Annotated in this window: 55 protein-coding genes (2 of these 55 running past the window's edge); 35 read left to right on the top strand and 20 right to left on the bottom strand. The window is 69.6% G+C overall.

Going from position 1 to position 56,785, the window contains the following annotated elements:
* The 3 genes from ACFQW8_RS17475 to ACFQW8_RS17465 all read right to left on the bottom strand — a co-directional run.
* Nucleotides 1-623, bottom strand: the beginning of a protein-coding gene (locus ACFQW8_RS17475) for a branched-chain amino acid ABC transporter permease (RefSeq protein ID WP_380089583.1). 1,126 nt of this gene lie to the left of the window's left edge; 623 of the gene's 1,749 nt are visible here — the first part of the coding sequence; it begins with the start codon at nt 621-623; the stop codon falls past the left edge of the window.
* Nucleotides 620-1,543, bottom strand: a complete 924-nt coding sequence (locus tag ACFQW8_RS17470; protein WP_380089581.1) for a branched-chain amino acid ABC transporter permease — start codon at nt 1,541-1,543, stop codon at nt 620-622. The genes ACFQW8_RS17475 and ACFQW8_RS17470 overlap by 4 nt, the downstream gene beginning before the upstream one ends.
* Nucleotides 1,544-1,650: 107 nt before the next feature.
* On the bottom strand, nt 1,651-2,847 hold the full coding sequence (locus ACFQW8_RS17465; protein ID WP_380089579.1) for a branched-chain amino acid ABC transporter substrate-binding protein: 1,197 nt from the start codon (nt 2,845-2,847) through the stop codon (nt 1,651-1,653).
* Between the two features lie 277 nt (nt 2,848-3,124).
* Between ACFQW8_RS17465 and ACFQW8_RS17460 the strand changes: the two genes are divergently transcribed.
* The 11 genes from ACFQW8_RS17460 to ACFQW8_RS17410 all read left to right on the top strand — a co-directional run bounded on the left by ACFQW8_RS17460 (nt 3,125) and on the right by ACFQW8_RS17410 (nt 13,684).
* The gene (locus ACFQW8_RS17460) at nt 3,125-3,640 is read left to right on the top strand and encodes a Rieske (2Fe-2S) protein (protein WP_380089578.1); all 516 of its coding nucleotides are present in this window, start codon (nt 3,125-3,127) and stop codon (nt 3,638-3,640) included.
* Between the two features lie 79 nt (nt 3,641-3,719).
* Entirely contained in the window at nt 3,720-5,696 is a 1,977-nt protein-coding gene (gene uvrC / locus ACFQW8_RS17455; protein ID WP_380089576.1) for an excinuclease ABC subunit UvrC, read from the top strand.
* Nucleotides 5,689-6,600, top strand: a complete 912-nt coding sequence (rapZ, locus tag ACFQW8_RS17450; RefSeq protein ID WP_380089574.1) for an RNase adapter RapZ — start codon at nt 5,689-5,691, stop codon at nt 6,598-6,600. The genes uvrC and rapZ overlap by 8 nt, the downstream gene beginning before the upstream one ends.
* Complete coding sequence (locus tag ACFQW8_RS17445; RefSeq protein WP_380089572.1) at nt 6,597-7,550, top strand: gluconeogenesis factor YvcK family protein; 954 nt, start codon at nt 6,597-6,599, stop codon at nt 7,548-7,550. Before rapZ ends, ACFQW8_RS17445 begins: the two co-directional genes overlap by 4 nt.
* A gap of 23 nt (nt 7,551-7,573) precedes the next feature.
* Nucleotides 7,574-8,554: a DNA-binding protein WhiA gene (gene whiA, locus ACFQW8_RS17440; protein ID WP_380089570.1), complete on the top strand. Its 981-nt coding sequence runs from the start codon at nt 7,574-7,576 to the stop codon at nt 8,552-8,554.
* Nucleotides 8,555-8,783: 229 nt separating this feature from the next.
* A complete protein-coding gene (locus ACFQW8_RS17435) occupies nt 8,784-9,680 on the top strand; it encodes a type IV toxin-antitoxin system AbiEi family antitoxin domain-containing protein (protein WP_380089568.1) in 897 nt (298 codons plus the stop codon).
* 240 nt (nt 9,681-9,920) lie between these two features.
* On the top strand, nt 9,921-10,925 hold the full coding sequence (gene gap / locus ACFQW8_RS17430) for a type I glyceraldehyde-3-phosphate dehydrogenase (protein WP_380089565.1): 1,005 nt from the start codon (nt 9,921-9,923) through the stop codon (nt 10,923-10,925).
* 36 nt (nt 10,926-10,961) lie between these two features.
* Nucleotides 10,962-12,164 carry a phosphoglycerate kinase gene (locus ACFQW8_RS17425; protein WP_380089563.1) on the top strand — a complete coding sequence of 401 codons (1,203 nt, stop codon included), beginning with the start codon at nt 10,962-10,964 and terminating at the stop codon, nt 12,162-12,164.
* Nucleotides 12,165-12,176: 12 nt separating this feature from the next.
* On the top strand, nt 12,177-12,986 hold the full coding sequence (gene tpiA / locus ACFQW8_RS17420) for a triose-phosphate isomerase (RefSeq protein WP_380089561.1): 810 nt from the start codon (nt 12,177-12,179) through the stop codon (nt 12,984-12,986).
* Nucleotides 12,987-13,052: 66 nt separating this feature from the next.
* The gene (gene secG / locus ACFQW8_RS17415; RefSeq protein ID WP_380089559.1) at nt 13,053-13,298 is read left to right on the top strand and encodes a preprotein translocase subunit SecG; all 246 of its coding nucleotides are present in this window, start codon (nt 13,053-13,055) and stop codon (nt 13,296-13,298) included.
* Nucleotides 13,299-13,333: 35 nt separating this feature from the next.
* Entirely contained in the window at nt 13,334-13,684 is a 351-nt protein-coding gene (locus ACFQW8_RS17410; protein ID WP_380089557.1) for an RNA polymerase-binding protein RbpA, read from the top strand.
* An 88-nt stretch (nt 13,685-13,772) separates the two neighbouring features.
* Here ACFQW8_RS17410 and pgl read toward each other — a convergent pair whose 3' ends face one another.
* Genes pgl through tkt form a run of 6 tightly spaced genes read right to left on the bottom strand, consistent with a single transcriptional unit; the run spans nt 13,773 to nt 22,410 of the window.
* Nucleotides 13,773-14,525, bottom strand: a complete 753-nt coding sequence (gene pgl / locus ACFQW8_RS17405) for a 6-phosphogluconolactonase (RefSeq protein ID WP_380089556.1) — start codon at nt 14,523-14,525, stop codon at nt 13,773-13,775.
* 13 nt (nt 14,526-14,538) lie between these two features.
* A complete protein-coding gene (locus tag ACFQW8_RS17400) occupies nt 14,539-15,681 on the bottom strand; it encodes a glucose-6-phosphate dehydrogenase assembly protein OpcA (protein ID WP_380089555.1) in 1,143 nt (380 codons plus the stop codon).
* Entirely contained in the window at nt 15,678-17,222 is a 1,545-nt protein-coding gene (gene zwf, locus ACFQW8_RS17395; RefSeq protein ID WP_380089553.1) for a glucose-6-phosphate dehydrogenase, read from the bottom strand. Before zwf ends, ACFQW8_RS17400 begins: the two co-directional genes overlap by 4 nt.
* Nucleotides 17,222-18,973 carry a glucose-6-phosphate isomerase gene (locus ACFQW8_RS17390; RefSeq protein WP_380089552.1) on the bottom strand — a complete coding sequence of 584 codons (1,752 nt, stop codon included), beginning with the start codon at nt 18,971-18,973 and terminating at the stop codon, nt 17,222-17,224. Before ACFQW8_RS17390 ends, zwf begins: the two co-directional genes overlap by 1 nt.
* Nucleotides 18,970-20,094 carry a transaldolase gene (tal, locus tag ACFQW8_RS17385; protein WP_380089549.1) on the bottom strand — a complete coding sequence of 375 codons (1,125 nt, stop codon included), beginning with the start codon at nt 20,092-20,094 and terminating at the stop codon, nt 18,970-18,972. Before tal ends, ACFQW8_RS17390 begins: the two co-directional genes overlap by 4 nt.
* Before the next feature lie 6 nt (nt 20,095-20,100).
* Entirely contained in the window at nt 20,101-22,410 is a 2,310-nt protein-coding gene (gene tkt, locus ACFQW8_RS17380; RefSeq protein WP_380089547.1) for a transketolase, read from the bottom strand.
* A 193-nt stretch (nt 22,411-22,603) separates the two neighbouring features.
* Between tkt and ACFQW8_RS17375 the strand changes: the two genes are divergently transcribed.
* The gene (locus ACFQW8_RS17375) at nt 22,604-23,512 is read left to right on the top strand and encodes a heme o synthase (protein WP_380089815.1); all 909 of its coding nucleotides are present in this window, start codon (nt 22,604-22,606) and stop codon (nt 23,510-23,512) included.
* Here the strand turns inward: ACFQW8_RS17375 and ACFQW8_RS17370 are convergent.
* The 3 genes from ACFQW8_RS17370 to ACFQW8_RS17360 are packed head-to-tail and all read right to left on the bottom strand — an operon-like array spanning nt 23,449 to nt 26,285.
* Nucleotides 23,449-24,765 (bottom strand): MFS transporter, encoded by a 1,317-nt coding sequence (locus tag ACFQW8_RS17370; RefSeq protein ID WP_380089545.1) that lies wholly within the window; start codon nt 24,763-24,765, stop codon nt 23,449-23,451. The genes ACFQW8_RS17375 and ACFQW8_RS17370 overlap by 64 nt on opposite strands.
* Nucleotides 24,762-25,361, bottom strand: a complete 600-nt coding sequence (locus ACFQW8_RS17365; RefSeq protein ID WP_380089543.1) for an ArsR/SmtB family transcription factor — start codon at nt 25,359-25,361, stop codon at nt 24,762-24,764. The genes ACFQW8_RS17370 and ACFQW8_RS17365 overlap by 4 nt, the downstream gene beginning before the upstream one ends.
* 36 nt (nt 25,362-25,397) lie before the next feature.
* Nucleotides 25,398-26,285, bottom strand: coding sequence for a COX15/CtaA family protein (locus ACFQW8_RS17360; RefSeq protein ID WP_380089542.1), 888 nt, complete (start codon nt 26,283-26,285; stop codon nt 25,398-25,400).
* A gap of 345 nt (nt 26,286-26,630) precedes the next feature.
* Here ACFQW8_RS17360 and ACFQW8_RS17355 point away from each other — a divergent pair, with 345 nt between their 5' ends.
* Together ACFQW8_RS17355 and ACFQW8_RS17350 are read left to right on the top strand one after the other, a co-directional pair.
* Nucleotides 26,631-28,688, top strand: a complete 2,058-nt coding sequence (locus ACFQW8_RS17355; protein WP_380089541.1) for a M4 family metallopeptidase — start codon at nt 26,631-26,633, stop codon at nt 28,686-28,688.
* Between the two features lie 75 nt (nt 28,689-28,763).
* Nucleotides 28,764-30,212, top strand: coding sequence for a M28 family peptidase (locus ACFQW8_RS17350; RefSeq protein WP_380089539.1), 1,449 nt, complete (start codon nt 28,764-28,766; stop codon nt 30,210-30,212).
* A gap of 74 nt (nt 30,213-30,286) precedes the next feature.
* On the opposite strand, the gene ACFQW8_RS17345 is transcribed toward ACFQW8_RS17350, so the two are convergent.
* Together ACFQW8_RS17345 and ACFQW8_RS17340 are read right to left on the bottom strand one after the other, a co-directional pair.
* Nucleotides 30,287-31,072 (bottom strand): ABC transporter permease, encoded by a 786-nt coding sequence (locus ACFQW8_RS17345; RefSeq protein ID WP_380089538.1) that lies wholly within the window; start codon nt 31,070-31,072, stop codon nt 30,287-30,289.
* Nucleotides 31,069-31,782: an ABC transporter ATP-binding protein gene (locus ACFQW8_RS17340; protein ID WP_380089536.1), complete on the bottom strand. Its 714-nt coding sequence runs from the start codon at nt 31,780-31,782 to the stop codon at nt 31,069-31,071. The genes ACFQW8_RS17345 and ACFQW8_RS17340 overlap by 4 nt, the downstream gene beginning before the upstream one ends.
* 34 nt (nt 31,783-31,816) lie before the next feature.
* On the opposite strand from ACFQW8_RS17340, the gene ACFQW8_RS17335 reads away from it, so the two are divergent.
* Together ACFQW8_RS17335 and pssA are read left to right on the top strand one after the other, a co-directional pair.
* A complete protein-coding gene (locus ACFQW8_RS17335) occupies nt 31,817-32,485 on the top strand; it encodes a phosphatidylserine decarboxylase (RefSeq protein WP_380089534.1) in 669 nt (222 codons plus the stop codon).
* Nucleotides 32,482-33,429, top strand: coding sequence for a CDP-diacylglycerol--serine O-phosphatidyltransferase (gene pssA / locus ACFQW8_RS17330; protein ID WP_380089532.1), 948 nt, complete (start codon nt 32,482-32,484; stop codon nt 33,427-33,429). Before ACFQW8_RS17335 ends, pssA begins: the two co-directional genes overlap by 4 nt.
* Here pssA and ACFQW8_RS17325 read toward each other — a convergent pair.
* A complete protein-coding gene (locus tag ACFQW8_RS17325; protein WP_380089530.1) occupies nt 33,416-33,883 on the bottom strand; it encodes a hypothetical protein in 468 nt (155 codons plus the stop codon). The two genes, pssA and ACFQW8_RS17325, sit on opposite strands and share 14 nt — an antisense overlap.
* A 51-nt stretch (nt 33,884-33,934) precedes the next feature.
* On the opposite strand from ACFQW8_RS17325, the gene ACFQW8_RS17320 reads away from it, so the two are divergent.
* The 11 genes from ACFQW8_RS17320 to ACFQW8_RS17270 all read left to right on the top strand — a co-directional run bounded on the left by ACFQW8_RS17320 (nt 33,935) and on the right by ACFQW8_RS17270 (nt 42,407).
* Complete coding sequence (locus ACFQW8_RS17320) at nt 33,935-34,798, top strand: LLM class flavin-dependent oxidoreductase (RefSeq protein WP_380089528.1); 864 nt, start codon at nt 33,935-33,937, stop codon at nt 34,796-34,798.
* A 90-nt stretch (nt 34,799-34,888) separates the two neighbouring features.
* Complete coding sequence (locus ACFQW8_RS17315; protein WP_380089526.1) at nt 34,889-35,632, top strand: helix-turn-helix transcriptional regulator; 744 nt, start codon at nt 34,889-34,891, stop codon at nt 35,630-35,632.
* A complete protein-coding gene (gene sufB / locus ACFQW8_RS17310; protein WP_380089524.1) occupies nt 35,629-37,047 on the top strand; it encodes a Fe-S cluster assembly protein SufB in 1,419 nt (472 codons plus the stop codon). The genes ACFQW8_RS17315 and sufB overlap by 4 nt, the downstream gene beginning before the upstream one ends.
* Nucleotides 37,048-38,220, top strand: coding sequence for a Fe-S cluster assembly protein SufD (gene sufD / locus ACFQW8_RS17305; RefSeq protein WP_380089523.1), 1,173 nt, complete (start codon nt 37,048-37,050; stop codon nt 38,218-38,220). It begins immediately after the preceding gene.
* Nucleotides 38,217-38,564: a non-heme iron oxygenase ferredoxin subunit gene (locus ACFQW8_RS17300; RefSeq protein ID WP_380089522.1), complete on the top strand. Its 348-nt coding sequence runs from the start codon at nt 38,217-38,219 to the stop codon at nt 38,562-38,564. The genes sufD and ACFQW8_RS17300 overlap by 4 nt, the downstream gene beginning before the upstream one ends.
* Nucleotides 38,565-38,579: 15 nt before the next feature.
* Complete coding sequence (sufC, locus tag ACFQW8_RS17295) at nt 38,580-39,353, top strand: Fe-S cluster assembly ATPase SufC (protein ID WP_380089520.1); 774 nt, start codon at nt 38,580-38,582, stop codon at nt 39,351-39,353.
* 12 nt (nt 39,354-39,365) lie between these two features.
* Nucleotides 39,366-40,664: a cysteine desulfurase gene (locus ACFQW8_RS17290; protein ID WP_380089518.1), complete on the top strand. Its 1,299-nt coding sequence runs from the start codon at nt 39,366-39,368 to the stop codon at nt 40,662-40,664.
* The gene (gene sufU, locus ACFQW8_RS17285; RefSeq protein ID WP_380089516.1) at nt 40,664-41,161 is read left to right on the top strand and encodes a Fe-S cluster assembly sulfur transfer protein SufU; all 498 of its coding nucleotides are present in this window, start codon (nt 40,664-40,666) and stop codon (nt 41,159-41,161) included. Before ACFQW8_RS17290 ends, sufU begins: the two co-directional genes overlap by 1 nt.
* On the top strand, nt 41,158-41,487 hold the full coding sequence (locus ACFQW8_RS17280) for a metal-sulfur cluster assembly factor (RefSeq protein WP_380089514.1): 330 nt from the start codon (nt 41,158-41,160) through the stop codon (nt 41,485-41,487). The genes sufU and ACFQW8_RS17280 overlap by 4 nt, the downstream gene beginning before the upstream one ends.
* Nucleotides 41,487-42,011: an acVLRF1 family peptidyl-tRNA hydrolase gene (locus tag ACFQW8_RS17275; RefSeq protein WP_380089512.1), complete on the top strand. Its 525-nt coding sequence runs from the start codon at nt 41,487-41,489 to the stop codon at nt 42,009-42,011. The genes ACFQW8_RS17280 and ACFQW8_RS17275 overlap by 1 nt, the downstream gene beginning before the upstream one ends.
* Nucleotides 42,012-42,047: 36 nt before the next feature.
* Nucleotides 42,048-42,407 carry a hypothetical protein gene (locus ACFQW8_RS17270; RefSeq protein WP_380089511.1) on the top strand — a complete coding sequence of 120 codons (360 nt, stop codon included), beginning with the start codon at nt 42,048-42,050 and terminating at the stop codon, nt 42,405-42,407.
* 42 nt (nt 42,408-42,449) lie between these two features.
* Here ACFQW8_RS17270 and ypfJ read toward each other — a convergent pair whose 3' ends face one another.
* Nucleotides 42,450-43,361, bottom strand: coding sequence for a KPN_02809 family neutral zinc metallopeptidase (ypfJ, locus tag ACFQW8_RS17265; protein WP_380089509.1), 912 nt, complete (start codon nt 43,359-43,361; stop codon nt 42,450-42,452).
* Nucleotides 43,362-43,490: 129 nt separating this feature from the next.
* Between ypfJ and ACFQW8_RS17260 the strand changes: the two genes are divergently transcribed.
* From ACFQW8_RS17260 to ACFQW8_RS17245, 4 genes are all read left to right on the top strand, one after another.
* Nucleotides 43,491-45,089 carry an ABC-F family ATP-binding cassette domain-containing protein gene (locus ACFQW8_RS17260; protein WP_380089507.1) on the top strand — a complete coding sequence of 533 codons (1,599 nt, stop codon included), beginning with the start codon at nt 43,491-43,493 and terminating at the stop codon, nt 45,087-45,089.
* A 164-nt stretch (nt 45,090-45,253) separates the two neighbouring features.
* Nucleotides 45,254-47,140, top strand: coding sequence for an ABC transporter ATP-binding protein (locus tag ACFQW8_RS17255; protein ID WP_380089505.1), 1,887 nt, complete (start codon nt 45,254-45,256; stop codon nt 47,138-47,140).
* A gap of 135 nt (nt 47,141-47,275) precedes the next feature.
* Nucleotides 47,276-47,917, top strand: a complete 642-nt coding sequence (locus tag ACFQW8_RS17250) for a hypothetical protein (protein WP_380089504.1) — start codon at nt 47,276-47,278, stop codon at nt 47,915-47,917.
* Complete coding sequence (locus ACFQW8_RS17245) at nt 47,917-48,699, top strand: class F sortase (protein ID WP_380089502.1); 783 nt, start codon at nt 47,917-47,919, stop codon at nt 48,697-48,699. Before ACFQW8_RS17250 ends, ACFQW8_RS17245 begins: the two co-directional genes overlap by 1 nt.
* Nucleotides 48,700-48,756: 57 nt before the next feature.
* Here ACFQW8_RS17245 and ACFQW8_RS17240 read toward each other — a convergent pair whose 3' ends face one another.
* On the bottom strand, nt 48,757-49,542 hold the full coding sequence (locus tag ACFQW8_RS17240; RefSeq protein WP_380089499.1) for an SURF1 family cytochrome oxidase biogenesis protein: 786 nt from the start codon (nt 49,540-49,542) through the stop codon (nt 48,757-48,759).
* A 32-nt stretch (nt 49,543-49,574) separates the two neighbouring features.
* Between ACFQW8_RS17240 and moaA the strand changes: the two genes are divergently transcribed.
* Entirely contained in the window at nt 49,575-50,585 is a 1,011-nt protein-coding gene (moaA, locus tag ACFQW8_RS17235; protein ID WP_380089497.1) for a GTP 3',8-cyclase MoaA, read from the top strand.
* Between the two features lie 5 nt (nt 50,586-50,590).
* Here the strand turns inward: moaA and ACFQW8_RS17230 are convergent, their stop codons facing one another.
* Nucleotides 50,591-50,791, bottom strand: a complete 201-nt coding sequence (locus ACFQW8_RS17230) for a hypothetical protein (protein ID WP_380089813.1) — start codon at nt 50,789-50,791, stop codon at nt 50,591-50,593.
* Nucleotides 50,792-50,805: 14 nt separating this feature from the next.
* On the bottom strand, nt 50,806-51,102 hold the full coding sequence (locus ACFQW8_RS17225; RefSeq protein ID WP_380089495.1) for a DUF3099 domain-containing protein: 297 nt from the start codon (nt 51,100-51,102) through the stop codon (nt 50,806-50,808).
* 87 nt (nt 51,103-51,189) lie between these two features.
* On the opposite strand from ACFQW8_RS17225, the gene fabG reads away from it, so the two are divergent.
* From fabG to ACFQW8_RS17210, 3 genes are all read left to right on the top strand, one after another.
* On the top strand, nt 51,190-51,903 hold the full coding sequence (gene fabG / locus ACFQW8_RS17220) for a 3-oxoacyl-ACP reductase FabG (RefSeq protein WP_380089494.1): 714 nt from the start codon (nt 51,190-51,192) through the stop codon (nt 51,901-51,903).
* A 110-nt stretch (nt 51,904-52,013) separates the two neighbouring features.
* Nucleotides 52,014-52,772: an enoyl-ACP reductase FabI gene (gene fabI, locus ACFQW8_RS17215; RefSeq protein WP_380089492.1), complete on the top strand. Its 759-nt coding sequence runs from the start codon at nt 52,014-52,016 to the stop codon at nt 52,770-52,772.
* 27 nt (nt 52,773-52,799) lie between these two features.
* Nucleotides 52,800-55,004, top strand: a complete 2,205-nt coding sequence (locus ACFQW8_RS17210) for a tetratricopeptide repeat protein (protein WP_380089490.1) — start codon at nt 52,800-52,802, stop codon at nt 55,002-55,004.
* 17 nt (nt 55,005-55,021) lie between these two features.
* Here the strand turns inward: ACFQW8_RS17210 and cphA are convergent, their stop codons facing one another.
* Nucleotides 55,022-56,785, bottom strand: partial view of a cyanophycin synthetase gene (cphA, locus tag ACFQW8_RS17205; protein WP_380089489.1) — the 3' portion only. 1,107 nt of this gene lie beyond the right edge of the window; 1,764 of the gene's 2,871 nt are visible here — the last part of the coding sequence; its start codon lies off the right edge, out of view; the stop codon is at nt 55,022-55,024.

Raw genomic sequence — 56,785 nt, 5'->3', positions numbered from 1 at the left:
ACGAAGAGCAGGAAGAGCGAGAAGCTCCACCCGTCACCGATGTCGAGGGCGTAAGCCGCACCGAAGAGCACGAGTGCCATCAGCGCGATGATCGTGCAGATCTCCAGCCACGACGACGTCTTGGCGAAGAGCGGGTCGCGGTGCTGACGGGAGACGAGCATGAGACCCCCTGCCGCGAGGAGCAGCGCTCCGAGGAGGGAGATCCAACCACCGGGGTTGACGTTGACGAGGCCACCGGACTCGTAGGCGATGGCGCCGATGGCGATGACCATGTAGGTCACGGCCCCGAGGCCGAGGACGCGCACGGCAGCGGCCGTGTCGAGCCACTCGCCAAGTCTCTTCAACGGACCCCTGTGGGCCAGCAGGAACACGAGGGCTGCGACGCCGAGGGCGATCATGCAGATCTGCACGCCACCCGGGTAGCCGTCGATCGAGAGGTCACCGAGCACGTCCTTCGTGAAGCTCCACGAGAGGAACGTGCCGGCGATGAGGATGACGGCGCCAGCGAGCCCGAGGGGCCAGGCAGCGGCGCTGCCGCGGCCGGGAACGCGCTCGAGGAGCGGCACCTTGGCGGCATCGTCGTCGTCGTGGTGGTGCGCGAGGGCGGTCGTCGAGGTGCTCATGCGCGGTCCACCACCCGGGCGCCGAGCAGGCCCTGTGGCCTGAAGACGAGTACGAGAATGAGGAGCACGAACGCCCACACGTCCTTCCATGCCGACCCGCCGAACTGGCCGGGAATGAACTGGGTGGCCATCGACTCGGCGATGCCCAGGGTGAGGCCGCCGACGATCGCACCCTGGATGTTGCCGATGCCGCCGAGCACCGCAGCCGTGAAGGCCTTGAGGCCGGCGAGGAAGCCCATGCGGAAGTCGATGTTGGAGTTGAGCAGGCCCTGGGCGACACCACCCACGGCAGCCAGTGCAGCACCAAGGGCGAAGGCGATGACGATGATGCGGTTGACGTTGATGCCCATCAGCTGAGCCGTGTCAGGGTCCTGCGAGACGGCCTGCATGCCCTGCCCGAGCCTCGTCCGGTTGACGAAGAACCACAGCAGGATGGCGGAGATGACGAGCGCGCCGACGGTGAAGATCGCGGCCCGCTGGATGTTGAGGCCACCGATGGCGAGCGCGGAGCCCGTGACGACGTCGATCTCGGGGAAGGTCAGCTTGCTCTTGGCCCCGGGGTAGAAGAGGCGGATGGCCTCCTGCAGGAACACCGAGATGCCGATGGCGGTGATGAGCGGCGCGAGCCGGGGAGCGTTGCGCAGCGGCCGGTAGGCGACGCGCTCCATGACGACGGCGGTGAGGACGGACACCAGAACGGCGCCCAGCACCATGATCGGCAGGACCCACAGGCCGGTCTGGCCCTTGAAGAGGACACTCCACGTGGCCAGGGCGCCGAACGCCCCGATCATGAAGACCTCGCCGTGGGCGAAGTTGATGAGCTGGACGATGCCGTAGACGACGGTGTAGCCGACGGCGATCAGCGCGTACAGCGACCCGAGGGTCAAGCCGTTCACGATCTGTTGCAGGAACTCGGTCATCGCGGAACCGGCACCTCTCTGTTTGGGGGCTGGCACATTCAAGCAGGGGCGGACACTCGCCCGCCCCTGCTTGGATGAACTACGTCAGCGTGTCGGACTGGTGCCGATCAGCTCACGTTCTCGGACTTGACGGTGGCCCACTTGCCACCCTCGACCTTGTAGCCCGTGATGACCTTGACCTTCGTGTCGCCGAACTCGTCGAACTCGACCTTGCCGGTCACGCCGTCGAACGAGACCTTGCCGACCTCGTCGACCGTGGCCTGGCGAGCGCTCTTGGCGTCAGCAGCGTCCTTGAGGGAGACCTTGAGCGCGTTGATGATGGCGTTCGCCGCGTCGTACGAGTAGCCACCGTAGGCCGCGGACGGCTCGGTGTACTTGGCTGCCTCGTAGTCGGCCAGGAACTTCTTGCCGGCCTCGCTGGCGTCGGTGGGCTCACCGACGGAGGTGGCGAGGTCGCCCGTGGACGTCGAGCCGGCCAGCGCGATGAACTGCGGGTCGAAGATCCCGTCGCCACCCATGAGGGGGACGTTGAGGCCACCGGCCTTCATCTGCTTGGACAGCGGTCCACCCTGCGGGTACTCGCCCCCGTAGAACACGGCGCCGGGCTTGGACGGGGCGACCTTGGAGACGACCGGGGAGTAGTTGGACTCGTCCGGGTTGATCGTCTCGGCGGCCACGACGGTGCCACCGGCGGCCTTGTAGGCCTCGGTGAAGTACTGGACCAGGCCCTGGCCGTACGTCTTCTTGTCGTGGACCGTCGCCACGGTCTTGATCCCCTGGTCGATCAGGAACTTGGCCGCGAAGCCACCCTGCGCGATGTCCGTGGTGCAGGTGCGGAAGAACGTCTTGTAGGGACGCGCGTTGCCGTCGGCGCCACGGGTCAGCGACGGGCCCGTGTTGGCGGGGGAGATCTGGGTGATGTTGGCAGCCGCGAAGACCGGCTGGGTCTGCTGGCTGACACTCGAGTTGAGGTTGCCGACGACGCCGACGACCTGGTCGTCCGACGCGAGCTTGGTCGCGCCGTTCTTGCCGACGTCTGCCTTGCCCTCGTCGTCCACGGCCTCGACCTCGAGGGTCCAGCCGGGGATGGCCTTGGAGTCGTTGGCCTGCTTGACGGCAAGCTCGACCGAGTGCTGGATGCCCTTACCGAGTGCGGACAGGTCACCTGAAAGGGGCGCGATGACGCCGATCTTCGCGACCTTGGCGTCTCCGCCGGTGGTGCCACCGGTGTCTTCGCTCTCTCCGCGGGTGCCGCATCCGGCCAGTGCGATCGAGGCCACCAGCAGCGATGCACCCATGGTCATGACGGAACGCTGAGCCACGTTTCCTCCTGAGACTTCTACTCCCGCGGCGGATCAGCCGAGGAGCTCGCGACGGGTGTGCGAGCACCGCGAACAATAGCCACGGGATGTGCCGATTCCGACCACGTTGACGCAAGTTGTGCCGAGTCGTTACCAAGGGTGACGTGCACACTTATGTGTGCGATCTTCACAGGCGGGCAACAGGAACCATCGTCATACTGGCGCGACATCGTACGAAGCAGCGTACGAACTGACGCCGCAGAACGAGAGGTTGAGGACCATGGCAGAAGCACTGGACACCCACGACGCGACACCAGACACGGATCTGGCACGGCTCTCGTGCTGCGGCCGACGCGAGGCCATGAGAGCAGCGGGCGTGGTCGCGATCGCCGGTGTCGGGCTCACCGCGTGCGGCACGAGCGGCGAGGACGTCGGCGGCGCCGCCAGCGGCGCCGCGTCGGCGGCCTCATCGGCGGCCTCGTCCGCCGCCTCGGGCGCGGCCGGTGCCGTCAAGGACCTCGCCAAGAAGGCCGACATCCCCGTGGGCGGCGGAACGATCGTCGAGTCCGCCAAGGTCGTCATCACCCAGCCGACCGAGGGCGAGTACAAGGCCTTCTCCGCCGTGTGCCCCCACCAGGGCTGCAACGTCACGAGCGTCGAGGACGGGCTCATCAAGTGCTCGTGCCACGGCAGCCAGTTCGACATCGCCACCGGCGCGGTCAAGCAGGGCCCGGCCACGTCGGGCCTGGAGGTCAAGTCCGTGACCGTGGGGGCTGACGGCGTCAACGTGACGTGAGCACACGGCATACCGGACCGGTATGCCGTCCGGGCAGGGCCGTCCCGGGCTGACGGTGCCGCGTCCTAGGGTTGGGGACGTGGCCCACCCGTCGTCGTACCGTCCCCGGCCGGGAGAGATCCCGACCGATCCGGGCGTCTACCGGTTCCGTGACAAGGACGGCCGGGTCATCTACGTCGGCAAGGCCAAGTCCCTGCGTCCCCGCCTGTCCTCCTACTTCCAGGACATCGGGTTGCTGCACCCGCGGACGGCCTCGATGGTCATGGCCGGCGCGAGCGTCGAGTGGACGACGGTCCTGACCGAGGTCGAGGCCCTGCAGCTCGAGTACTCGTGGATCAAGGAGTTCGACCCGCGGTTCAACGTCAAGTACCGCGACGACAAGTCCTATCCCTACCTCGCGGTGACGATGGGTGAGGAGTTCCCGCGGGCGCAGGTGCTGCGGGGGGCGAAGCGCAAGGGCACCCGCTACTTCGGCCCGTACGCCCACGCGTGGGCGATCCGGGAGACGCTCGACCAGGCGCTGCGGGTCTTCCCGATCCGCACGTGCTCCGCCGGGGTCTTCAAGCGCGCCAGCCAGGTCGGCCGCCCCTGCCTGCTCGGCTACATCGACAAGTGCTCCGCCCCCTGCGTCGAGCGCGTCGATGCCGACACCCACCGCCAGATCGCCGAGGACTTCTGCGACTTCATGGCAGGGGAGAGCTCGAAGTTCGTCAAGCGCCTCGAGCGACAGATGCGCGAGGCCTCCGACGCGATGGAGTTCGAGACCGCGGCTCGGCTGCGTGATGACATCGGGGCGCTGCAACGGGTCCTGGAGAAGTCGGCCGTGGTCTTCGGTGACGGCACGGATGCCGACGTGTTCGCCCTCGCCGATGACGAGCTCGAGGTCGCGGTCCAGGTCTTCCACGTCCGGGGCGGCCGCATCCGGGGTCAGCGCGGCTGGGTGGCCGAGAAGGAGTTCGAGACGGTGCCCGAGGTCGTCGGGCACCTCCTGCAGCAGCTCTACGGCGGCGAGGAGGGCGAGGGCGTGCCCCGTGAGGTGCTCGTGCCGGTCATGCCGGACTCCGCGGAGACCCTGGGTGAGTGGCTCTCGGGGCTGCGGGGGAGCCGGGTCGACCTCCGCGTCCCCCAGCGCGGCGACAAGCGCACCCTCATGGAGACCGTCGAACGCAACGCGACCCAGAGCCTGGCCCGGCACAAGGTCGCGCGCGCAGGAGACCTGACGGCGCGCTCGCAGGCCCTCCAGCAGCTCCAGGAGTTCCTCGCCCTCGACGAGTCGCCTCTCCGCATCGAGTGCTACGACATCAGCCACGTGCAGGGAACCCAGGTCGTCGGGTCGATGGTCGTCTTCGAGGACGGGCTCGCCCGCAAGGGGGAGTACCGCCGGTTCATCGTGCGCGGCCAGGAGGGCATCGACGGCGCGGACGGCGCGGACATCCGGGTCGACGACACGGCGGCCATGCACGAGGTCCTCACCCGCCGGTTCCGTCGCTACCTCAAGGACCGTGACCAGCCGCAGGGGCGCGACGAGGAGACCGGGAGGCCGACCCGCTTCGCCTATCCGCCGCAGCTGGTCGTCGTCGACGGTGGCCTGCCGCAGGTCAACGCCGCGGCCCGCGCGATCGAGGACCTCGGCATCGTCGACGTCGCCGTCGTGGGGCTCGCCAAGCGACTCGAGGAGGTGTGGGTGCCCGGGCAGGACTTCCCCGTCGTCCTGCCGCGCACGAGCGAGGGGCTCTACCTGCTCCAGCGACTGCGTGACGAGGCACACCGCTTCGCCATCACCTTCCACCGCCAGCGGCGGAGCAAGGCCATGACGAACTCGGCGCTGGACGGCATACCGGGCCTGGGTGACGTCAAGCAGAAGGCGCTGTTGCGCCACTTCGGCTCGGTGAAACGAATCCGGGCAGCGACCCTGCTCGAACTGGGGGAAGTCAAGGGAATCGGCCATACGCTGGCAGAGACGATCCAGCGCGAGCTGACTGGCGCGCCCACCGAACCCACGGTCAACCTCATGACCGGTGAGGTCATCGACGACGAGAGGGGCAGCGATGCCTGACAGTCCCGTCCCGGAGAGCCAGGAGCCCGCAGCAGCAACGGGTGCCGACTTCGTCATCGTCACCGGCATGAGCGGGGCCGGGCGCTCGACCACCGCCAACGTCATGGAGGACCAGGGCTGGTACGTCGTCGACAACCTCCCGCCACAGCTCCTCGTCTCGATGGCCAAGCTCGGCAACCAGGCACGCGCCGAAGGGCGCGAGATCAAGATCGCCGCCGTCGTCGACGTCCGGAGCCAGCACTTCTTCACCGAGTTCGAGGACGCGGTCCAGCACCTCCGGTCGACGGGCTGGACGCCCCAGCTGCTCTTCCTCGACGCGACCGACGAGGCGCTCGTCCGGCGGTTCGAGTCGGTCCGGCGCCCTCACCCGCTCCAGGGTGACGGCCGTCTCCTCGACGGGATCCAGCACGAGCGCGAGATCCTTCGTGACCTGCGGTCGCGGGCCCAGATCGTCGTCGACACCTCCGGCCTCAACGTGCACCAGCTCGCCCGCAAGATCGCACCACTCTTCGGCAGCGGCGACGGCCCGTCGCTGCGCCTCGCCCTGCTGTCCTTCGGCTTCAAGTACGGCGTGCCGCTGGACGCCGACTTCGTCTTCGACATGCGCTTCCTCCCCAACCCCTTCTGGGTGCCAGAGCTCCGACCCCTCGACGGTCGGGACGAGCAGGTGTCGGCCCACGTCCTCGGTCAGAGCGACGCCGGTGAGTTCCTCGACCGGGTCGTGGGCCTCATGGAGCCCGTGACCCGGGGCTACCACTCCGAGGGTCGGCGCTATGTCACGCTCGCGATCGGCTGCACCGGCGGCAAGCACCGCTCCGTGGCCATGGCCGAGGCCCTGGCGCAGCGACTGCGGTCCGACCGCATCGAGACCTTCCTCGTCCACCGAGATCTGGGGCGCGAGTGAGTCGGCCGGTCGTTGCGGCACTCGGCGGCGGTCACGGGTTGGCGGCGTCACTGGCCGCCCTCCGCTTCGTCACCGACGAGATCACCGCGATCGTCACGGTCGCCGACAACGGTGGGTCGTCGGGGCGGTTGCGGGGAGAGTTCGGCGTCCTCCCACCCGGTGACCTGCGCATGGCGCTGTCCGCGCTGTGCGAGGAGACCGAGTGGGGGCACACCTGGCGCGACGTCCTCCAACACCGTTTCGCCGGCGACGGACCCCTCGGGGGCCACGCTCTCGGCAACCTCCTGATCGTCGCGCTCTGGGAGCTCCACGAGGACCCGGTGGCCGGGCTCGAGCTCGTCGGCCGGCTGCTCAACGCGCGGGGTCGTGTCCTCCCGATGGCGGCAGTTCCTCTCGACATCGAGGCCGACGTGATGGGCGCGCACCCGGAGCAGCCGGACGTGGTCACTCTCGTCCGCGGCCAGGCCCAGGTCGCCACGACCAAGGGCCAGGTGCGCGAGCTGCGGCTCCTCCCGGCCAGCCCGCCGGCATACCCCGAGTCCATCGCGGCCATCCGCGCAGCCGACTGGGTCGTGCTCGGACCGGGATCGTGGTTCACCTCGGTCATGCCCCACCTCCTCGTCCCCGAGCTGGCCGAGGCCCTCTCGGTCACGCGGGCCCGTCGTCTCCTCGTGCTCAACCTCGAGATGGTGACCAACGAGACGGCCGGCTTCAGCGCCATCCACCACGTGGAGTCGTTCGCCGCCCACGCGCCCGGGATCAGGCTCGATGCCGTCCTCGCCGACCCATCGGTCGTCGACGACGAGCAGGCGCTGGCGGCGGCCTGCCGGGCTGTCGGCGCAGAGCTGCACATCCACCGCGTGGCCATCGCCACCTCGCCGACCCAGCACGACCGGCTGCGCCTGGCGGCCGCCCTGCAGGACGTCCTTGGCTCGGGGCGCCGCCCCTGATGCCGCGTGGCAGGATGGCGGGCATGGCAATGACGGCGAAGGTGAAGGACGAACTCAGCCGCCACGAGGTGACCAAGCCCTGTTGCCGCAAGTCAGAGGTGGCCGCGACGCTGCGGTTCGCGGGTGGGCTGCACATCATCGGGGGACGGATCGTCGTCGAGGCAGAGCTCGACACAGCGAACGCAGCGCGTCGGCTGCGTCGAGAGATCCACGAGCTCTACGGGCAGACGCCCGAGATCCTCGTGCTCGCGGCCGGCGGGCTCCGCAAGGGCAGTCGCTATGTGGTGCGCGTCGTCCAGGACGGCGAGGCACTGGCGCGACAGACCGGGCTCATCGACGGTCGGGGTCGACCCGTGCGTGGCCTGCCCCCCAAGGTCGTTTCGGGGTCGGTGTGCGACGCCGAGGCGGCCTGGCGTGGAGCGTTCATCGCCCACGGCTCGCTGACCGAGCCCGGCCGGTCCTCAGCCCTCGAGCTGACCTGCCCCGGACCGGAGGCCGCGCTGGCGCTCGTCGGTGCCGCGCGCCGGCTCGGCATCCAGGCCAAGGCACGCGAGGTCCGAGGCATCGACCGCGTCGTCATCCGAGACGGTGACGCGATCGGTGCGATGCTCACCAGGCTCGGCGCGCATGACGCGGTGATGGCCTGGGAGGAGCGGCGGATGCGACGTGAGGTCCGGGCCACGGCCAACCGGCTTGCCAACTTCGACGACGCCAACCTGCGGCGATCGGCGCGCGCCGCCGTGGCGGCGGGGTCGCGCGTGGGTCGAGCTCTCGAGATCCTAGGCGACGACATCCCCGACCACCTCCGCGAGGCCGGCCAGCTGCGGCTCCAGCACAAGCAGGCCTCGCTCGAGGAGCTCGGCCAGCTGGCCCAGCCGGCGATGACCAAGGACGCCGTCGCCGGACGCATCCGGCGTCTGCTCGCGATGGCCGACAAACGGGCCGAGGACATGGGCCTGCCCGGCACCGACGCGGACCTCACGCCCGACATGCTCGACAGCTGACCCGGGCAGCTCCTCGCGGCCCTCCCACCCACCTTTCCTCTCGCCGCATTATCGGGTGACCCGATAAAGGGGAGCTCCGCCCGGGTTGGCAGGTTGGGTGGAGCGGGACCAAGTCGGGTCGAGCACGGCAGAGGGCCGCTCATCCACAGGGTCCGGCCCGGGCCTGCGTTGTCCACAGCTGCAGACGTCGGTTGTGGCGCACTGCCCTGAGCCCGCACACGCTGGTGCCATGAATGACCTGATCCCCCTCGGGAGGACCGAGTTCGCTCTCTTCACGACCGCCGAGGCGACGAGGCTCGGCCTCGACCGCAAGGCTCTCGCGCGCCTACGTTCCCGTGGCCACATCGAGTCGGTCTGCCGTGGTGTGTATGCCGTCGGCACCAGTGATCTGTCCCCGCAGTCCGCGCATCGTCGGCTCGCGTGCGCCGGCCTCCTCCTCTACCCGGACGCGGCCGTGAGTCATGCTTCGTCGCTCGCCTTGCGTGAGGTTCCGACCTGGCTGGGGCTGCCGGAACGGGTGGATCTTATGCGACCTCTGGCGCACGAGATCCTCACCCAGTCCTTCCGCATGCGACCGCGACACGGCACGGTGGATCAGGTCGGTGACCTGCCCGCCTGCGACGTCGCCACCAGCCTCATCCGCTACACGATGGACGCGGGCCCCACGTCGGGCACGATCGCGGCGGACCACGCGCTGCGCCTCGGTCTCGTCGACAGAGACGGGCTCGAAGCGGCATACGCGCAGGTCTCGGGACATCCGCACAGCGGTAGGTGCCAGATGATGCTCACCCTCGCCGACGGGACTCGTGAGTCGGTGGGGGAGTCACGGTTGGGCGTGCTCGCGGTGGCGGCCGGCATACACCTCGTCCCTCAGGTGACCATCCTCGACGAGGACGGGGAGTTCATCGCCAGGGTCGACTTCGTCGTGGAGGGGACCAGGATCGTCGTCGAGTTCGACGGGAGAGTGAAGTACACCGACGGTGGCCCGGACGCCCTCTTCGCGGAGAAGCGGCGAGAGGATCGGCTGCGCCGCCTGGGCTACACCGTGATCCGGGTGAGCTGGGCTGACCTGCAGCATCCGGGCCGGATCGCCGCGTGGATCCGCTCGGCCGTCGCCGCCGCCTGAACCCGTCGATCTGAACGGCCCGGACCGACCCGGCCTCGTCCCGCTTCACCCCAGTTGCCAACTCGGGCGAAGGGCCGCTTTATCGGGTGACCCGATAATGCGGCGGGGGTGCGGAAACGGTTACTCGACCGTACGACGGACCTCTCGCGGGGAGCGTCGGAACCGGCACTAGGGTTGTGACGTACCCCATGGTGACGTGGTCCAGCCCACGCACCCTCCCGATCGGAAGGCAGACTGCTCGTGACTGTCCGCGTTGGCATCAATGGCTTTGGCCGCATCGGCCGCAACTTCTACCGCGCCGTGATCGCGTCCGGCGCCGACATCGAGATCGTCGCCGTCAACGACCTCACCGACAACGCCACGCTGGCCCACCTGCTCAAGTACGACTCGATCCTGGGTCGCTTCGAGGGTGAGGTCACCTCGACCGAGACCGACATCACCGCGAACGGCAAGACGTTCAAGGCCTTCGCCGAGCGCGACCCCTCCCAGCTCCCCTGGGGCGAGGTCGGCGCCGACATCGTCGTCGAGTCCACCGGCATCTTCACCGACGCCGAGAAGGCCAAGGTCCACCTCGAGGGTGGTGCCAAGAAGGTCATCATCTCGGCCCCGGCCAAGAACGAGGACGTCACGATCGTCATGGGCGTCAACGACGGCGACTACGACGCGGCCACGCACAACATCATCTCCAACGCGTCCTGCACGACGAACTGCCTCGGCCCGATGGCCAAGGTGCTCAACGACGAGTTCGGCATCGTCAAGGGCCTCATGACGACGATCCACGCCTACACCCAGGACCAGAACCTGCAGGACGCGCCGCACTCCGACCTGCGCCGGGCGCGCGCTGCTGCCATCAACATCGTGCCGACGTCCACCGGCGCCGCCAAGGCCATCGGCCTCGTCCTCCCCGAGCTCAAGGGCAAGCTCGACGGCTACGCCCTGCGGGTCCCGGTGCCGACCGGCTCGGCCACCGACCTCACCTTCGAGGCCGGTCGCGAGACCACCGTCGAAGAGGTCAACGCCGCGGTCAAGAAGGCCGCCGAGGGTCCGCTCAAGGGCATCCTCGTCTACACCGAGGACCCGATCGTCTCCAAGGACATCGAGACCGACCCGGCGTCGTGCATCTTCGACTCGGGCCTGACCAAGGTCATCGGCAACCAGGTGAAGGTCGTCGGCTGGTACGACAACGAGTGGGGCTACTCCAACCGCCTCGCCGACCTCGTCACTCTCGTCGGCACGTCCCTCTGACCCAGAGCCGACCACCACACCACGGAGCTGTCTGACATGAAGTCGATCGCCGACCTCGGCGACCTGCGAGGCAAGCGCGTCCTCGTCCGGTCCGACCTGAACGTCCCCCTCGAGGGCGCCACGATCACCGATGACGGTCGGATCGTCGCCTCGGTCCCGACGATCGAGGCCTTGTCCGAGGCGGGCGCACGCGTCATCGTGTGCGCCCACCTCGGGCGGCCCAAGGGTGCCCCTGAGGACAAGTACTCCCTGGCCCCCGTCGCCACCCGTCTCGGCGAGCTGCTCGAACACGACGTGACCTTCGCCGACGACACGGTCGGCGAGAGCGCCCGGTCGGCCGTCGATGGCGCCCAGGACGGCGACGTCGTCCTGCTCGAGAACCTCCGCTTCAACGCGGGTGAGACGGCCAAGTCCGCGGAGGAGCGGGCCGAGTTCGCGGGCCAGCTCGCCGGCCTCGCCGACGTCTTCGTCTCCGACGGCTTCGGTGTCGTGCACCGCGAGCAGGCGTCCGTCTTCGACGTCGCACGCCTCCTGCCGTCCGCCGTCGGGGGCCTCGTCGAGACCGAGGTCGAGGTGCTGCGTCGCCTGACGACCGAACCCGAACGCCCGTATGCCGTGGTGCTGGGTGGCGCGAAGGTGTCCGACAAGCTGGCGGTGATCGACAACCTCATCCAGACCGCTGACCGTCTGCTCATCGGCGGCGGCATGGTCTTCACCTTCCTCAAGGCCCAGGGCCACGAGGTCGGCAAGAGCCTGCTCGAACAGGACCAGGTCGAGGCGGTCAAGGGCTACCTCGACCAGGCGCAGCAGCGCGGTGTCGAGATCGTCCTGCCCGTCGACGTCGTCGCCGCCACCGAGTTCTCGGCCGAGGCCGACCACGAGGTCGTCACCATCGACGCCATCCCGGCCGACCGCATGGGGCTCGACATCGGCCCGAGGTCCTCGGAGCTGTTCGCCGAGAAGCTCGCCGACTGCCGGACGGTCTTCTGGAACGGACCGATGGGTGCCTTCGAGATGGAGCCCTACGCGGCGGGCACGGCTGCCCTGGCCAAGGCGCTCGTCGACATCACCTCCGACGGTGCGCTCACCGTCGTCGGTGGCGGTGACTCTGCCGCCGCGGTGCGCCAGCTCGGCTTCAAGGACGACCAGTTCGGCCACATCTCCACCGGCGGGGGTGCCAGCCTCGAGTACCTCGAGGGCAAGGACCTCCCCGGACTCACCGTCCTCGACGAAAGCTGAAGGAACCCCCAGATGGCCAAGGCCACCGCAGCCCAGCGCGTCCCGCTCATGGCGGGCAACTGGAAGATGAACCTCGACCACCTTCAGGCCACCCACCTCGTGCAGAAGCTCGACTGGACCCTGCGCGACGCCAAGCACGACCACAGTGCCGTCGAGGTGGCCGTGCTGCCTCCGTTCACCGACCTCCGCAGTGTCCAGACCCTCGTCGAGGGCGACCGTCTCTCGATCCGGTACGGCGCCCAGGACCTGTCGCAGCACCAGAGCGGCGCCTACACCGGCGAGATCAGCGGGGCCTTCCTCGCCAAGCTCGGCTGCACCTACGTCACCGTGGGACACAGCGAACGGCGGGAGTACCACGCCGAGAGCGACGAGACCGTGAAGACCAAGGTCGCGGCGGCATACGAGAACGGCCTGACGCCGATCTTCTGCGTCGGCGAGGGCCTCGACGTCCGCCAGGCCGGAACGCACGTCGACCACGTCCTCGCCCAGGTGCGCGCCGGCCTCGACGGCCTGCCCGCCGTCAAGGCCGCCAGCATCGTCATCGCCTATGAGCCGGTGTGGGCCATCGGCACCGGGGAGGTCGCCACACCGGCGGACGCGCAGGAGGTGTGTGCCGCCATCCGGACCGCGCTGGCCGAGCTCTACTCCGGCGACCTCGCCGACCGCGTGCGCATCCTCTACGGCGGGTCGGTGAAGTCGGGCAACGTCGCGGCGATCATGGAGCAGGGTGACGTCGACGGCGCCCTCGTCGGTGGTGCCTCGATCGACCCGGCCGAGTTCGCAGCGATCTGTCGCTACCGCGACCACCTCAAGACCAGCTGACGCGACAGGTATCCTGTAGCGGCGCCCCATCTGGGCGTGCACTGAACTGACTATCGAAGGAGCACCGTGGACGCGGTCAAAATCGGCCTCCAGGTCCTCCTGGTCCTGGGTGGCCTCTTCCTCACCCTGCTCATCCTGCTCCACAAGGGCAAGGGCGGTGGCCTCTCCGACATGTTCGGCGGAGGCATGTCCACCTCCCTCGGTGGGTCCTCGGTCGCGGAGCGCAACCTCGACCGCATCACGTATGCCGTGGCCATCGTCTGGTTCGTCTGCGTCGTCGGCCTGGGTGTGCTCGACCGGTTCTCCTCCTGAGATTCGCTTCCTGACCCGAGAGAAGGTTGATGTCGATGTCTGGTGGTAACGCGATCCGCGGCAGCCGCGTCGGTGCCGGTCCGATGGGCGAGGCCGAGCGCGGGGACTCAGCCCCCCGGGTGCACGTCTCGTTCTGGTGCACCAACGGTCACGAGACGCGACCGAGCTTCGCGCAGGAGCACGACCTCGAGGTGCCCGAGACCTGGGACTGCCCGCGGTGCGGCCTCCCCGCCGGCCAGGACAAGGACAACCCGCCGGCCCCGGTCAAGGTCGAGCCCTACAAGACCCATCTCGCCTACGTGAAGGAGCGCCGTTCTGACAAGGACGGCGAAGCGATCCTCGACGAGGCGCTCGGGTCGTTGCGACAGCGCGGACTCATCCAATAGGCACACACCTCCGTGTCAGACACCTCAGCCCCGGCCGGAATGGCCGGGGCTGACGTCGTCCGTGGGTCTGTGCAGCGTTCGCCCAGCCTCACAGGTTCGCGGCAGCCTCCGCATCGATGAGCCACAGGGTGCGCTGCTCGCCTTTGACCTGGGCCGCGGAGCTGTAGGCAGGACCGGCGCCCGCGACACCGTTGGCCACGGCCTTGGCCTTGTCGGCGCCGGCGACGACGAACCACACCTCACGGGACCGACGCAGGGCCTCGAAGGTCAGGCTGACGCGGTCCGGGGGCGGCTTGGGGGAGTCGTGCACCGCGACGGCGATGGCGTCCGTGCTCTGCTGGGCGGGGTGTCCCGGGAAGAGCGAGGCGACGTGGCCGTCCGGCCCGACGCCGAGGATCGTGACGTCGAACGCACCCGCGCCGCTCGCGCGGACGAGCTCCCCGTATGCCGTGGCGCTGGCCTCCGCGCTCTCGGACGCATCCGGCCCGAGCACCCGGTGGACTTTCGCCGGGTCGAGGGGGAGGGCGGCCAGCCCGGCCGCGTCGTTCTGGACGTCGTTGCGGTCCTTGTCACCTGCGGGGAGGTAGCGCTCGTCGCCCCACCACAGCTCGACCCGGGACCAGTCCACCGCGGCGCGCGCCGGGAGCGCTGCCATGGACGCCCAGATCGCCGAGCCGAGCGAGCCCCCCGTGAGTGAGACGTGCGCGACGTCCTGGGTGGCGAGGGCGTCGGCGATGGCGGTCACGAGGCGGGCGGCGATGGCGTCGCTCAGCTCCTGGGTGCCGGGATGCACGACGACGTCGACATCGTGGACCTGGCTGAGGTCGTTGGCTCCGGTCATGTGCGATGTCCTCTCAGGATGACTTCTTGCGCTTGGCCCGGGCCTTGTCGAGCTTGCGGGCCGCGGCCTCCTTGACCTGCGCGGGGTCGTCGTCCTTCTTCGGCATGGGCGCGTTGACCATGGCCGCGCTGGCACCGACCTTGGTCTCGCGCCGGATCCGGGCGGCGTCGGCGCGGGCCTCGGCCACGGACGGGCTGAGGCCCTTGCGCTGGGCCTCGCTGGACGTGCGCCGGCTGTGGACGACCGACGCCAGGCTCTCCCGCAGGGCGTCGGCGTAGACCTCGTCCGGGTCGAGCCGGCGGAGCTCGTCGGCAAGGCACTCGGCGTCGCTGCGCGGGGGCAGGGCGATGGTGCGCTCCGGTCGACCCGGCTGCGACAGTGTCGCCGTCGTCCCGTTCTGGGGGCGGACGAGGTCGAGGGGTCCACCGGGTCGGTCGAGGCGGACGCTGATGATGCCCGACCCCTGGCGGGAGGGCACCAGGGTGACCGGGCAGCGCAGCCTCTTCGCGAGCCACCCGGCGAGGAGGGTCGCCGACGGTGAGTCGGACGCGCCCGTGACGGTGACCGAGACCACCGGTTCGAAGGGGGCCTGGTCAAGGGCTGCGGTGAGGAGTGCTCGCCACAGGGTCACGCGAGACCAGGAGAGGTCGGTGTCACCTGGCGAGTAGGTCGCCGCCAGGCGCGCGAGCGGGCCCCTGGGCGCACCCTTGGACCGCGAGACGTCGGTGACCCGTCGCTGGGCCATCTGACCGATGGGGTCGTGGGCCGGGTCCTTGGGCGGCTCCGTGGGCCACCACGCCACGATCGGGGCGTCGGCGAGCAGGAGGGGAGTGACGACCGATCGCCCGTGCGAGGCGAGCGGGCCGTAGAGCCGGAGGACGACGACCTCGCTGGCCCCGGCATCTCCGCCGATCCGGATCTGACCGTCGAGCCGGGCGGCGCCGCGACGGTTGGCGATGACCACCACGATGATGCGGCAGGGGTGCTGGCGGCTCGCGTCGTTGGCGGTCTCGATCGCGGCATCGGCGTCGCTCTCGTCGACGACGACGACCAGCGTGAGCACGCGGGTGAGAGCCATGGACCCGGTGTCGGAGCGCAGCCGGACGAGCCTCTTGGAGATGTCCACCGTCGTCGTGCTGGGCAGGTCGACGATCACGGAAGCCTCCAGGTGCGGCCGTCGCGGCTCATGAGGTCGTCGGCGCTCGGTGGGCCCCACGTGCCGGAGGTGTACTGGTCGATGCGTGCGGTGTTCTTGGCCCAGAACTCCTCGATCGGGTCGAGGATCTCCCAGGAGAGCTCGACCTCCTCATGACGCGGGAAGAGCGGCGGCTCTCCGAGGAGGACGTCGAGGATGAGTCGCTCATAGGCCTCGGGTGAGCTCTCGGTGAAGGCCCGGCCGTAGCCGAAGTCCATCGTCACGTCGCGCACCTCCATCTGGGCGCCGGGCACCTTGGCACCGAAGCGCATGGTCACACCCTCGTCGGGCTGGACCCTGATGACGACGGCGTTCTGGCCGAGCTCCTCGGTGGCGGTGTCGGAGAACGGCAGATGGGGAGCCTTCTTGAAGACGACCGCGATCTCGGTGACCCGCTTGCCCAGGCGCTTGCCGGTGCGCAGGTAGAACGGGACTCCCGCCCAACGGCGGGTGTCGATCTCCAGCTTGACCGCGGCATACGTCTCGGTCGTCGAGCTCTTGCCCACGCCGTCCTCGGCGAGGTAGGAACGGACCTCCTCGCCGCCCTGCCATCCCTTGGCGTACTGCCCGCGTGCGGTCCCCTTGTCGAGGTCCTTGGGCAGCCGGACCGCCGAGAGGACCTTCTCCTTCTCGCTGCGGAGGTGGTCGGCGGCGAACGAGACCGGCTCCTCCATCGCCGTGAGGGCAAGGAGCTGGAGGAGGTGGTTCTGGATGACGTCACGGGCGGCGCCGATGCCGTCGTAGTAGCCGGCGCGGCCGCCGATGCCGATGTCCTCGGCCATCGTGATCTGGACGTGGTCGACGTAGTGGCTGTTCCAGACCGGCTCGAACATCTGGTTGGCGAAGCGCAGGGCGAGGAGGTTCTGGACGGTCTCCTTGCCGAGGTAGTGGTCGATCCGGAAGACCGAGTCCGCGGGGAACACGTCAGCGACGATCTCGTTGAGCTCGCGGGCGCTCTTGAGGTCATGCCCGAACGGCTTCTCGATGACCACGCGCCGCCACGAGCCGGGAGCTGCCGTGGACAGGCCAGATCGCTTCAGCTGCTCACAGACCGTGGCGAAGAACGACGGGGGGATGGACAGGTAGAAGGCGTGGTTGCCGCCCGTGCCCCGCTGCTCGTCGAGGTCCTTGACCGTCTCGGCGAGGAGGTCGAAGGCCTTGGGGTCGTCGAACGTGCCCGGCACGAACCGGATGCCCTCGGCGAGCGCGCGCCACACGTCCTCCCGGAACGGGGTGCGGGAGCGCTCCTTGACCGACTCGTAGACGATCTTGCCGAAGTCCTGGTCGGCCCAGTCGCGACGAGCGAAACCGATGAGCGAGAAGCCAGGTGGCAGCAGACCACGGTTGGCGAGGTCATAGATCGCCGGCATGAGCTTCTTGGTGGCGAGGTCCCCGGTGACGCCGAACAGCACGAGGCTGCACGGGCCGGCGATGCGGGGCAGCCTCTTGTCGCGCGGATCCCGGAGGGGGTTGTGGGTGGCAGTGATGCGCGCCGGACTCATCAGGCTCCTGGGTTCGAGAGGGCCGACCGCACCTGACCCAGGCCGCGCCCGTGGGAGGTGAGGTGCAGGCGAAGGACGGGTCGGCCGTGCTCGGCGAGGACCTGGGCGTCGCCACCGGCCTGCGCCGCGATGAACTCCCCGAAGGTGAACTCGCGACCCGGGACCGCGAGGTCCTCCTCGGGAGCCGCGGTGACCTGGATGAAGACACCGTTGGCCGGGCCACCCTTGTGGTACTGACCGGTCGAGTGGAGGAAGCGTGGGCCCCACCCGAAGGTCACCGGCCGGCCGGTGTGGTCGAAGAGCTCGCGGGCCACCTGCTCGAGGTCGGCGTCCTGCTCGCGGTCGAGGTAGGCCATGACGGCGACATAGCCAGCCTTCTCGTCGAGCTGGGACAGGAGAGCGGACACGGCACCGGGGAGCGTGCGCTCGTCACCGAGCCAGCTCCCGCCCAGGGCGCGTACCTCGACGGAACCGTCGACGAAAGCCGGTTCCTCCTGAGCCGATCCAGCCTGGTCGAGCAGACCTCGGGCAGCCTCCTTGGCGCTCTCGACGTCGGGCTGGTCGAACGGGTTGATCCCGAGCAGTCGACCGGCGATGGCTGTCGCGGCCTCCCAGAGCAGGAGCTGCGCGCCGAGCGTGCCGGCGACCGTGATGACCGATCCACTGTCTCCGAGGTCCTCCTCGGGGACGACATCGGCCGGGCCCGGCGTCTCCGCCGCGATCGAGTCCGGGTGGCGCGGCCTGCCGTCGACGACGGTCGCGACCCCGTCGTCGGTCAGGGCGCTGCTGCCGTCGACGCCCTCGTCATCGTCGTCGCCACCGGTGGCGACCAGGCGCACGACGTTGGCATCGGCGTAGGTGTGCTGAGGGGCCTCGCCGTCGGCGACGACGGGCAGGATGCCGGTGCCGTCCTTGCCGGTGGACTCGGCGATGAGCTGTTCGGCCCATGCGCCGAAGCCGATGTTCTCGGTGCCGGCGTCGACGAGCACGAGCTTGTCGCGCAGCGGCTCGGTGCCGGCCATCGCCGCGGCCAGCCGCAGCGCCGGGTTGCCCTCGTCGTCGGCCGCGAGGAGGTCGGCCACCGCCTCGGCGTCGTCGAGGAGCGCGCCGACGTCGGCACCGGCGAGGCCGGAGGGCACGAGCCCGAAAGCGGTGAGGGCGGAGTAGCGACCGCCCACGTCGGGGTCGGCGTTGATGACGCGGAAGCCGGCCGTGCGGGCCTCGCCGTCGAGGGGGCTGCCCGGGTCGGTGACGACGATGATCCGGCGGGTCGCGTCGACGCCGGCGTCGGTGAAGGCCTGCTCGAAGGCCCGCCGCTGCGAGTCGGTCTCGACGGTCGAGCCCGACTTGGACGAGACGACGACGGCGGTCTTGCGCAGGTCGGTCGAGACGGCCCGACGCACGACGTCGGGGGCCGAGGAGTCGAGGATGACGATGTCGACGCCGGCGGTGGCGCAGATGACCTCCGGGGCGAGCGAGGATCCGCCCATGCCGCAGAGGACGATCCGCGAGACGCCCTCGCCGCGCAGCTCCTCACGCAGGGCGGCGATCTCGCCGAGCAACGGGCGGGAGGAGCGGGGGAGCCCGACCCAGGAGAGCCGCTTGCCCGCCTCATCCTCGGCGGCGTCGCCCCAGAGCGTCGCGTCCTGCGCGAAGAGCTTGCTCGCCACCTGGTCCTTGACCAGCTGCGGGACGTGCCTCGAGATGGCGTCGGCGGCAGCGCCGCGAGCGGTGATCTCCAGGCTGCTCATCGAGAAGCCTTGTCGAGCTCGGACTGCACGCCGTCGAGCAGCTCTCCCCACGACTTCTCGAACTTGTCGACGCCTTCCTTCTCGAGCAGGGCGGTGACCTCGGAGTAGGAGATGCCCAGCCGCTCGAGGGCGTCGAGGACCTCCGCCGCCTCCTCGTACGTGCCCTCGATCGTGTTGCCGGTGACCTCGCCGTGGTCCGCGACGGCGTCGAGCGTCTTCTCCGGCATGGTGTTGACGGTCCCGGGAGCGACGAGCTCGGTGACATACATGGTGTCGGGGTATGCCGGGTCCTTGACGCCCGTGGACGCCCACAGCGGCCGCTGTGGCTTGGCACCGTCGGCCTCGAGGTTCTTCCAGCGCGGTGTCGAGAAGACCTCCTCGTAGGCCTGGTAGGCCAGCCGCGCGTTGGCGATGGCGGCCTTGCCCTTGAGGCTCTTGGCGGTGTCGGCGTGCTCGCCGTCGATGGCATCGAGCCGCTTGTCCACCTCGCTGTCGACCCGGGAGACGAAGAACGAGGCCACGGATGCGATGTGGGCGACATCCTTGCCGCGCTCACGGGCCTGCTCCAGACCCGTGAGGAAGGCGTTCATCACCGCGCGGTAGCGGTCGAGGCTGAAGATGAGGGTGACGTTGACCGAGATGCCCTCGGCCATGACGCGGGTGATCGCCGGAAGGCCCTCGACGGTGGCCGGGATCTTGACGAGGAGGTTGGGGCGGTCGACGAGCTCGCGGAGCTCCTTGGCCTGGGCCACGGTCCCGTCGGTGTCGTGGGCCAGCCGCGGGTCGACCTCGATGGAGACCCGGCCGTCCAGCCCGTCCGTGGCCTCGAAGACGGGCAGGAGGACGTCGCAGGCGTCGCGGACGTCCTGGGTGGTGAGCGCAGTCACGGCCTCGTCGATCGTCTTCTTGTCGGCCGCGAGCTGGGCGACCTGCTCGCTGTAGCTCTCGCCGTCGGAGAGGGCGACCTGGAAGATCGAGGGGTTCGTCGTCACGCCGACGACGCCCTTGGTGTCGATGACCTCCTGGAGGTTGCCCGACGTGAGCCGCTCGCGGCTCAGGTCGTCGAGCCAGATCGAGACGCCGTTGGCGGCGAGGTCCTTGAGTGCGGTGTTGTCAGTCATGAGGGGTCACTTCCCAGCCGTTGCCGCGCTCTTGGCGGCAGGCTTCTTGGTGGTGGGCACGTCCGTGCCGGTGTCCTTGCGGGTGCGGGGAGCGGTCTCGATCGAGCCGACGACCCCGGTGCCGGCCTTGGCGGCCTTGATCGAGTCCTTGGCCGCCCTGACGACGGCCTGGGGCGTGAAGCCGAACTCGGTGAAGAGGGTCGCGGCGTCGGCCGAGGCACCGAAGTGCTCGATGCTGATCGATCGACCAGCATCTCCGACGATGTCTCGCCAGCCCTGTGCCACACCGGCTTCGATGCTCACCCGGGCACGGGTCGCGGGCGGGAGCACCTTGTCGCGGTAGGCCTTGGTCTGGTTGTCGAACCACTCGCGGCACGGCATCGAGACGACGCGGGTGGGGACCCCGGACTTCTCGAGAGCGAGCCGGGCCTCGAGCGCCACGGACACCTCGGAGCCGGTCGCCACGAGGATGACCTCGGGCTTGGCCTTGCCGTCGTCACCGGCGTCGATGAGCACGTAGCCACCCTTGGCGACGTTGTCGGCCTTCGCGTGCGTCTTGCGGTCGATGGTCGGCAGGGCCTGCCGGCTGAGTGCCAGCGCCGCCGTGGTGCCGTTGCGCAGGATCGCGGCCCAGGCGGCGGCCGTCTCGTTGGCATCGGCCGGGCGGACGACGTCGAGCCCGGGCATGGCGCGCAGTGCGGCGAGGTGCTCGATCGGCTGGTGGGTGGGACCGTCCTCGCCGAGGCCGATGGAGTCGTGGGTCCAGACGTAGGTCACCGGCAGCTGCTGGATCGCAGCCAGGCGCACGGCCGGTCGCATGTAGTCCGAGAAGACGAGGAACGTGCCGCCGTAGGGCTTCGTGAGCCCTTCGAGGGCAATCCCGTTGAGGATCATCCCCATCGCGTTCTCGCGGATGCCGAAGTGGAGGGTGCGGCCGTAGGGACCGCCCTTCCAGGCCTGCGTCTGCTTCGACTTCGGGACGAAGGACGGCTCGCCCTCCATGGTCGTGTTGTTGGACTCGGCGAGGTCGGCCGAGCCACCCCACAGCTCGGGCATGACCGGTGCCAGGGCTCCGAGGACCTTGCCCGAGGCGGCGCGGGTGGCGATGCCCTTCTCGTCGGCGGGGAAGGTCGGCAGGGCAGCGTCGAGCCCGTCGGGGAGGTCCCCGGCGACGAGCCGGTCGAGCAGCGTCGCGGCGTCCTTGTTCTTGCGGCGCCACGCGGCATACGTCGTGTTCCACGCCTTGTGCGCGGCCTTGCCGCGTGCCTTGACCTGGCGCGCGTGGGCGAGGACGGCCTTGTCGACCTCGAAGGTCTTCCTGGGGTCGAAGCCGAGCAGCTCCTTGAGGCCGGAGATCTCCTCGTCACCCAGCGCCGAGCCGTGCGACTTGCCCGTGCCCTTCTTGGTGGGTGCCGGCCACGCGATGACCGTGTGCAGGCGGACGAGCGTCGGCCTGGCCGACTTCTTGCTTTTGGTGAGCGCGTCGAGCAGGGCGTCGACGTCCTCGACGTAGTCGGCGCCACCGGCCGGGTCGGTGCTCTGGCGCCAGTCGACGTCGGCGACCTCCCAGCCGTAGGCCTCGTAGCGCTTGGCCACGTCCTCGGAGAAGGAGATGTCGGTGTCGTCCTCGATGGAGATCTGGTTGGCGTCGTAGATCACGGTGAGGTTGCCGAGCTCCTGGTGCCCGGCGAGTGAGCTGGCCTCGGACGCCACACCCTCCATGAGGTCGCCGTCCGAGGCGATGACCCACACGTGGTGGTCGAACGGGCTCTGTCCGGGCTTCGCGTCGGGGTCGAGCAGGCCGCGCTGACGGCGCTGGGCCATGGCCATGCCGACGGCAGAGGCGAGGCCGGAGCCCAGGGGACCGGTCGTGATCTCGACGCCCGGGGTGTGGTGCACCTCGGGGTGGCCCGGGGTCAGCGAACCCCACGTGCGCAGCGCCTTGAGGTCCTTGAGCTCGAGTCCGTAGCCGGAGAGGTAGAGCTGGATGTACTGGGTGAGGCTGGAGTGGCCGCACGAGAGGACGAACCGGTCACGCCCGAGCCAGGTCGGGTCCGACGGGTCGTGCGTCATGACGTTCTGGAAGAGCAGGTATGCCGCAGGCGCCAGGCTCATCGCCGTGCCGGGGTGACCGTTGCCGACCTTCTGCACGGCATCGGCTGCGAGGACACGGACCGTGTCGACGGCCTTGACGTCGAGGTCGTTCCACTTCGCCTTGCGGGCCGTGGGGCGGGCGATCTCGGTGGAGCGAGTGGCGGTCGCTGCGGAGGCGCGGCGGGTCTTGGCCCGGCCTGCCTTCGTCGGGGTGGTGGTCACGTGGAGCCTCTCTGACGTCGAGCAAATGTGATGCAGGTCAAACCATTGATTCCCAGCCTAGACCGCAGCCTGCCGGTGGGAGCGACGGCGTCCGTCCCGGTTAGACTCACGTTGACTTCATCGCCCCACCGCACCGCGAACTACCCCGAAGGACGCCGTGGCAACCGCCCCGATCAGCACCGCCTCGCCGGCCATGCCGGCGACTGGCTGGAAGCGATCGCTGGGCAACTACATCGCCCTGACGAAGCCGCGCATCATCGAGCTGCTGCTCGTGACAACGGTTCCGGTGATGTTCCTCGCGGAGCGCGGGGTCCCCAACCTCTGGCTCGTGTTCGCGACGCTCATCGGCGGCAGCTTGAGTGCCGGCGCAGCCAACACGTTCAACTGTGTCTATGACCGCGACATCGACGCCCTCATGGACCGCACGAAGAACCGGCCGATGGTGACGGGTGAGATCACCCCGAGGGCGGGACTGCTCTTCGGCGTCGCGCTCACTGCTCTGTCGACAGCGTGGTTCGTCGTGTTCGTCAACGTCGCCTCGGCCCTGCTGTCGTTGGCAGCGATCGTCCTGTATGCCGTGCTCTACACGATGATCCTCAAGCGACGGACCTCGCAGAACATCGTCTGGGGTGGCGTCGCCGGGTGCATGCCGACCCTCATCGGCTGGTCCGCGGTGACCGGTTCGGTGGGGTGGCCGGCCGTCATCCTCTTCCTCGTCATCTTCTTCTGGACGCCACCGCACTACTGGCCGCTGTCCATGGCCTTCAGGGACGACTACGCCAACGCCCACGTCCCGATGCTCCCGGTCGAGCGCGGCGCGCTGGCGGTGGCCCGGCAGATCGTGGCGTACAGCTGGGTCATGGTCGCGGTGTCCCTGGCGCTCGTGCCCGTGGCCGACATGGGCTGGATCTATCTCGCCGCCGCCGTCGTCAGCGGTGCCGTGTTCATCGGCGAGGCGCACCGGCTCCTCCACCTCGCCAAGCAGGGGGCGGCCACCAAGGTGCTCAAGCCCATGCGCCTCTTCCACTTCTCGATCACCTACGTGACGCTGCTCTTCCTCGCCGTCGCGATCGACCCGCTGGCCCACCTCGCCATCGGCTGATCCGGCAGGTCACGGCCGGTCCGGTAGGGGCCGACGAAGACGGACAGCGACACGACGGCGTGGAGCGCGGCCATGACGAGGATCGTCTCGCGCACCCCGATCCACGTGCCGAGCCCGCCTGCCACCAGCCCCGCGAGCGGCATCGTCCCGAAGTTGAGGACGGCCGAGGTGGCAGTGGTGCGGCCGAGGAGCTCGGGTGGGGTGTAGCGCACGCGGAACGACGACCTCACGACGTTGGCGCCGACCACACCGATACCGACGAAGAACGCACCCAACGGCAGCAGCACCACGCCGACACCCGGGAAGGCGAGGCCCTCGATGACGGCGACGGGACCGCCGAGGACCTGCAGCCATCTCAGTGCCCCGGCGTTGCCGAGCCAGGCCGTGGTGCGGGCCGCCAGGGTCGCGCCCAGGAGGCCGCCGATCGACCCGAGCGCCATGACGACGCCGACGGCTCCCGGCTCGAGCTCCAGGTCGCGCACCATGAACAGGACCATGAGCGCCCAGAACCCCGTGAGCGCGAAGTTGCTCAGCCCGCCCTGGATGGAGAAGAACCTGAGGTAGGGGTCACGGGCCACGATCGAGATGCCCTCGCGGATCTGTCGGACCATCGGTTGTCGGTCCGGCAGGTCGGGCGCCGGACCGAGCTCCTGGGGGCGCATGCGCGCCAGGCACACCCACGAGGCAAGGAAGCTCACGACGTCGATCACCACGGCATACGCGGCCGAGAAGAGCTGCACGAGAACCCCGCCCAGCCCGGGACCGCCGACCTGCATCGCCGACTCGGTCCCGTAGATGCGCGCATTTGCGCGCTCCAGGTCGGGGCTCGCGACCACCCGCGGGACGAACGCCGTGTAGGCCGTCCGGAAGAAGACGGTGCAGCAGCCCAGTGCCAGCGCGGTCACCACCAGGTGGGGGAGGGTGAGCAGGTCCATGGCCCACGCGAGCGGAACACTGGCGACGGCCAGGGCACCGACGAGGTCGGCGGCCATCATGACGCGGCGGGGGTCGGAGCGGTCCACCCAGGCTCCCGCGACGAGGCCGAGCACGAGCCACGGGAGCCAGATGGCTCCGGCCAGGATGCCCATCCAGAAGGGGCCGGCACCGAACTCGGTCACGGCGATCAACGGGAAGATCACGGTGGTCGTCATCGAGCCGAGGACGCTGATCCCCTCGCCGGCCCACAGCAGCCGGAAGTTGCGGTTGCCGACGAGCGACGGCGGGAGCGCGTCCAGCTCGCTGGTGGTGGTCACGGCTGCGCCGGGAATCCGCGCGAGAACACGAAGACCGGCTCGCGCTCTGCGCCGTCGTCGGGGAGCTCCCGCTGGCTCCACCTCACGAGCACCTCCACGAGCTCCTCGGCGACCTCACGCAGCTCTGCGGGCGTGAGGCGCATCCAGTTCTGGGTCGCGAAGGCGGCGTCGTCCCACTCGGGCACCGTCGCCGCGTTGGCGTTCCACTCCTGGACGCGCTCGAACTGACGCTGCACGGTGAGCGCCTCGGCGGCATACGCAGCCGAGACGGCCGCCGTGTCCGATGCGAAGTCCGCGCGGGACCACCGGGTGCCCGGGTCGACGAGGCGCCACCAGCGCTCTCGCCGGTCCTTGGCGAGCTCGGGGGCCTCCTCGACGAGGCCGGCCTCGCTCAGCACCTTGAGGTGGTGGCTCGCCGAGCCGACGGCCTGACCCGTGCGGGCAGCCAGCGCCGAGGCCGTGGATGGCCCGTCGACCTTGAGGGCGTCCATCATCCGCGAACGGAACGCGTTGGCCATCGCCGACAGGGCCTTGGCATCGGTGATCGTGCGGACGCCGTCGGGGGACCGGCCATCGGGGTTCGTGGGTCTCGTCACACGACCGACGCTAGACCCACAAGCACTCTTGTGCAACTAGTCTTGTGCAATCTTCCGGAGCGAGACGAGGCCGTTGGCCAGGGCCACGACGAGGGTGGCCGCGCCGAGCATGTGCGCCAGGACGAGGACCTCGGGCAGGTCGGTGAGGTACTGGACGTAGCCGATCGCCCCCTGCGCCAGCGTCACCACCAGCACGCCCCGCCAGGCCGCACCGACCGACACCGGCGCGGAGGAGAGCCGGGTCGCCAGCCAGACCGCGACGACGAGGCCGATGAAGAGCATGACGGCGTCGGCGTGCAGCCACGAGATGGTGCGCGGGTCGAACCCGAACCGTGCTGGCGCGTCGGCATCTCCGGAGTGCGGGCCCGACCCGGTGACGACCGTGCCGAGGGTGAGCACGACGGCCGCGACGGCCGTGGTGAGCCAGGCGACGCGGCGCACGAGGGCGGGGACGAGCAGGACTGGTGGGCCGTCGGTCTCGTGCCGGGCGAACCACAGGTATGCCGCGGTGGCCACCAGCCCTGCGGACACGAGGAAATGGGCCGCGACCGTCACGGGATGAAGCTCGGTGAGCACCGTGACACCGCCGAGGACAGCCTGGACGACGACGCCGACCAGCACCGCTGCAGCCGCGACCTTGAGGCGCCGCACCGGCGCCCATCGCCACACGACGACCACGGCGAGGATCGCGATGAGTCCGACGAGACCGGTGAGCGTGCGGTTGCCGAACTCGATGACCTTGTGGATGCCCTCGGCCTGCTCCCGGACGGGAACGTAGGAGCCCGGGACGCACTCGGGCCACGTCGGGCAACCCAGCCCGCTGCCGGTCAGGCGGACGAGACCGCCCGTGACGATGATGGCCACCTGAGCCACGAGGTTGGCCAGGAGGATTCGGTGGTAGCTCTGGGGGAACGGCGTGCTCACCCCATGCAGGGTATGGGAGGAGGCACTGGTGCCCGACGCCCGGCTCCGGCCGGGGGTGCGAGCGAGCCCGACCGCCCCCCGGGGTCCAGGACAGCGGGAGTGTAGGTCCCGTTGCCCCTCTTGACCATTCCCTGACCCGTTCTTGACCGATGGTGTGCAGGGGAGTGGACAAGGTCCGGGTTTGGCAAAGGCTTGGTCAGTTTCGTTGACGCGCACGTCAACCCAGCGGTTGGGTTCGGAGCGCGCCGTAGCCCGTGGCCCACCCGAGCCGCCCGGAGGGGGACGACGCTCTCAAACCCGTGGCCGCCCGTCATCCCGTGCGGTCCGAACCAGAAGAGGTACGACGTGACTCGACGATCCACCGGTGCCATGGTGGTCACCGCCGCCCTGGCCCTCCCTCTCGCCCTCACCATGGGCCTTCCTTCCGCGAACGCCGTTCCCGCGGACACCACAGGGAGCTCCGCTGCCCAGGCCGACCCGGCGGGCGACCACAAGGCGCTCGGCCTGTCCGCTGACGAGAAGCTCGTCGCGACGTCCGTCGTGACCGACAAGGACGGCACGCAGCACATCCGCTACGACCGTACCTTCAAGGGCCTGCGGGTCATCGGGGGCGACCTCGTCCTCGAGAAGTCCAGGAGCGGCGCCAAGAAGGACGTCCACTTCAACGCATCCGGCAAGGCCGCAGTCGCCTCGACGACCCCGAGGAAGAGCGCCGCCGAGGCCTCGTCGGTCGCCATGCAGAACGCCCGCAGGTCGGCCACGGCCAAGGCCGAGGACAGCGAGCTCGTCGTCTGGGCGGGTGGCGCCTCACCTCGCCTCGCCTGGGAGGTCGTCACCGAGGGGATCAAGGCCGACCAGACCCCGTCCCGCCTCCACACGCTCGTCGACGCGGAGAGCGGCGCGATCGTCCACTCCTGGGACGAGGTCAAGCACGGCACCGGCAACTCGCAGTACTCCGGTCAGGTCACGCTCAACTCGATCCAGTCGGGCACGCAGTGGCTCCTCAAGGACTCGATCGGGAACTTCACGACCGACCTCAACGGCGCGACGTCCGGCACGGGCACCCAGTTCACCGACGCCGACAACGTCTGGGGCAACGGGTCGACGACGAGCCGTCAGACCGCCGGAGTCGACGCGCAGTACGGCGCGGAGAAGACCTACGCTTACTTCAACTCCGTCCAGGGCCGAGCTGGCATCTGGAACGACGGCCGCGGTGCACGCAGCCGCGTCCACTACGGCAACGCCTACGCCAACGCCTTCTGGGACGGCACCCAGATGACCTACGGCGACGGCGCCAACAACGCCCGCCCGCTCACGTCCATCGACGTGGCGGCCCACGAGATGAGCCACGGGGTCACCGAGAACACGGCCAACCTCAACTACAGCGGCGACGCCGGCGGGCTCAACGAGGCCTCCTCCGACATCTTCGGTGCAGCCGTGGAGTTCCACGCCAACAACACGACCGACGTCGGCGACTACCTCATCGGCGAGAAGATCAACATCCGTGGCAACGGCACCCCCCTGCGCTACATGGACAAGCCGAGCAGGGACGGTCAGAGCCCGGACTGCTGGTCCACCAACACCAAGAACCTCGACCCGCACTACTCCTCCGGGGCCCTGAACCACTGGTTCTACATGGCCGCCGAGGGCTCGGGTGCCAAGACCATCAACGGCGTCAGCTACGACAGCCCGACCTGTGGCGGCGCTCCCGCCGTCACCGGCGCGGGTCGCACCAACGTCGAGAAGGTCTGGTACCGGACCCTGTCGACCAAGCTCACCTCCGGCAGCACGTATGCCGCCGCCCGCAACGGTGCGATCGCCTCCGCCAAGGAGCTCTACGGAGCGACGAGCCAGACGTGCAAGTCCGTCGAGGCGGCCTTCAACGCGATCGCGGTCCCGGTCGGCACCGAGAAGTGTGACGGCACCACCACCCCGCCGCCCACCGGTGGCAACCTGCTCCAGAACCCGGGCTTCGAGTCCGGTGCGGTGAGCTGGACCGGAACCTCCGGCCCGATCACCAACAACACCGGTCGTCCGGCCCGCACGGGCAGCTGGAAGGCGTGGCTGGGTGGCAACGGGTCGACCTCGACCGAGACGATCCAGCAGAGCGTCGCGATCCCGTCGACGGTGACGGCGGCGACGCTGTCGTTCTGGCTGCGCACCGACACCGCTGAGTCCGGCTCCACGGCCTACGACAGCATGCGGGTCCAGGTCGTCGACGGTGCGAGCACCACGACCCTGGCCACGTACACCAACGTGGGGACGAACGCGACCTACACCCAGAAGTCGTTCAACCTCACGGCATACAAGGGCAAGACGGTCACGGTGAAGTACCTCATGAACGAGGACTCCTCGCTGCAGACGTCGTTCGTCGTCGACGACACGGCACTCGCCACCAGCTAGTCGAGCTCGAGCCGGGTCGGCGCTCCCCACGAGCGCCGACCCGGCTCCTTCGCTGCACTGACAAGGAGAACTTCCATGACCCCACCCATCCGACAGCTTCTCGCCCCGGTGGTCATCGCCTCGCTCGCCACGGCCTCGCTCGTGGCGGCGGCCCCGGCCACCCAGGCTCGGCCGGCAGCCCCCACGGCCGTCGCGGCCAGCCCCGACATCTCGGTCACCAACACCCAGGCGCACCTGAACCAGCTGCAGTCGATCGCCACGGCGAACGGCGGCAACCGCTACACCGGACGCCCCGGCTACGCCGCCTCGATCAGCTACCTGAAGGGCAAGCTCGACGCCGCCGGCTACACGACGACGGTGCAGAACTTCAGCACCTCGGCCGGCATGACGTCCAACCTCATCGCCGAATGGCCGGCCGGCGACGCCAACAACGTCGTCATGCTCGGAGGACACCTCGACTCCGTCTCCAACGGCGCGGGAATCAACGACAACGGTTCCGGCAGCGCCGGGGTGCTCGAGGCCGCCCTTGCGTATGCCGCGAGCGGACAGAGCGCGAAGAGCCGCCTTCGCATCGGGTTCTGGGGGGCCGAGGAGCTCGGCCTGCTGGGCTCGAAGTTCTACATGAACAGCCTGTCGAGCACCGAGAAGAACAAGATCAGGGTCTACCTGAACTTCGACATGATCGGCTCGCCCAACCCCGGCTACTTCGTCTACAACGACAACCCCGTGGGCAACGCCGCCCGTGACGAGCTCACGAGCTGGTACGCCTCCAAGGGCATCCCGTGGGAGTACATCGACGTGCAGGGTCGCAGCGACCATGCGGCCTTCCGGTCGTACGGCATCGCGACGGCCGGCATCTTCAGCGGCGCGGAGACCCTGAAGTCGAGCAGCCAGGCGTCGAAGTGGGGTGGCACGGCCGGCCGCGCGTTCGACCCCTGCTACCACTCCTCGTGCGACAACATCAACAACATCAACCTGACCGCGCTCGACCGTGGTGTCGACGTCATCGGTCACATGCTGTGGCTGTATGCCGCCAAGGACTACGGCACGACGACGCCACCCACGGGGGGCAACCTGCTCAAGAACCCGGGCTTCGAGTCGGGTGCGGTGAGCTGGACCGGGACCTCCGGCCCGATCACCAACAACACCGGTCGTCCGGCCCGCACGGGCAGCTGGAAGGCGTGGCTGGGTGGCAACGGGTCGACCTCGACCGAGACGATCCAGCAGAGCGTCGCGATCCCGTCGACGGTGACGGCGGCGACGCTGTCGTTCTGGTTGCGGACCGACACGGCTGAGTCCGGGTCCACGGCCTACGACACGGTGAAGGTGCAGGTGGTCGACGGCTCGACGACCTCCACCCTCGCGACCTACTCCAACGTCGGCGCCAACGCGACCTACAGCCAGAAGTCCTTCAGCCTCACGGCATACAAGGGCAAGACGGTCACGGTGAAGTACGTCATGAGCGAGGACTCCTCGCTGCAGACGTCGTTCGTCGTCGACGACACCTCGCTCGCCACGAGCTGAGGTTCCACGAACGGCGATGGGCCGGCACGCCTCCGGGTGCCGGCCCATCGTCTTCGGTCCACCTGGCCCCCCGGCTAGTCGGACCAGTGGAACCAGCGGGCGGCAGCCGCACCGGCCACCACCGCCCAGACGACCAGCACGAGCGACTGAGCCAGGGGCCAGTGCCCCTCGACGAGGGCCGACCTCAGACCGTCGCCCAGCGCGCCCGAGGGCAGGAGCCGGGCAAGGCCGCCGAGGGCGTCCGGGAGCCGGTCCGTCGGCAGGAGCACGCCCAGTCCCAGGAGCAGGACCCACGCGAGGTTGGCGAGGGCAAGGACCCCCTCGGCCCGCACGGTGCCGGCCAGGAGCAGACCCAGCGCCAGGAACGCCGCGGCGCCCAGGGCGATCGTGACGAGAGCTGGCGCGACGCCGGAGGCATCGGGTCGCCAACCGAGGGCCGCCGCGATGCCACCGAGGACGACAAGCTGCACGGCGATGACGATGCCGACAGCGGCCAGCTTGCCGGCGAGCAGCCCCTCACGCCCGAGGGGGCTGGCGCCGAGGAAGCGCAGGACGCCGTGTCTCCGGTCGAAGCCGGTGGCGATGGCCTGTCCGGTGAACGCCGTCGACACCACGGCGAGGGCGAACACTCCGGCGGTGGCGAGATCGATGCGCCGCCCCGGTCCGAGGTCGGGCACCTGCGTGAGTGCGAGGGCGACGAGGGCCAGTGCGGGGAGGACGAGTGCGACGAGCAGCTGCTCGCCGTGCCCGAGGATGGTCGCGGTCTCGAAGCGGGCCTGGGCGAGCCATCGCTGCGAGGTCGGGGCGGGCGCTGCTCCGGTCGTCGGCCCTCCCGACGGCGTGCCGTTCGGCGTGCTCATCGACGTGCCCCCGCCGTGAGGGCGAAGTAGCGCTCCTCCAGAGGACGTCCGTCGCACACCTGGTCCAGCGAACCCTCGGCGACGACCCGGCCGGCGCTCATGATGACGACGTGGTCGGCAAGGCGCTCGGCCTCCTCGAAGGAATGGGTCGTGACGACGACAGCCGACTCGCGGGCTGTCTCCGAGATGAGGTCCCAGACCTCGAGGCGGGCGTGTGGGTCCAGGCCCGCCGTGGGCTCGTCGAGGAAGGCGACCTCGGGTCTGCCGACGAGGGCCGCGACGAGGGCGACCCGTTGGCGCTCACCGCCGGAGAGGCGTCGGATCGAGCGGTCCGCTACGCGGTCCAGGTCGAGACGGGTCAGCAGCGCGGCCACGTCGGCGGGGTTCTGGTGCAGCCGGGCCACGTGCCGGAGCAGGCGCCGCGCCGTCGTCGTCACCGGGAGCCCACCGTCCTGGAGCATGACGCCGATCCGGGCACGGTGCTGTGCCGGGGCGCGCCAAGGATCGGTGTCGAGGACCCGGGCGGTGCCGGACGTGGGGCGTTGCAGGCCCTCGAGGCACTCCATCGTCGTCGTCTTGCCGGCGCCGTTGGGTCCGAGGACGGTCGTGACGTGGCCCTGCTCCGCGGACCAGGAGGCCCCATCGACGGCGCGGACGTCGCCGAGGTCGCGATGGAGGGCGACGACTTCGACTGCGGGCACGGCGCACATCCTAGGCTGGGGTGCACTCGACCCAAGGAGCACCATGCCCACCATCGACCGCGAGGCCGCACCGGCCACCGCCGTCGCCGCCCTGCCCGCGCTCGTCGCCGCCCTGGCGGGACGACGTGGTCTGGCGCTCGCGCTCGCCGTCGCCCCGGTCGGGGTCGCGCTCTTCTTCCGGGACCCGGACCGCCGGCCCGAGCACGGGGGGTTCGATGCCGACACGGTGGTCTCGCCCGCGGACGGCAAGGTGATGTTTGCCGGTCCCGGCCAGGACGGTGTGGCACCCGAGGGGGAGTGGCAGCAGGTGAGCATCTTCCTGTCGGCCTTCGACGTCCACATCAACCGGGCGCCCTACGGCGGGCGGCTGCGAGAGGTGACCTACCGTCCGGGCAGGTGGCTTGCGGCATACAAGCACGAGAGCGCGCACCGCAACGAGCGCACCGACCTCGTCATCGAACGCGAGGTCGACGGAGCGACCCGTGTCGTCCACTTCCGTCAGATCGTGGGGCTCATGGCCCGACGGGTCGTCACCCGCGTCTCCGTGGGCGACGAGCTCGCCACCGGCCAGCGCATCGGCCTGATGAAGTTCGGCTCGCGGATGGACGTCTTCGTGCCTCCGGAGGTCGACCTGCTCGTCCGCACCGGGCAGCGCGTCGTGGCCGGCGAGACCGTCATCGCCCGCTGGCCGTCCTCGGACGTGACCGCGTGAGCAACGACCCGGACGGGCGGCGGCGCCGCTTCGACCGCTGGCGGCTGATCTCGCCCAGCGGGGCAGAGGTCGTCTCGCTGCGCCAGCTGAGCAAGCGCGAACGGCTGCGGGTCACGGCACCGACGCTCTTCACCATCGTCAACCTCATGAGCGGACTGTCGTCGGTCCTGCTCGCCTTCCGCGGCGAGTTCACCTGGGCAGCCGTGCTCATCGCCGTGTCGATCATCATGGACATCGCCGACGGAGGGGTGGCCCGGCTCGTCGGGGCGACCTCACCGTTCGGTCTGCAGATGGACTCGCTCGCCGACCTCATCGCCTTCGGCTTCGCGCCGGCCATCCTCGTGCACACCTGGGCCCTGCCCGACTATCCCGTGCTCTCGTGGCTGGCCGCGTTCTTCTGGCTCGGCTGCGCGGCCTTCCGCCTCGCTCGGTTCAACGTGACGGTCGACCCGACCGCGGACAAGCGCTACTTCGTCGGCCTGCCCAGCCCTGCCGCGGCCGCGGTCATCATGGCGACGATCTTCGCCCTCAACCAGCCGAAGGCGGGGGGATACGACGCCTCCCTCATCGTGCCGGTCATCGTCAGCTGCGTCCCGGCCGTGCTCATGGTGACCTCGATCCGGTTCCGGTCCTTCCGCAACCTCCTCGCACCCCACGGGCGGAACGCGTGGATCACGACGGTGCTCGCAGCGGTGGCCATCGTCGTCGGCCTGGTCGTGGAGCCAGGCCTGACCGGCCTCGTGCTGGCCTACGGCTACATCCTCCAGGCACCCCTCGGTGTGGTCACGGCACCGCTGCGCGAACGGCTCCTCGGTCCGGACTCGGTCGCCCCCCGGCGCGAGCGGCTGCCATCGGTCTTCCTTCCGGACACGGACGACGACGACGATGACGATGCGCACCAGGACGACGACGGCGGGCCCCGACGGAAGGTCACGCCCCGCTGATCGAGGAGAAGAAGCGCGACTTGGCCTCCTCGTAGTCCGCTGCCCCAGTGGCTGCCACCTTCAGGGCGTTGTACTGCTCCAGCAGCACCGGCTCGTGGCGGAGGCGCCACCAGGTGCGGCTGAAGCGCAGGTCGTGCTCGGACCCCCGTGGAGTGACGGCGAGGCCGGTGGCCCGGGTGCCGGGGACGTCGAAGACGGCCAGGGTCGCCGCCCACGAGTGGGGACTCGCCACGGGGTAGGCCAGCTCGAGCCGGGCGACGACGTCGCCGAAGTCATGGGGTTCGACCCGCAGGTGCAGGTCGACGTCCCCCTTGGTGAGGGCTCCGGGCACACTGAGGCCGCCGGTGAGCACGAGCTCACCCGGAACGCCCGCCGACGTGAGGGCCACGGCGAAGGTGTCCCGCGTCCGCCGCGCCTCCGGGATCAGGTCGTCGGACAGCACCAGGTTCTCCATCCCTCCAGCAGAGCACGCGCGCCGGCCCTGGTCCGCGGCTAGGGTCGGACCATGCGCCATGGTCTCTCGGTGCCGTGCTTCGGCGCAGGTCTGGACGCCGCCATGGTGGCGGTTTGGGCCCGGGACGCCGAGGACGCGGGGTGGGACGGCTTCTTCCTCTGGGACCACCTGTTCGCCTTCACCGATGGTCCCGTCGACACGATCGACCCGTTCATCGCCCTCACAGCCGCGGCGTGCGCGACTCGCTCGATCCGGCTCGGGACGCTGGTCACCCCCTTGCCCCGCCGCCGGCCGCTGGTGGTCGCACGCCAGAGCGTGACGTTGGACCGGTTGAGCGGTGGCCGGCTGGTGCTGGGGGTGGGCACCGGCTCGGGCCCCTTCGAGTGGGACTTCTGCGGCGAGGAGGCGGACCCGGTCCTGCGCGGCGACATGCTGGACGAGCACCTCGACCTGCTGAGCCGACTGTGGACCGGGCAACCCGTCCGGCACGAGGGGCGCTTCTACACCGTGGCGGGTCCGGACTGGTCCGGCCTCTGCCACCCGCCGCCGCTGCAGCAACCCCGGATACCGGTCTGGGTCGGTGGCTCGTGGCCGGGCACCCGACCCTTCACCCGGGCGGCTCGCTGGGACGGCGTCGTGCCCATGCGCGTGGACGGCTCGTGGTCGGTGGCGGACACCGCTGCCGTGGCCCAGCGGATGCGCTCCCTGCGTGGAACGACGGACTCGCACTTCGACGTGGCCGTGCCCGGCGAGAGCGACCCCACGGACCCGGGCCGCACGGAGCGGTTCGCCGAGCACGCGGATGCCGGGGCCACCTGGTGGGTCGAGGCCATCCACCCGTGGCGCTACGGTGACCCGGACAAGGGCGAGTGGAACCTCGCCGCCATGCACGAGCGGATCGTGGCCGGCCCCTGAGAGGACGAGGTGACGGCATGGGGTCCACCTGCGGACGCTTAGGGTGACCTTCGTTTCCCACCTCCCAGGCAATTACGTAACATTGGTGTTGTGAATATCCCGGCCGCCACTGCGGTGCCTCTGGTCCTCGAGTCGCGCACGCGCGACCGGGTCCTGCAGGCCATCAGTGAGCACGGCCCGGTGACAGCGACGGCGCTGGCGCAGGAGCTGGGACTCACCGTCCCCGCCGTGCGCCGACACCTCGAGAACCTCACCGACTCGGGACTCATCGACGAGCGCGAGGTCGCCGCCACGAGTCGTGGTCGCGGTCGTCCGGCACGGTCCTTCGTCCTCAGCGAGTCAGGGCACCAGGCGCTCGAGTCCGACTACGACCACCTGGCGACCGAGGCCCTGCGCTTCCTCGCCACCGAGGCAGGTCCCGACGCAGTGCGTCGCTTCGCCGAGTCCCGTGTCGCCCTGCTCGAGGAGCGGTATGCCGCGGAGCTGGCCGTTGCGGGCACCGACACCGCCGCCCGGGTCGAGGCCCTCGTCGCCGCACTCACGCGTGACGGTTTCGCCGCGTCCGCCCGCCCCATGGGCGAGGCCCCCGGGGCAGGTCGGGGCGACGGCACGGCTCCCGCCGGACTGTCCGGCATACAGCTCTGTCAGGGTCACTGCCCGGTCCAGCACGCCGCTCGGGAATTTCCACAGTTCTGTGACGCTGAAACGGACGCGTTCTCACGCCTGCTCGGCGTGCACGTCCAAAGACTCGCCACCCTCGCGCACGGAGAGCACGTGTGCACGACGTTCGTCCCCACCAAGTCTGAGCTTTCAACAGGAAGGTCCACGCGATGAGCACCATCGAGGAACTCAACCCCGGCCTCAAGGACATCGGGCGCTATGACTTCGGCTGGGCGGACAGCGACACCGCTGGCACCAACGCCCGTCGTGGGCTCAACGACGAGGTCGTCCTCGACATCTCCCGGCGCAAGAGTGAGCCGCAGTGGATGGAGGACCTCCGCATGAAGTCGCTGCGGCTGTTCCACAAGAAGCCCATGCCGACGTGGGGGAGTGACCTCACCGGTATCGACTTCCAGAACATCAAGTACTTCGTGAAGTCCACCGAGCAGCAGGCGACCTCCTGGGAGGACCTGCCCGAGGACATCAAGAACACCTACGACCGCCTGGGCATCCCCGAGGCCGAGAAGCAGCGTCTCGTCTCCGGTGTCGCCGCTCAGTACGAGTCCGAGGTCGTCTACCACCAGATCCGTGAGGACCTGGAGGAGAAGGGCGTCATCTTCGTCGACACCGACACGGGCCTGCGCGAGCACGAGGACCTCTTCCGCGAGTACTTCGCGAGCGTCATCCCCGCCGGTGACAACAAGTTCGCAGCGCTCAACACGGCCGTGTGGTCGGGTGGCTCGTTCATCTACATCCCGCCGGGCGTGCACGTCGACATCCCGCTGCAGGCCTACTTCCGGATCAACACCGAGAACATGGGCCAGTTCGAGCGCACCCTGATCATCGCCGACGAGGGCTCCTACGTGCACTACGTCGAGGGCTGCACGGCGCCGATCTACCAGTCGGACTCGCTGCACTCCGCCGTCGTCGAGATCATCGTCAAGAAGAACGCCCGCGTCCGCTACACGACGATCCAGAACTGGTCCAACAACGTCTACAACCTCGTCACCAAGCGCGCGACCTGCGCCGAGGGCGCGACGATGGAGTGGATCGATGGCAACATCGGCTCCAAGGTGACGATGAAGTACCCCGCCGTCTTCCTCATGGGCGAGCACGCCAAGGGCGAGACGCTCTCCGTCGCCTTCGCCGGCGAGGGCCAGCACCAGGACGCCGGATCCAAGATGGTCCACGCCGCGCCCAACACCTCGTCGACGATCGTGTCGAAGTCGGTCGCCCGTGGCGGTGGCCGCACGTCCTACCGCGGCCTCGTCCAGATCATGGAGGGCGCGCACGGCTCGAAGAGCAGCGTCGTGTGTGACGCCCTGCTCGTCGACACGATCAGCCGCTCCGACACCTACCCTTACGTGGACATCCGCGAGGACGACGTGACGATGGGCCACGAGGCCACCGTCTCCAAGGTGTCCGAGGACCAAATGTTCTACCTCATGTCCCGAGGCATGTCCGAGACCGAGGCCATGGCGATGATCGTGCGCGGGTTCGTCGAGCCCATCGCCAAGGAGCTCCCCATGGAGTACGCCCTCGAGCTCAACCGCCTCATCGAGCTCCAGATGGAAGGAGCAGTTGGCTAAATGAGCCTTCTGGCCCAGAAGAATCCCGAAGCCCCTGCCGGGCACACCGACTCGGCTGCTGCCTTCGTCCCTGACCAGTCCCGTGCCGAGCGCACGACCTCGTATGCCGTGGCGGACTTCGCGGTTCCGTCCGGTCGCGAGGAGGAGTGGCGCTTCACCCCCGTCGACCGTCTCCAGGCACTCTTCGCCGAGACGGCCGGCACGGCGCTGCGCCGCGAGGAGTTCCTGCCCGACGGCGTGACCGTCTCGACGCTCTCGCGCGAGCAGTGGCAGGGGAGCGGGGCGCCCAAGCCTGCCGACCGCGCTGCTGTGGTCGCCGCGGCCCAGGCCGAGTCGGTCACCGTCCTCGACATCCCCGCGGAGGCCGAGCTGCCCGAGCCAGTGCGCGTCGTCCTCACGGGTGACGGCGGTCTGGCCCACGGGCACACGGTCATCCGCGTCGGTCAGTTCGCCAGGGCCACGGTCGTCCTGCGTCACCAGGGAGACGCCCAGTACTCCGAGCTGCTCTCCGTCGTCGTCGGCGACGGCGCCGACGTCACAGTCGTGACCGTCCAGGAGTGGGCCGACAGCGCCCTGCACCTCGGGCAGCACGACGTCGTCGTCGGCCGTGACGCCAAGGTGCGCCACATCGCGGTCACCCTCGGTGGCGGCATCGTGCGGCTCAACACCAATGCCTCGTATGCCGGTCCCGGCGGTTCCTTCGAAGCGCTCGGCGTCTACTTCGCCGACGCCGGTCAGCACCAGGAGCACCGTCTCTTCGTCGACCACGAGGCGCCGCACTGCCGGTCCAACGTCGAGTACAAGGGCGCGCTCCAGGGCGACAGCGCCCACACGGTCTGGGTCGGTGACGTCCTCATCCGCGCCAGCGCCGAGGGCACCGACACCTACGAGCTCAACCGCAACCTCATCCTCACCGACGGCGCCCGCGCCGACTCGGTGCCCAACCTCGAGATCGAGACGGGTGAGATCGCGGGAGCCGGGCACGCCTCTGCCACAGGCCGATTCGACGACCAGCAGCTGTTCTACCTGCAGGCGCGTGGCATCGACGAGGACACCGCCCGTCGACTCGTCGTGCGCGGCTTCTTCGCCTCGATCGTGGGTCGCATCGGCGTTCCCGAGATCGAGGACCACCTCATGGAGGCGATCGACCGCGAGCTGGAGGCCACGGCGTGAGCGAGGTCAACGAGGTCTCGACCACTGCCGACTTCGTTCGGGTCTGCTCGCTCGACGAGCTCCCGACCGTGGGCGCGGCTGCTGCCGACATCCACGGCCGCACGGTCGCCGTCATCCGCACCGCCGAAGGTGAGGTCCACGCCGTGGACGACACCTGCAGCCACGCCAACGTCTCGCTCTCCGAGGGTGAGCTCGACGGGTGCACGCTCGAGTGCTGGCTCCACGGCTCGCGCTTCGACATCCGCACCGGTGACCCGTCCGGCCCGCCGGCCATCACTCCCATCGCCGTCCACACCGTCAAGATCGAGGGCGACGACGTCTACGTCGCGCTCACCGAGAACTGAAAGCTGAGTGCACACATGTCGACCCTTGTCATCACCGACCTCCACGTCACCGTGGACACCGAGCAGGGCACCAAGGAGATCCTCCGCGGCGTCACCCTGACCATCAACTCCGGCGAGACGCACGCGATCATGGGCCCCAACGGCTCGGGCAAGTCGACCCTCGCCTACTCGATCGCCGGTCACCCGAAGTACACCGTGACCAGCGGCACCGTCACCCTCGACGGTGAGGACGTCCTCGCGATGAGCGTCGACGAGCGCGCCCGGGCCGGACTCTTCCTCGCGATGCAGTACCCCGTCGAGGTCCCCGGCGTGACCGTGAGCAACTTCCTCCGGACCGCCAAGACGGCCATCGACGGCGAGGCCCCCAAGCTCCGCACCTGGGTCAAGGAGCTCAAGCAGTCGATGACCGACCTCAAGATGGACCCGGCCGTCTCGGAGCGCGGGGTCAACGAGGGCTTCTCCGGTGGCGAGAAGAAGCGCCACGAGATCCTCCAGATGGAGCTGCTCAAGCCCAAGATCGCCATCCTCGACGAGACCGACTCAGGTCTCGACGTCGACGCGCTGCGCATCGTCTCGGAGGGCGTCAACCGCGCCAAGCAGACCACCGGCTCCGGCGTCCTTCTCATCACCCACTACACGCGGATCCTGCGCTACATCAAGCCTGACTTCGTCCACGTCTTCGTCGACGGCAAGATCGCCGAGCAGGGTGGCTCCGAGCTGGCCGACCGGCTCGAGGCCGAGGGCTACGACCGCTTCCAGACCGCTCCCGCGGCCATCACGACCGCCTGATTGGGGGCCTTCATGCCTGAGCCGTCGAAGACGCCGTTCACCGACGAGGAGGTCGCCCGGATCCGGGCCGACTTCCCGATCCTCGCGCGCACCGTGCGCGACGGTGCGCCGCTCGTCTACCTCGACTCGGGCGCGACCTCGCACAAGCCGGTCCAGGTGCTCGACGCCGAGCGGGACTTCTACGAACGCCTGAACTCGGCGCCGCACCGCGGGGCGCACGCGCTCTCCGAGGAGGCGACGGCGGCATACGAAGGTGCGCGTGAGCGCGTCGCGGCGTTCATCGGGGCCCAGGCCCATGACGTCGTCTTCACCAAGAACGCGACGGAGGCGCTCAACCTCGTGGCCTACGCGTTCTCGAACTCGCCGCACCCCGGCATCCCCGGCAGCGAGCGGTTCGCGCTGGCGGAGGGCGACGAGGTCCTCGTCACCGAGATGGAGCACCACGCCAACCTCGTGCCGTGGCAGGAGCTGTGCCGCCGCACCGGTGCGACCCTGCGCTGGATCCCCGTCACGGACGGCGGACGGCTCGACCTCAGCACCCTCGACGACCTGATCACCGACCGCACCAAGGTCGTCGCCCTCGTCCACGCGTCCAACGTCCTCGGCACGGTCAACCCGCTCGACGAGGTCGTCACCCGGGCACACCAGGTCGGTGCGGTCGTCGTCCTCGACGCGTGCCAGTCCGTGCCCCACGACGGCGTCGACGTGACCGCTCTGGGTGTCGACTTCCTCGCGTTCTCGGGCCACAAGATGTTCGGGCCCAGCGGCATCGGCGTCCTCTGGGGTCGCGCAGAGCTGCTCGAGGCCATGCCGCCGTTCCTCACGGGCGGCTCGATGATCGAGATGGTCCGGATGGAGGGCAGCACCTATGCGCCTCCGCCGCAACGCTTCGAGGCGGGAGTGCCGATGACGGCGCAGGCCATCGGTCTCGCTGCGGCCGTCGACTACATCGACGCCATCGGCGGTGTTGCCCGAATCCACGCGCACGAGCTGGCCCTCACCGAGCGGCTGCTCGCCGGGCTCGCGACGCGCCCGTGGGTCACCGTGGTCGGCCCGACCGACCTCGAGTCCCGCGGTGGCACGGTCGCCTTCGTCGTCGACGGTGTCCACGCCCACGACGTCGGTCACGTGCTCGACGCGTCCGGTGTCGCCGTCCGCGTCGGTCACCACTGCGCCTGGCCGCTGCACCGCCGCTTCAAGGTGGCGGCGACGACGCGTGCCAGCTTCGCGGCATACAACACCGTCGACGAAGTCGATGTGCTCCTCGAGGCACTCGACCGCGTCCCACAGATCTACGGGGTGGCAAGCTGATGGACCTGTTCCAGGAGCTCATCCTCGAGCACTCGAAGCGCCCGCAGCACGCCGGGCTGCGCGAGCCGTTCGAGGCCGAGGTGCACCACGTCAACCCGACGTGTGGCGACGAGGTCACCATGCGGATCCACGTCGTCGACCCAGCCGACGGCAGTGACCCCATCGTCGAGGACATCTCCTACGACGCCCTGGGGTGCTCGATCAGCATGGCCTCGACGTCGATCCTCGCCGACGAGAGCATCGGTCGCCCGCTGAGCGAGGTCCTCACGACCTACGAGGCGATGAAGGCCATGCTCACGTCCAAGGGTGAGGACCCGGGCGACGAAGAGGTGATCGGCGACGGCATCGCCCTCGCCGGCGTCGGCAAGTACCCCGCACGCGTCAAGTGCGCCCTCCTCGGATGGATGGCATTGACCGACGCGTTGCACCAGAGTGGTCGCGGGACTGTGGTGGCCACTGCATCCGAATCCTTGAAGTCCGTGGAAGGAACGTCATGAGTGAGACCACCAATGCACCGGTCAACGTGGCCGACGTCGAGGAGGCCATGCGCGACGTCGTCGACCCCGAGCTCGGGATCAACGTCGTCGACCTCGGCCTCGTCTACGGCATCACCGTCGACGGCCAGAACCACGCCGTCATCGACATGACCCTCACGTCCGCGGCCTGCCCGCTCACCGACGTCATCGAGGACCAGACGCAGCAGTCGCTCGAGGGCGTGGTGTCCTCCTACCGGGTCAACTGGGTCTGGATGCCGCCGTGGGGCCCCGACAAGATCACCGACGACGGTCGCGACCAGCTGCGCGCCCTGGGCTTCAACATCTAGTGAGCCGCGTCGTGGAGGTCGCGCCCGAGCGGTATGCCGCGTGGCGCGAGCGCTTCGACGTCGCCAATCCCGACGGCCCCCAGCGGGTCGTCGGGATCTCACGTTTCGAGCACCCTCACCTTGCCGTCCTGCTCATCCGACGCGGTGGGTATGCCGTCGCGCACGTCGAGGGGTCGACACTCGTCCTGCACAAGGTCGGGACGCGCCACGTCCAGTCGCGCACGGCGGCCGGTGGGTGGTCGCAGCAACGGTTCGCCCGGCGCCGCGGCAACCAGGCCGACGAGCTCGTCCGGGCCGTGACGGAACACTTCCTGCGGATCGTGCCGGCCGGCATACCCCAGGGCGTGGTCGTCGGTGGGGACAAGACCCTGGTGCGGGAGGTCCTGGAGGACCCGCGACTGGAGTTCCTGGCAGACCTGCCGCGGCGGGAGTTCCACGACATCGGGGACCCGCGAAGGGCGGTGCTCGACGAGGTCGTGCGCCGGGCGCGCGCGGTCGAGGTCCGCATCGACGACGGTCCGTGACGTCACCTGTCGCGTGAGTCGGGCCATGATGGGGAGATGGCCACCTACAGCGTGAACAAGGCCGCGGTGAAGCACTGTCGCGAGCTCATCAAGTCCGGCAAGGTCGTCCTCGACAGCGAGTGGGGTGATGTCCAGCCCGATGCCGAGGCGCAGAACGCGTTCCTCGACAAGCACGACTGGAAGGCATACGGGGCGTGGCACCTCGGGCTGACCGAGGGGCCGGGGGAGGAGACGAAGGCGCGGTACGCGTTCGGGTTCGGTGACTTCAGCAAGGTCCACCGGAGCGCGCTCATCGCGTCCGTCTTCCGGGCGTCGCAGTGGCGCCACAAGGAGGTCGAGCTTGCGGCGCACCGGCTGTTGCAGGAGCTGGACAAGGCTCACCCCGGGCCGGAGTGAACGACGACGGGGCGCCGTGCGCCTCCAGCTGTCAGACGTCGGTCAGGAGACCGAGCCGACGTTGAAGGTGTTGCACTTGTTGAGGTCGCCGGTCTTGTACCCCTGGAGGAACCAACGCTGCCGCGCCTCGGCGCTGCCGTGGGTCCAGGCCTCGGGATTGACCTGACCCTGTGTCTTCTGCTGGATGCGGTCGTCACCGACGGCCGCGGCCGCAGACAGGGCGCTCTTGATGTCGGCCTCGGTGAGCGGCTTGAGGAAGGGTTCGCCTCCGGGACCATCGGTCGTCGAGGCAGCCTGGGCCCAGACACCTGCGAGGCAGTCGGCCATCAGCTCGATGCGCACGGCACCGCTGTTGGCACCCTGAGGGTCCTGCTGTGCCCGTCCGAGCAGGCCGAGCTGGTCCTGGAGGGCGTGGCCGTACTCGTGGGCCACGACGTACTCCTGCGCGAGCGCGCCACCGTCGGAACCGAACTGCTGCTCGAGGACTGCGAAGAAGTCGGCGTCGATGAAGATCCGCTGGTCGAGCGGGCAGTAGAACGGACCGACCTGGTTGCTGGCGGTGCCGCACTGTGACTGTGTCGACCCCTTGTAGAGCACGGTCTTGGCCGGCTGCCACTGCTTCTGGTAGCGGGGGAGCTCGGCTGTCCAGAAGGCGTTGAGCGAGTTCACCGTGCCGATGACGCGGCACTCGACGTCGGCGTTGGCGTCGGCGCCGGTCTTGCACCGCTCGAAGGCCTCGCCGCTGGTGCTCGTGCCGTCGACCTGCTCCTGGCTGGTGCCGGCCGATCCGCCACCGGTGGGCAGGTCGGAGGGGTTGATGCCGAAGATCAGGCCGATGATGAGCAGGATGATGCCGCCGAGCCCGCCACCCACGGCGATGCCACCCGGGCCACCTCCGCCGCCTCCGGACTCCACCTGCGAGGTGTCGAGACCGACACCGTCGTTGAAGCTCATCCAAGGCCTCCCATGCATCGCGTTTTCCGTGCGGAGCACGGCCCACCTAGACTAAACGTCTGAAGGCCCGCGGTGTGTCAGCGGTGCGCCTGCTCATCCACCTCAGTTCCCCCGACGAAGGACTTCCCTGTGCTCACTGCCGCCGCGATCGAGCTGCGCGCGGGGTCCCGACTCCTCCTGGACGACGTGAGCTTCCGGGTCGCTGCGGGTGACCGGATCGGCCTCGTGGGCCGCAACGGCGCGGGCAAGACGACGTTGACCAAGGTGCTGGCGGGTGCCGGGCAGGCCGCGGCCGGCACGGTGCAGAGCACCGGCGAGGTCGGCTACCTGCCGCAGGACCCGCGCACCGGCGACCTCCACGTCACCGGGCGCGACCGCATCCTCTCCGCGCGTGGGCTCGACCGCATCGTGCGCGAGCTGCGTGCGGCCGAGGTGGCCATGGGCGAGCAGAGCGGAGAGAAGCTCGAGCAGGCCATGCGCCGGTACGGCCGCCTCGAGGGCGAGTTCCATGCCGCGGGCGGGTATGCCGCGGAGTCCGAGGCTGCGTCGATCGCCTCGGCGCTGGCGCTCGAGGAGCGCCACCTCGACCAGACGCTCGCGACGTTGTCCGGTGGCCAACGCCGCCGCATCGAGCTGTCCCGCATCCTCTTCTCCGGGGCCGAGACGTTGTTGCTCGACGAGCCGACCAACCACCTCGACGCGGACTCCATCGTCTGGCTGCGTGACCACCTCAAGAGCTACAAGGGCGGGCTCATCGTCATCTCGCACGACGTCGACCTCCTCGAGGCCGTCGTCAACAAGGTCTTCCACCTCGACGCCAACCGCGCCGAGCTCGACATCTACAACCTCGGCTGGAAGGCCTACCTCCAGCAGCGCGAGACCGACGAGCGCCGTCGCAAGCGCGAGCGGGCCAACGCGGAGAAGAAGGCCGGCGTCCTCATGGCCCAGGCCGACAAGATGCGCGCCAAGGCCACCAAGACGGTGGCTGCCCAGAACATGGCCCGTCGGGCCGAGCGCCTGCTGTCGGGGCTCGAGACCGAGCGCGTGCACGACCGCGTGGCCAAGCTGCGCTTCCCCGACCCCTCGCCGTGCGGCAAGACCCCGCTGCGAGCGAGCGGACTGTCGCGCTCCTACGGCTCGCTCGAGATCTTCACCGACGTCGACCTGGCCATCGACCGAGGGTCGCGAGTGGTCGTGCTCGGTCTCAACGGTGCAGGCAAGACCACCCTCCTGCGGATGCTCGCCGGGGTCGACGCACCCGACACGGGTCAGGTCGAGCCGGGTCACGGCCTCAAGATCGGCTACTACGCGCAGGAGCACGAGAACCTCGACGTCGACCGGACGGTGCTCGACAACATGAAGTCGGCCGCACCGGAGCTCGGTGAGACGGACGTGCGCAAGACGCTCGGCTCGTTCCTCTTCACCGGCGACGACGTCGACAAGCCCGCGGGGGTGCTGTCGGGAGGCGAGAAGACCCGGCTCTCGCTGGCCCTGCTCGTCGTGTCGTCGGCCAACGTCCTCCTCCTCGACGAGCCCACCAACAACCTCGACCCGGCATCACGCGCCGAGATCCTCGGGGCCCTCAAGACCTACAAGGGCGCAGTCGTCCTCGTCACCCACGACGAGGGAGCTGTGGACGCCCTGGAGCCCGAGCGGATCCTCCTGCTCCCTGACGGCGTCGAGGACCTGTGGGGTCCCGACTACAAGGACCTCGTCAACCTCGCCTGATCCTGTGCGGGCACCGCGATGTCGGTGCCGAGTCCTAGGGTCGAGGGTGCTCACCCGGGCGTCCTCGGAATGTGGGCGCCCCAGTGCGGGTTTGACCTCAAGCGCACCTGAGGACTGAGGATCCATCACATGAACACGAACCACGACGTCGGGAACACCGCATCATGAGCATGGCCGGTTGGCAGGCGATCCAGAGCCTGAGCAAGGACGCGAGCGTCACGTCCAGGGAGCTCGCGCCCGGGACGGCTCGGCGCGTGCTGTCCTATGCACGGCCCTATCGGCGGATCATCGTCGCGTTCCTGCTCCTCGTGGTGGTCGACGCGCTGCTCATCGTCTCCACGCCGCTGATCCTCAAGAGCCTCATCGACGACGGGATCATCCCCCAGGACTCGGGGCTCGTCGTCCGGCTCGCCCTCCTGGTCGCTGCCCTCGCCGTCGTCAGTGCGGTCGTCACCCTGCTGTCGCGATGGCTCTCGGCGCGCATCGGCGAGGGACTCATCGTCGACCTGCGCACACAGGTCTTCTCCCACGTCCTGCGCCAGCCCATCGCCTTCTTCACCCGCGCCCAGACGGGTGCGCTCGTGTCGCGGCTCAACAACGACGTCATCGGCGCCCAGCAGGCCTTCACGTCGGTGCTCTCGAGCGTGGTGAGCAACGCCGTCTCGCTCGTCCTCATCATCGGTGTGATGGGACTGCTCTCGTGGGAGCTCACCCTCGCCTCGCTCGTCCTCGTCCCGCTCTTCCTCATCCCGGCGCGCACCATGGGCGGACGCCTGGCCGGTCTGGCTCACGACCAGATGGGGCTCAACGCCGACCTGGGCACCCGCATGACCGAGCGCTTCAACGTCGCAGGTGCGCTCCTGGTCAAGATCTACGGCAACCCGGTCGTCGAGAACCGTGAGTACTCCCAGAGGGCCCGCAGCGTCCGCGACGTCGGGGTGCGCATCGCCGTCAACCGGTCGGTCTTCTTCGTCGGGCTCACCCTCGTCGCGGCGCTGGCGACGGCGCTCGTCTACGGGTTCGGTGGGGTCATGGCGGTGAGCGGCTCGATCTCGGTCGGCACGCTGCTCGCCCTGACCGCCCTGCTCGCCCGTCTCTATGGTCCGTTGACGACGATCTCCAACGCCCGGGTGGACGTCATGACGGCGCTCGTGTCCTTCGAGCGCGTCTTCGAGATCATCGACCTGGAGCCGTTGGTGGCCGAGGCGCCCGATGCCACCGCGATCCCGGACGGGCCGGTCCGTCTGGACCTCGACCACGTCGGGTTCTCCTACCCGGCCGCCAGCGATGTCTCCCTCCGCTCCCTCGAGTCGGAGGCCAGCGGAGACCGCGAGGCCGGCTCGGTCGTCCTCGAGGACATCGACGCGACGATCGAGCCCGGCCAGCTCGTGGCGCTCGTCGGTCCGAGCGGCGCCGGCAAGTCGACCCTGACCGCCCTCGTCGCTCGCCTCTACGACCCCACGAGCGGGGCCGTGCGCATCAACGGCGCCGACCTGCGCACCGTCACCCTGGAGTCGCTGCGCGACACCGTGAGCGTGGTCACGCAGGAGGCGCACCTCTTCCACGACACCATCCGCACCAACCTCACGTATGCCGCGCCCTCGGCCACGGATGCCGAGATCGAGGCGGCACTGCGTGCCGCACGCGTGTGGGAGCTCGTCGAGCGGCTGCCGGCCGGACTGGACACGGTCGTGGGTGATCGCGGGCACCGTCTGAGTGGCGGTGAGAAGCAGCGCATCGCCATCGCCCGTCTGCTCCTCAAGGGACCACGCCTCGTCGTCCTCGACGAGGCGACCGCCCACCTCGACAGCGAGAGCGAGGTCGCGGTGCAGCGAGCCCTGGACGCGGCGCTCGAGGGCCGCACCGCGCTGGTCATCGCCCACCGGCTCTCGACGGTGCGTCACGCCGACGTCATCCTCGTCCTCGACGGCGGTCGGATCGTCGAGCGGGGCACGCACGCGGAGCTGCTGACACGGGGTGGGCTCTACAGCGACCTCTACACGACCCAGTTCTCCGATGACACCGTGACCACCCCGTCGCCCCGCGCCTAGTCCCTTTGCGCGAGCGGCACGGTCCCTTCGAGTCAACCTTGGCCGGTTCGCGGATTTCTCTGCGTAGCCCGGGCAAACGATGACTACGGGAGAGCGCGACCTGTGCGTCCCCCACGTCATTTCTTTGGAGGACTCATGGCACGGCACACAGCTCGTCGACTCACCAGCGCGGCTTTTGGTCTGGCCCTCGTCGGCGCCTCAGGCGTCGCGTTCGCTGGTTCGGCGAGCGCAGACCCCAACCCCAACGTGACGATCTGTCACGCAACCGGGTCCGAATCGAACCCGTTCGTCGTCATCACCATCGACGCTGCCGCCATCACGCAGCAGGGTCACGACACCCACCAGAACGACGAAGACGTCATCCCACCCTTCACCTACGTCGCCGAGAACTCTGGGGACACCGTGACCTTCGCCGGTCAGAACTGGGACGACAACTGGATGACCAACGGCGAAGGCGTGGCCCTGGAAGACGTCGACAAGGAGGACTGCGACGCTCCTGAGGAGCCCAGCGAGACGCCCACCGGGACGCCCACCGTGACGCCGTCCGAGACGCCTTCTGAGACCCCGTCCGAGACGCCTTCGGAGACGCCTTCGGAGACGCCTTCGGAGACGCCTTCCGAGTCGACTCCGCCGGTTCCGACCGGTCCGGTCGTCGAGACCGACATCGTCGACCCGGCCGGCCCCAACCCTGCCCTCATCGGTGGCGGTGCCGCGCTCATGCTCGCCGGAGCGGCGGCCACCGCAGCCGTCGTCCGTCGCCGGGGTAGCCACTCCTGATGACGCGACGCCCTCTGCTCGCTGGGGGCGTTGTCGCCATCTCCGTCGGCGCGCTCCTTCTCTCCCTCGGCCTCAGCCGGGGGAGGGAGGGGGCGCCCTCGCTCGCGTCCGAGCCGGCGACGGTCACGTCGACAGCTCCCACGACGAGTCCCTCCTCGACCGCTTCGACCCCCACTGCTTCGGCGACACCGTCGCGGACCTTCACGCCCACACCGACGAGCACCCCATCGCTGACGCTGACTCCGAAGAGCAGCCCCACCCCCAAGCCGGCCCGCACGGCGCCGCAGCCCACGAAGCCCACGAAGAGCTCCCGCCCCAAGGTCTCGCAGCCGTCGGTGACGTCTGGTCTGCGTCTGCGCGTGCCCGACATCGGGCTCAACACCTCGATGCGTTCTGGCGGGGTGAGCTCGTCGGGCAAGATCAACCCACCCGCGGGCACAGCGATGTGGGTGCGCGGTTACGGGCGGGTCCAGCCGGGCAGGGTCGGCACGGCCGTGGTGGCGGGTCACGTGGTGGCGTCCGGCAATGATGACGTCTTCGCCCGGCTGTCCTCCGTCCGGGTGGGCGACAAGGTGGTCGTCACCTCCGGCTCGGTCACTCGGACCTACGTCGTCAGGCGGGCCGCCGTCGTCAAGAAGTCCGCGCTCACCCGCGACGCCGACGTCTGGGGTCAGAACTCGTCACGGCGCCGGATCGTGCTGATCACCTGCGACGACGAGCTCGGCTATCGCAGCGACGGGCACCGCGTCGCGAACTACGTCGTCGTCGCCGACGCCGTCTGAGCTGCTGTCCGGGACTACTGACCAGGTGGTGGCGGGGTAGCCGCCCCACGTCTCGAGTCAGTAGTCCTCCTCGTCCCAGATGCGGACCTTCCTGGGTCTCTGGGCCCGGCCCGGCTGCTCCTCCCGCAGCTCCCGCCTCAGCCCCAGCCAGATGAGCAGCAGCCCGACGGGCATCGAGAGCCACCACTGGAACGCGTAGGCCTGGTGGGGCCCCAGGCTCCGGTCGGGTTCGGCCAGCCGGGCGGGGCGTAGGGGTGCTGACCCGTCGGCGGACAGCTCCGAGTCCAGGACGACGTAGCCGTCGAGGACCTTGTTGCCCCAGGCCCGTTCGACGTCGGGCAGGCTGATGCTCGCGACCTGACCGGCTGGCAGCCTCTTGTCCTGGGTGCCTTCGGCAGGGCGGACCCAGCCGACGACGTCCACCTCACCCTGCGGGGCCGGGGGGACGTCGGGGGCGACCGCGGCGCCGCGGTCGGAGTTCTGCACCCAGCCACGGTCGACGACGACCGTAGACCCGTCGGGGAGGGTCAAGGGTGCGAGCACCTCGTAGCCGAAGACGCCGTTGTTGGGCCGGTTGCGCACGAGCAGCTGACTACCGGCATACGTTCCTGTCGCCGTGACCTTCGTCCAGTCGTCCCGGGCCCGATCGACCGGCCGGTCCGTCAGGACCTCGCGCACTGGGACCGGGTCGGCACGGTAGTGGGCGTCGAGGAGGGCGTTGCGCTCGAGCTTGAACTCGTGGCGGCCGTACTGCCAGTGGCCGAGCTGGAAGGCGCCCACGGCATACAGGACCGCGAGGGCGAGTGCACCCAGCCAGCGCGGGGTGAACAGACGCCGAAACACCCTCGTCACGCTACCCGGCATACCCTGAGGACATGGCCACCGCCCCGATCACCGCCCGCCTCCTCGACCAACACGGTCGAGTGGCCCGAGACCTGCGTGTGTCGGTGACGGATCGCTGCAACCTGCGGTGCCGCTACTGCATGCCGGCCGAGGGCCTGCCGTGGCTCGCGAAGCCCGAGATGCTCACCGACGACGAGCTCGTCCGGCTCGTGACGATCTTCGTCGCCCTGGGCGTCGAGCAGGTGCGGCTCACCGGTGGCGAACCCCTGCTCCGGCGCTCGCTCACCGACGTCGTGGCCCGGATCGCCGCGCTCACCCCTCGCCCACGGATCGCCATGACGACCAACGGCATCGGACTCGACCGGCTGGCCGCGCCACTCGCCGCCGCCGGGCTGGACCGGGTCAACATCAGTCTCGACACCGTCGACCCGGCCGAGTTCGCCGACCTCACCCGACGTGACCGCCTGGCGGACGTGGAGGCAGGCCTCGAGGCCGCCCGTGAAGCCGGCCTGGTGCCCGTCAAGGTCAACGCCGTCGCCATGCGCGGCATCAACGACCACTCGGTCGCAGACCTGCTGGGCTGGTGCCTCGAGCGCGGCTACGAGCTGCGCTTCATCGAGCAGATGCCTCTCGACGCGCAGCACGGTTGGGACGCCAGCACCATGATCGGCGCCGACGAGATCCGAACCCGCCTCTCCGAGCGGTTCACCATCACGCCACTCCCGCAGGCCGAGCGGGGGAGTGCTCCTGCCGAGCGGTTCCTTGTCGACGGTGGTCCTGCCACGGTCGGCATCATCGCGAGTGTCACCGCGCCGTTCTGTGGGGCGTGCGACCGCACCCGGCTCACCGCGGACGGCCAGGTGCGCAACTGCCTCTTCTCGCAGCGCGAGACCGACCTGCGCGGCCCGATGCGCGACGGGGCCAGCGACGACGAGCTCGCCGCCCTCATCACCGGCGAGATGTGGCGCAAGGCCAAGGGACACGGCATCGGCAGCGCCGACTTCGTGCAGCCGATCCGGCCCATGAGCGCCATCGGCGGCTAGGAGCCCTAGCCGGCGTCTGCAGGGATCTCGTCGACCGGGACCGTGTCGCGCAGGAAACCCCGCAGCGAGAGGAAGTCGCCCAGCGTCACCCGGTGCTCGTCGCAGCCGAGCCAGACCTTGCGCCGCTCGGCCGTGTGCAGTGTCGGGTTGTTCCAGAGCAGTCCCCAGGTCGCCTCCTGCCGGCAGTCCTTGGCGCTGCAGATCATCTCGCGGTCGAGGCTCACGGGTCGAGCTGTCGGCGGTGGGGGTCGCGCGGGGTGACGGCAGATACCCGGCCGGCGACGCGGGGCGAGCGGGCGTTGGCGAAGAGCACCGCGACATAGGGCAGGACCACGGCCAGGGCGACACAGGTCCAGCGGACCCATCCGGTCGTGACGACGGCGAGCACGAAGCAGCCGGTGCGGATCCCCATCGTGACGAGGTAGTGCTTCATCCGGGCGTTGAGGTCCTCCTCCTTGGAGGTCCGCGCACTCGTGACGGACTGCACCGTCGGTTCGCCTCGCTCGCGCCTGCTCACCTCGTCACTGTACGTCCGCCACCTGCGAGCTCCACCGGGCCACGGCGATGCGGGCTACCGGGCAGTAGTCCACTAGCGTCGGGCGCCATGAGCCAAGCACGCAACGTCCTCGTCACGGGGGGCAACCGGGGCATCGGTCTGGCCATCGCCAAGGCCTTCGTCGAGGGCGGAGACACGGTCGTCGTGACGAGCCGGGGCGGAGAGGCCCCCGACGGGCTCCGGGCGGTCACCTGCGACGTCACCGACTCGGCGTCGGTCGATGCGGCCTTCACCGCGGCGGAGGAGCTCTTCGGCGGTCCGGTACAGGTCCTCGTGGCCAACGCGGGCATCACCAAGGACGGTCTGCTCATGCGCATGAGTGATGCGGACTTCGACGCGGTGATCGACACCAACCTTGCGGGCACCTTCCGCTGCGTCCGTCGGGCCAGCACCGGCATGATCAAGGCACGTGGCGGTCGGATCATCCTCATCTCGAGCGTCGTGGGGCTCTACGGCGGACCGGGACAGGCCAACTACGCCGCGAGCAAGGCCGGGCTCGTCGGGCTGGCGCGCTCGGTGACCCGAGAGCTCGGCGGGCGAGGCATCACCGCCAACGTCGTGGCTCCCGGCTTCATCGAGACCGACATGACCGCAGCGCTGCCGGAGGCGACGCAGAAGACCTACAAGGCCGGCATACCGGCTGGCCGTTTCGCGCAGCCCGGAGAAGTGGCTGCCGTCGTGCGCTTCCTCGCCTCCGAGGAAGCGGGCTACGTCACCGGAGCGGTCATCCCCGTCGACGGCGGCCTCGGCATGGGTCACTGAACCGAACCTCCTCCCGACCGACAGACCCGACAGACCCGACAGACCCGACAGACCCGACAGACCCGACAGACCCCGCACCCCAGACCCATCCGACAAGGAGAACGACGCCGATGCTGCTCGAGGGCAAGAAGCTGCTCATCACGGGAGTCCTCATGGACACCTCGATCGCCTTCCACGTCGCCAAGCTGGCGCAGGAGCAGGGCGCCGAGGTTGTGCTCACCTCCTTCGGGCGGACGATGAAGATCACGTCGACCATCGCCAAGCGGCTGCCGACCACGCCGCCGGTGGTCGAGCTCGACGTCACCGCCGCCGAGCACCTCGACACCCTGGCCGAGCGGCTCGGCGAGCACGTCGACCACCTCGACGGCGTGCTCCACTCGATCGGCTTCGCGCCGCAGGGTGCCTTCAACTTCCTCGAGGGCACGTTCGACGACGTGGCCACCGCGATGCACGCCTCAGCCTTCTCGCTGAAGTCCCTCGCGGTCGCCGCCCTGCCGCTCATGACGCCGGGTTCGTCGGTCGTGGGGCTCACCTTCGACGCGAAGTTCGCCTGGCCGGTCTACGACTGGATGGGGGTGGCGAAGGCGGCGTTCGAGTCCACGAACCGCTACCTCGCCCGCGACCTCGGACCCAAGGGTGTGCGCTGCAACCTCGTCGCTGCCGGCCCGATCCGGACGACGGCCGCCAAGTCGATCCCCGGCTTCCAGACGTTCGAGGACTCGTGGGGGCAGCGCGCCCCCCTCGGGTGGGACGTCAACGACGCCGTGCCCGCGGCGAAGGCCTGCGCCGCCCTGCTGTCGGACTGGTTCCCCGCGACGACGGGCGAGATCGTCCACGTCGACGGCGGGGTGCACGCGATGGGCTTCTGAGCCCGTCACGAGAACTAGGCTCGCTGGGTGACCAGCGACCTCCACCTCACCCCTGCCGTGACCGCCACCGAGGTCCGCGTCCTCGAGGGCCCCAACCTCTACTTCCCCAGGCCGGCCGTCAAGGTCACCCTGGACCTCACGGCATACCTCGAGGCCGACAAGGACACCGTCCGCAGCGTCGCCCGCACGGCCGGCCTCGGCGCGATCCAGGCAGGGGCCCCCGGCACCGAGCAGCGCCAGCGCGTCATCGCACGGCTGGCCGAGCGCGCGGTGCGTGCCGTCTCACGCGCCTCGGGCACCGGTCGGCTGGGGGTTCGCTCCCGCCCCGGGGGGGACCGCTCCGTCGTCGTCGTGTCCTTCGTCTGGCGTCGACGTGGTCCGGCGCAGGCGCTCGGGGAGTCGGTGGCGCCCGTGCTCGCGGCCTGGCTCGTGGGCCGCGACGTCGTGAAGGAGCAGGCACACCTCGTGCGCGAAGCGCCAGATGGTCCGGCCGCTCGCATCGTCACGCCCCAGATCCCGGTCGCGTCCATCACCGGGACCAATGGCAAGACGTCCACCACCCGGCTGCTGGCGCACATCGCCATGACGGCCGGACGGCACACGGCCTGGAGCTCGACCGACGGCGTCGTCGACCACGGCACCATGATCGAGCCGGGTGACTTCTCCGGACCGGCCGGCGCGCGAGGCGTCCTGGAGGCGCCCGGGGTCGAGATCGGCATCCTTGAGACCGCCCGCGGCGGGATGCTCCTCAAGGGTCTGGGCGTCTCGCACAACGACGTCTCCGTCGTGACCAACGTGACCGCGGACCACCTCGGCCTGCACGGCGTCGACACGGTCGACCAGCTCGCCGAGGTCAAGGCCATCATCACCCGCGCCACCAGGCCCGAGGGCTGGACGGTCCTCAACGGCGACGACCCGCGCGTCTGGGCGATGCGCACCGGCTCGCCGGCCAGGCCGTGGGTCTTCACCCTCGACGCCAACTCGCCGGCCATCCGGGAGGCGCTCGGCCTCGGTGGCCGAGCGATCACCGTGCTCGACGACCGCGTCACTGTCCTCACCGACTCGGGCGTCCCGGACCGGCTCGTGTCCGTCGTCGACATCCCCATGACGATCAGCGGGCTCTCCCGCCACAACGTCGCCAACGTGCTGGCCGCGACCGCAGCGGCGCTCGGTCTCGGGATCGACCGGGCCGACGTCATCGAGGGGCTGCGCACCTTCCGCCCCGATGCCGAGCTCAACCCCGGCCGGATGAACACCTACACGGCTCCGGCAGGCCAGGGCGGCAGCTGCACGGTGGTCGTCGACCTCGCCCACAACGAGGCCGGGCTGGACGCGCTGATGGATGTCGCCGAGGGGTTGCGCCAACCCGGCTCACGCATCCACCTGGGCCTCGGTGCCGGGGGGGACCGCACCGACGAGATCCTCGAGAACCTCGGCGAGATCGCGGGTCACCGCGCCGACCATGTCGTCGCGGCCCACAAGGCGCACTACCTCCGAGGTCGGACCATGGAGGACCTCGAGGCCCATCTCCGCATCGGGCTGCAGCGGGCCGGTGTCGCCGACGTCGACTCCCACGAGACCGAGCTCGGCGGGCTGAAGGCCCTGGTCGAGGTGGCCCACGACGGCGACGTCGTCGCGATCATGTGCCACTCAGAGCGTGAGGCGATCTATGCCTGGCTCGCAGAGATCGGCGCCGTCGCCGACTCGGCGTCGTCCATCCGGCGCAAGGTCATCCTTGCGCGCGGTGAGCACGAGGCCGAGGAGGCGATCGCGGCGCTGTGGGAGGACGAGGACGTGGAGCGGCGGATCGCCACGGGCGCAGCCCTGTATGCCGCGTATCCCGGGGACGCTCGCATCGCCTACGAGTACGGCGGCACGTTCGACTCCGCCGGGCAGGAGGAGCGGGCGGTCGAGCTCTATCGCGAGGCTCTGGGCGGCGGCCTGCGAGAGCCGTACCGTCACCGCGCCGTCATCCAGCTGGCCTCCTCGCTGCGCAACGTCGGGAGGCACGAGGAGGCCGTCGGACTGCTCGACGAGCTGGCCCTGGACCGCCCGGACTCCATCGGCATCGCCGGCTTCCGCGCCCTGGCCCTGCACTCTGCCGGGCGTCCCGCAGAAGCCCTCGGCAGCCTGCTGGCGGCCGTCGCCCACGCGAGCATGGACGACGACGTCCTGCGCTACCGACGCTCGCTCACGGCCTACGCGCAGGAGCTGGCGCCGCCACCCGAATGACGGTCGACGGGTGGCCCTCAGCTCGCGGACTGCCCGTCGTCGTCGGAGTCGTGCTCGGCGAGGTCCTGGTCGGTGGCTTCCTCGCCGCTCACCTGTGCCTCGGCGGAGAGCGTCGTCGGGTCGAGGTCCGGGTCGGCGAGCGAGTCGGCCGTGTGCGTGCCCGGCTGGGCCTGCTGGGTCATGGTCTCGAGCTCGTTCATGACGACGCCGTGCTGGTCGACGCAGACGACGACGATGTCGCCGGGGTTGGCGCGGGCCATGACGTGGCGCACGGCCGACAGCTCCTCGGTGACGACCTCGACCTGACGGCAGCGGGTTCCCTCGGCCATGGCCGCCTTGGCGCCTTCGGCGACGAGACCTGCGGTCTCGGCTCGCTGGCGACCCCGCAGACCGACGTCCTCACGGACGACGAGGACGTCGAAGTGCTGCGCGGCGATGGCGCCGAGCTCACGCATGTCCTCGTCGCGCCGGTCACCCGCCGTGGCGATGACGCCGAGGCGTGAGATCTTGCCGAGCTCGCTCGCGCCGGCCTTGGCATCGGCGTAGCGCTCGACGAAGTCGCCGAGCACCTTCATGGCGGGGGCGTTGTGGCAGTAGTCGACGATGACGTCGACGTTGTTGACGCTGATCTGGTTCATGCGACCGGGAGAGAGGTAGTAGCTCGTCGAGAAGGTGCGCAGCCCCTGGCGGATCTCGTGCAGCCCGGTGCCCATGGCGAAGGCGGCTCCCGCGGCGGCCATGGCGTTGGCGACGTTGAACATCGCGGTCCCGCCGAAGGTGGCGGGCAGCAGGTGCGTCCAGGCGAGCTGCATCGAGCGGCGGCCGTGTCGGATGACGATCATGTCGCCCTTGTCGGACGGCTCCAGCACGACGGCGCGGCCCCCGCGGCGGCAGTGGTTGTCCACGAACTCGCGAACGGATGACCCGGGAGAGGACATGGTGAACCACACGATGGAGCCGGAGCAACGTCGGCGCATCCTGCGCACCAGGGGGTCGTCAGCGTTGAGCACGGCAAAACCGTTGCGGGGGACCGCTTCCACGATGACGGCCTTGACGTCGGCCAGCTGTTCGACGGTGTTGATGCCGCGCAGGCCGAGGTGGTCGGGCGCGACGTTGGTGACGACGGCGACGTCGTTGCGGTCGTAGCCCAGGCCCTCACGCAGGATGCCGCCGCGGGCAACCTCCATGACGGCGAAGTCGACGCGGGGGTTCTGGAGCACCATGCGGGCCGACTTGGGTCCGGACGCGTCAGCCTTGAAGACGAGCCGCTCGTCGACCACGATGCCGTCGGTCGAGGTCATGCCGACCTTGCGGCCGACGCCCTTCATGATGTGGGCGATCATCCGTGACGTCGTCGTCTTGCCGTTGGTGCCGGTGACGGCGACGATCGGCACACGCGACGGCGATCCGGGCGGGAAGAGCAGGTCCACGACGGGCTTGGCGATGAACTGGGGCTCACCGATCGTCGGGTGGGTGTGCATCCGGAAGCCGGGTGCCGCGTTGACCTCGCAGATCGCGCCGCCGGTCTCGCGGACCGGCGAGGCGATGTCAGGGCAGATGAAGTCGATGCCGGCGACGTCGAGCCCGACCATGCGGGCGGCCTCCTCCGCGATCTCGACGTTGTCGGGGTGCGCGTCGAAGGTGCGGTCCACGGAGATGCCGCCGGTCGACATGTTGCCCGTGAGGGCGAGCTTGACCATCGTTCCCTGCGGGGGGACATCGTCCATCGCGAAGCCCTGCTCCCGGACGAGGCCCTCGGCGTTGCGGTCGACCTTGATGCG

The organism is Knoellia altitudinis (assembly GCF_042666355.1).
Taxonomy (GTDB): Bacteria; Actinomycetota; Actinomycetes; order Actinomycetales; family Dermatophilaceae; genus Knoellia; species Knoellia altitudinis.
Note: the sequence above shows the minus strand (reverse complement) of the source record. Positions and strands in the feature narration are given on the sequence as shown.

Coding starts and splice junctions, on each gene's coding strand:
- ACFQW8_RS17290 (WP_380089518.1), top strand. CDS start 39,366: ATGCCTGAGCCGTCGAAGACGCCGTTCACCGACGAGGAGGTCGCCCGG.
- rapZ (WP_380089574.1), top strand. CDS start 5,689: ATGCCTGACAGTCCCGTCCCGGAGAGCCAGGAGCCCGCAGCAGCAACG.
- ACFQW8_RS17230 (WP_380089813.1), bottom strand. CDS start 50,791: ATGATCTGCAGCGCCAAGGACTGCCGGCAGGAGGCGACCTGGGGACTG.
- ACFQW8_RS17375 (WP_380089815.1), top strand. CDS start 22,604: ATGCCGGCGACTGGCTGGAAGCGATCGCTGGGCAACTACATCGCCCTG.
- ACFQW8_RS17460 (WP_380089578.1), top strand. CDS start 3,125: ATGGCAGAAGCACTGGACACCCACGACGCGACACCAGACACGGATCTG.
- ACFQW8_RS17465 (WP_380089579.1), bottom strand. CDS start 2,847: ATGACCATGGGTGCATCGCTGCTGGTGGCCTCGATCGCACTGGCCGGA.
- ACFQW8_RS17390 (WP_380089552.1), bottom strand. CDS start 18,973: ATGAGCAGCCTGGAGATCACCGCTCGCGGCGCTGCCGCCGACGCCATC.
- tal (WP_380089549.1), bottom strand. CDS start 20,094: ATGACTGACAACACCGCACTCAAGGACCTCGCCGCCAACGGCGTCTCG.
- ACFQW8_RS17325 (WP_380089530.1), bottom strand. CDS start 33,883: ATGGAGAACCTGGTGCTGTCCGACGACCTGATCCCGGAGGCGCGGCGG.
- ACFQW8_RS17280 (WP_380089514.1), top strand. CDS start 41,158: ATGAGTGAGACCACCAATGCACCGGTCAACGTGGCCGACGTCGAGGAG.
- pgl (WP_380089556.1), bottom strand. CDS start 14,525: ATGACCGGAGCCAACGACCTCAGCCAGGTCCACGATGTCGACGTCGTC.
- ACFQW8_RS17245 (WP_380089502.1), top strand. CDS start 47,917: ATGACGCGACGCCCTCTGCTCGCTGGGGGCGTTGTCGCCATCTCCGTC.
- fabG (WP_380089494.1), top strand. CDS start 51,190: ATGAGCCAAGCACGCAACGTCCTCGTCACGGGGGGCAACCGGGGCATC.
- sufB (WP_380089524.1), top strand. CDS start 35,629: ATGAGCACCATCGAGGAACTCAACCCCGGCCTCAAGGACATCGGGCGC.
- ACFQW8_RS17270 (WP_380089511.1), top strand. CDS start 42,048: ATGGCCACCTACAGCGTGAACAAGGCCGCGGTGAAGCACTGTCGCGAG.
- ACFQW8_RS17250 (WP_380089504.1), top strand. CDS start 47,276: ATGGCACGGCACACAGCTCGTCGACTCACCAGCGCGGCTTTTGGTCTG.
- ypfJ (WP_380089509.1), bottom strand. CDS start 43,361: ATGAGCTTCAACGACGGTGTCGGTCTCGACACCTCGCAGGTGGAGTCC.
- zwf (WP_380089553.1), bottom strand. CDS start 17,222: ATGAGTCCGGCGCGCATCACTGCCACCCACAACCCCCTCCGGGATCCG.
- moaA (WP_380089497.1), top strand. CDS start 49,575: ATGGCCACCGCCCCGATCACCGCCCGCCTCCTCGACCAACACGGTCGA.
- ACFQW8_RS17350 (WP_380089539.1), top strand. CDS start 28,764: ATGACCCCACCCATCCGACAGCTTCTCGCCCCGGTGGTCATCGCCTCG.
- ACFQW8_RS17410 (WP_380089557.1), top strand. CDS start 13,334: ATGTCTGGTGGTAACGCGATCCGCGGCAGCCGCGTCGGTGCCGGTCCG.
- tpiA (WP_380089561.1), top strand. CDS start 12,177: ATGGCCAAGGCCACCGCAGCCCAGCGCGTCCCGCTCATGGCGGGCAAC.
- sufU (WP_380089516.1), top strand. CDS start 40,664: ATGGACCTGTTCCAGGAGCTCATCCTCGAGCACTCGAAGCGCCCGCAG.
- sufD (WP_380089523.1), top strand. CDS start 37,048: ATGAGCCTTCTGGCCCAGAAGAATCCCGAAGCCCCTGCCGGGCACACC.
- sufC (WP_380089520.1), top strand. CDS start 38,580: ATGTCGACCCTTGTCATCACCGACCTCCACGTCACCGTGGACACCGAG.
- ACFQW8_RS17335 (WP_380089534.1), top strand. CDS start 31,817: ATGCCCACCATCGACCGCGAGGCCGCACCGGCCACCGCCGTCGCCGCC.
- ACFQW8_RS17425 (WP_380089563.1), top strand. CDS start 10,962: ATGAAGTCGATCGCCGACCTCGGCGACCTGCGAGGCAAGCGCGTCCTC.
- ACFQW8_RS17255 (WP_380089505.1), top strand. CDS start 45,254: ATGAGCATGGCCGGTTGGCAGGCGATCCAGAGCCTGAGCAAGGACGCG.
- ACFQW8_RS17435 (WP_380089568.1), top strand. CDS start 8,784: ATGAATGACCTGATCCCCCTCGGGAGGACCGAGTTCGCTCTCTTCACG.
- fabI (WP_380089492.1), top strand. CDS start 52,014: ATGCTGCTCGAGGGCAAGAAGCTGCTCATCACGGGAGTCCTCATGGAC.
- ACFQW8_RS17320 (WP_380089528.1), top strand. CDS start 33,935: ATGCGCCATGGTCTCTCGGTGCCGTGCTTCGGCGCAGGTCTGGACGCC.
- ACFQW8_RS17345 (WP_380089538.1), bottom strand. CDS start 31,072: ATGAGCACGCCGAACGGCACGCCGTCGGGAGGGCCGACGACCGGAGCA.
- whiA (WP_380089570.1), top strand. CDS start 7,574: ATGGCAATGACGGCGAAGGTGAAGGACGAACTCAGCCGCCACGAGGTG.
- ACFQW8_RS17470 (WP_380089581.1), bottom strand. CDS start 1,543: ATGACCGAGTTCCTGCAACAGATCGTGAACGGCTTGACCCTCGGGTCG.
- ACFQW8_RS17340 (WP_380089536.1), bottom strand. CDS start 31,782: ATGTGCGCCGTGCCCGCAGTCGAAGTCGTCGCCCTCCATCGCGACCTC.